Source organism: Mesorhizobium sp. WSM4814, from assembly GCF_055811595.1.
Genome location: NZ_JBVVQT010000006.1, coordinates 1 through 56,887, shown reverse-complemented (window position 1 = coordinate 56,887; position 56,887 = coordinate 1). Strand labels below are relative to the sequence as shown.

The window sequence follows — 56,887 nt, the reverse complement described above, 5'->3', positions numbered from 1 at the left end:
CGTGCAGGATTGGGGCACGAACTACATCATCGCCAAAGAGCTCGGCGACAAGGCCTTTTGCCTGGTCGACCTCGGCCATCATGCGCCCAACGTCAATATCGAGATGATCGTGTCGCGGCTGATCCAGTTCAAGAAACTCGGCGGCTTCCATTTCAACGATTCGAAATATGGCGACGACGATCTCGATGCCGGCTCGATCGATCCCTACCGGCTGTTCCTCGTCTTTAACGAGCTGGTCGATGCCGAGCTTGCCGGTGCCGAAGGTTTTGATCCGGCTCACATGCTCGACCAGAGCCACAATGTCACCGACCCGATCGAAAGCCTGATGTTGTCGGCGGTCGAGGTGCAGCGCGCGTATGCGCAGGCGCTGCTGGTCGATCGCCAGGCGCTGGAAGGCTATCAGGATGCCAACGACGCGCTGATGGCGACGCAGACGCTGAAAGCCGCCTATCGCACCGATCTCGAGCCGATCCTCGCCATGGCGCGGCTGAACACGGGCGGCGCCATCGATCCGGTCGCCACCTATCGCGCCGCCGGCTACCGAGCCAAGGTCGCGGCGGAACGGCCGGCGGTTGCCGGCGGCGGCGGTGGGATTGTTTGATGTCGGCCTGAAACAAAAAACCCGCCTGAGGCAAACAGGCGTGCGTGCCTTCAGCGTTGGAAGTTGGCGAAAACCGAAGGCGAAATCCGATCTCCCCCCTTGCGGGGGAGATGCCCGGCAGGACAGAGGGGGGTGGGAAGGATCGCCAATTTTCGACTTCTGCTTTCCTAACCGTCGGAGGGACAGCACCCCCCTCTGCCCTGCCGGGCATCTCCCCCGCAAGGGGGGAGATCGGCAGCTTCGCCGACGGCGCATGACAGCATACCCGAATCTTTCCCCTCACAGCCATGGACTCAACCGCTCCAAACGGCTTTTCTAGGCGCATCCCACGCCCCGGAGAACGGCCATGCACCGCCGCACCCTAATCGCACTCAGTCTTTCCCTCACCTTGACCTTTGCGCCGCTGGCGGCCGCATTGGCCGCCTCGCCGCAGCCGGCGAAGGGCGAGCATGGCATGGTGGTGACCGCCCAGCATCTGGCGTCTGAAGTCGGCGTCGAGGTGCTGAAGAAGGGCGGCAACGCCGTCGATGCCGCAGTCGCCGTCGGCTACGCACTGGCTGTGGTCTATCCAAACGCCGGCAATATCGGCGGTGGCGGCTTCATGACCATCCGCTTCAAGGACGGCCGCTCGACGTTCCTCGATTTCCGCGAGCGCGCGCCGCTCGCCTCGACGAAAACCATGTATCTCGACAAGGACGGCAAGCCGGTGAAAGGCGCCAGCCTCGACGGCTATCTCGCTGTCGGCGTGCCGGGCTCGGTGGCCGGCTTCGAGACCGCACGGGAAAAATACGGCACGCTGACGCGGCAGGACTTGATGGCGCCGGCCATCCGCTATGCCAGGGACGGTTTTGTGCTGGAGCAGGGCGATGTCGCCTCGCTCGAAGGCGGCGCCGCGCGGCTGGCCAAGGACCCGGCCGCGGCCGCCATCTTCCTGAAGCCTGACGGCAAGCCCTATGCCGTCGGCGAGCGCCTTGTCCAGGCCGATCTCGCCGCCTCGCTCTCGGCCATCTCGGAACGAGGTCGTGATGCCTTCTACAAAGGACCGATCGCCGACGGCATCGTCAAGGCGAGCGCGCAGAAGGGCGGCATTCTGGCCAAGGCGGATTTCGAGACCTACGCGGTCCGCGAACTCGAGCCGGTGACCTGCAACTACCGCGGCTATGAGATCACCTCCTCGCCGCCGCCGAGCTCGGGCGGCGTCATCATTTGCGAGATACTCAACGTGTTGGAATTCTATCCGCTGTCCTATCTCGGCGCTGGTTCTGCCGAAACCGTCAAAGTCATGGTCGAGGCGATGCGCCATGCCTATGTCGACCGCAATTCGGCACTCGGCGATCCCGACTTCGTCGACAATCCGGTCGAAAAGCTGCTCGACAAGAATTATGCGAAGGAAATCCGCGAAAAGATCGATCCGTTCCGGGCCGGCGTGTCGCAGGGTCTGATGCCGAAGGGTTTTGGCGAGAGCCAGGAGACGACGCATTATTCGATCGTCGACAATGACGGCAACGCCGTCGCGGTGACCTATACGCTGAACGGCTCGTTCGGCGCCGCCGTCGTCGCCGACGGCACCGGCATCCTGCTCAACAACGAGATGGACGATTTCACCCAGAAACCGGGCGTGCCCAATCTCTACGGCCTCGTCCAGGGCGAGGCGAATGCGATCGCCCCGAGGAAGACGCCACTGTCGTCGATGAGCCCGACCATCGTCGCCAAGGACGGCAAGCCGTTCATGGTCATCGGCAGCCCCGGCGGATCGCGCATCATCACCATCACGCTGGCAGCGATCGTCAATGTCGTCGATCACGGCATGAACATCCAGGAGGCGATCGACGCGCCGCGCATCCATCACCAATGGCTGCCCGACACGGTCTATGTCGAACCGTTCGGCCTGTCGCCCGATACCGAAAAACTGCTTGCCGGGATGGGCTACCGCCTCGACGTCACCGATGCGACCTGGGGTCAGGCGGCCGGTATCCTGGTCGGCGGCAAGAGCCTGGCCGAGATCGAAAAGGGCGGCGGCGCCCGCTACAATGGCGCCATCGACAGCCGCGCCGCGTCCGGCGAGGCGATCGGATATTAATTTCTTTCGGTCAGATGACCAGCGTTATGGTGGACGCAATCAGCATCACCGCCGCGATGCCGACGAACAAGGCATAGATACGCGGCCGATCGAGCAGCAGCGCATTTCCCGATATCCACGCCGCGGTGGCGCCGCCAAGCGCGTACAGGAAGCCGTTACGGTGCCCCAGGGCAAGGTTTGCGGCCATCAAGCCGCCAATGATGAGGGCGCCGAACACGATGATCACGGCGACCGCGTATTTCTCGAAATCGTTGCTGGCCACACCCGGACCCATCACGTTCAACGTCGTCAGGTCGTCCGGGTCGAAGGGGCTGGCCGACCCATATTCGTCTTGACCGGCAGGCTCGTGCATCATTCATTCTCCTTGAAGCGGCAACAAATCATCAAGCCTTGCCGAGTGCAACCAGATCGCGACACGTTCAATGCCATCGGAACGGTCTTCAACACTTTCTGGCCGCGGCTTGCTACCGTCTTTTTGGATTTAATGCATGTCGCGCAAAAGTGTGCAGCGGTTTTGCGGTAACGACATGCAAAAAAACAACAACCTGAAGCGGCGTCGCCGGTCAAACGCGACGCGCTTCAGGTCGGATCGTGCTGCCGCTCCAGGCGATCTGTCGCACTGGAATCGCCAGTCAGGGCGTTTTGACATGAAAGGCCGCCGCTCTGGAGCAGAACCGCTGTCCTGGCTTCGGCCTGACCGCGCGTGAAGTTGCCGGTGGCGAAGATTGGGCCGGTGGCCAAGATTGGGCCGGCGGCGAAGATTGGGTTGGTGGTGAAGAGTGGCCGGCGCCACTTTGGGGGGGCGTTGGGGTAGATTGCCTGATGGGCGCCGGCCAAGCGGAAATCAGGTCCGCCGCGAGCAAACATAGCAAGGAATGGCGCGGTATGGCAGTGGTGTGATCGCGGAAGATGGTTCGCGCTTTCCCGGTGCGGTGTCCCATTATCGGTCAACCCGTCTGGCGCCTGAATTGCACAGTAAGCAATGCCGGGGCAACGGCCCGGAAGTCGTTCCCGAATATCGAGCCTCGCCGCTTCGCAAATGGAGCGGCGGGCCTTTTTGGCTAGAGCATCGGCCCCGAACGTGGGTACCGGTTGCGGCAGCGTTTCGCAGCCCGCCGAGATTTGTCAGGCGGCGGGAGCCGGCGGCAGTTCGAACAGATGGGCGCCATTCTCCTGGCCCCGCTCGACATAGCCGATTATCCGGAACCATTTTGCGACGTCCGGTCTCTGGAGCCAGCTGCGCGAGTGAATGGGGAGGTTGCCGGCAAGCGCCTGGATATGGCGAATGTGCCGCTTGCAGAAGCGAACGGTCGCGGCGCTGAAGAAATCTTCCTGCGCGGCGAACAGCGTATCGGCAGCGTCGCTATTCTCGTGCCAGGCGATGAGCGCTACGGTTTTTTCGCCCTGCACGAGCGCATGAGCACGGCCTTCCTTCAAGTTCATCATCAGATTGTCGTAGGCGATCTTGCTGTCCTTGCCGGCCGCGACGTACTCGTCCGATATTCGCTTGGACAGATCACGGAAAACACTTTCCAGATCTCCAACCGTTGCTGCGCGTGCTCTCATTTCGCCTCCTGGAGCCCCAGCGGGCAGTTTGCCCTAAGGATAGGGGATCACCAAGCAAATCAAATCCGTCATTCGCCCAATGCGAGCAAACAGTTTCGCCAGTGCCGGCCCTGTCGGGCGCGGGAAAAATGATTGGAGGTCGCCGAGAACCGCTACGCAACCTCCCGCAACACGGCGACCTGAATTCCCCCAACCGATTTCAGCCAAGCGGGCGTCATGCGCAACTTGCTGAAATTGCCTTGGAAAAATGGTGCCCAGAGGCGGAATCCAAACGATGGAAAACTTGCTCTGTTTCCAAATCGTTAGGACTCACGCTATAGCAGGACTAGCCAACAAAAATACCAACGAAATATTTTTGTGGATTGTTTCGGTTCCCGGATATCGCTCTATTCGCTCAATGCCATCGCGTCCCAACCTTATCTCAAAAGCCCATTGCTGTCGTTACTCGAGCAAATCGCAGGCCCGCTGCCTCCGATTTCCCGACCTCTGATCGCTCTACCAATTGAAGATGGCGGAGCAAAGCGGCAATTCAGGATATGCGTCGTCCATAATTTTGATGTTTATAACACACAGATTCGGAACGGTACGGCGGAAAACTCCCCTTTTGTCCTGGTCGGAAGCCTCATCTGAGGTGAAAGCGAGCTTGGGGGTGTGACGGTACGGGCGTGAAGAGCATCGTCAGATTGTGCAGATTGCCCTATCATCGCCCCGCATAGGACATGATGGTTGCGCAACCGCACGCAGCAGCAATGCGCCTCTTGAGCCATGGCCACAACACTTCTGATACCGTATCGGACATACTGGATTGTTCTGTTAAAGTCGCGTCAGAATCCGGTGAATAGCGATCGTAGAAACAGCGATCAATCAGAAATCGTCGATTTTACCTTTCAGGTCGTTCCGCAATACAGTCTTCAGGGCGGATTTTGCATTTGGCAGCAGGATAATTGCCCGAACAAAATCTGGTAGCATCTGTGTTTGCGCGTGCTATGATAGGTTGCGAAAAATGGAGACCCACATGTCGAATCCCAATCCGGAGGAGGTTCCTGCTTCCGTCACCGCCCCCAATCGCGATGTGCGCACCGCACTCCTGCGGGGCCGCCTGGCCAATCCGGCGCTGCAGCGACTGCAGGGCCGCGTCCTGTCCCAGGCCGAGCCCAGCGACGTGATCACCAGCTATGACAGGATGCACCACCGCCACAGCCGGTCATGACAGTCAGCGAGGCGCCTCCCCGGATTACGTCGTTCCTGGTCAAGGTCGCCTCGCGCTGCAACCTCGATTGCGACTATTGCTACGTCTATCACCACGCCGACCAATCCTGGCGCTCCATGCCAAAATTGCTGTCGGCGGATGATCGTTTTACTTTTGTGGAAAGGCTGACGACGTATTTGTCCGAAGAATCAATCAAGCGCTGCACGGTCATTTTCCACGGCGGGGAGCCTTTGCTGGCTGGCGTTGAAACGCTTGTGGCCTTTGCGGATCAGATCCGGGCAGCCACGCCCTCATCGGTTGATATCGGCCTGCAAACCAATGGCCTCTTGTTGAGCGAGGCCGCGCTCACAGCGTTTGAGGCCGCAGACATTAGCATCTCGCTTAGCCTAGACGGGCCAAAATACGCCAATGACAAGCATCGGAACTCGAAAAAGGGCCGCTCCAGCTTCGAGCGTGTCCAGCAAGCGCTCGAGCGGCTCAAAAGACATCCGAAAATTTTCGCAGGCGTGATTGCCGTCATCGATCCGACCACGCCCGCGCAAGACCTGCTGGCGTTTTTTGCGGCGCACGATGTACCCAAACTCGACTTCCTGCTGCCGGACGCACATCATTTGCGGCCGCCGGCGGGTCGAAGCGAGCAAGCCGATTTGTATGAAGCCTGGCTCTGTCAAGCCTTCGATGTCTGGCTCGATTATTACCCCCAACTGCCCATACGCACATTCGAGGCGTTGCTCGACGCGGTCGCGGGGCTGCCGTCTAGCACCGACGCCTTCGGCTTGGGCGATGTCAGTCTTATCGGCATCGAAACTGACGGCAGCTATCACGATTTGGACGTGCTGAAAGTCACAAAGGACGGCGCAACGCGAATCGGCGGCACCGTGACAGACACTGCGATTTCATCAATCGCATCATCCGATCACCTGGCGGCTCATAGACAATTGTTGAGCAAGCCTGGTCTCAGCGTCACGTGCCAGGAATGCGCGATTGTAGATATTTGCGGTGGCGGCTCGCTCCCACACCGCTATGGCGCGAACGGTTTTGATAATCCGACCATTTACTGCGGAGAAATGACCGCTCTCGTTGGGCATATCCGGGGAAGGATCCAAGGTTTGCTGGACAGCAGCGCGCGGCCAGCAGAAGTACTTCCCGACGTCTTCAGCTTTGACCGATACGAATCGGCAGAGCTCGGCAAGGAGGAGATGGCTCATCTCTGTGCGGCCTCACGACAGGCGTTGCAGAGCGAGTTTCTAGAAGCCGCGCGTTTTCTGTCGCTGGACGCATTTCAAAAGCTGGCCGATCTCGGCGCGACGGAGCCGGGAAGGTTGGCGGAACTTTGCCAGCAGCCTGGGGCGGTGGCATGGCAGAGAACCCTGTCCTCCCAGAATCTGGGGCGGGTCGTCCATACCGTCGATGGGCAAGCGCTATCGGCGGACGCGGCCTATCTCTCGGATCTGCTTGATCGGCCCACAGACAAATTATGCGCTTTGGCGGTTGCCAACGAGGACAGCTGGCTGCGCAAGCCATTCGGCGATGCCATCTATTTTGAGACTGAGGCGTCCGCTTCACACGCACGTCCGGTGGTCGAGGCGGCGCTGCGGATCGTAGAGGCATGGCGCCCAGCGCTGGCGGCTGAAATCCGCATGGCCTGCCGTGCCATTCAATTTGTTCGCGATCCGCTCGCCCATCCCGAGAAGATTGTCTCCTTCAGCGACAATACGGTACCGGGGGCGCTTTACGTCTCCGTGTGGCAAGGCGACCGGCTGATCGACCCTTACGACCTGGCCGATTCCTTGGTCCATGAGCATCGCCACCAGAAGCTCTATCTTCTGGAACGCATCTCCCCAACGGTAGAGCCGACCGAAATGCGGGTCTTTTCTCCTTGGCGTGAGGATTTGCGCCCACCCTCCGGGCTTTTGCATGCGGTCTTCGTGTTCGTCGAGTTGCGCCGGTTTTGGGAGTTTGTCCGCAAGGAAGGGCCGTCGCGCCTCCACAATCGGGCGATCAACCAGATCAGGGACACCGATGAACATCTGGCCGAAGCGTTCACCACGCTTTTGAGCTGCCCGCTGACGCAGACCGGTCGCTCCCTGACCGAGGTTCTGAGGAAAGCCTCCGAGCCGGCGCTAGAGGCGGCGTGAACAGCTTGCATCTTCCCGTCGATCGCTTGCCGACCTTGCCGTCGGGACGACACGCCATGCTTCGCGACTATTTCTGTGACAAGGACGCCCGCGCCGTCCTGGAGGATGCCGGATGGAGATTGACGCTAGCCTGGCCCGACGGGATCGATCGACATGTCGATTTGCGGCTCGATGAAGGACTGTCCTGGTGGGGTGGAAACGTCACCCGACCAACCATGGCCACGGCACGCCGCCGGAGCGGTCACGTCTTGAGCGCTCTTTACGACAGCTGGACCCTTCACAGCTGGAGCGAGCAGGTCCAGGCACTGGGCATCAGTCCTCACGAGGAGGTGCTTGTCCTGCACGTCGACGATCACCGTGACCTCGCCAGCCCCCGCTTGTTTGAGGAAAACGGCCAGTGGACCGACCCCATCGGCGGGTCTGCCTGCAGTCTCGACGACCCCCAAAGCGTGCGCGCGGCCATAGAAAGCGGCGCCATCGGGATGGGCAGTTTCCTGACCCCGTTCCTGCACGCTTTCCCGCGCACCGAGGTACGCCAGCTTTGCCAGCCTCCGAAGGTCCAGTCGACCAAGGACTTTGCGATCGAACGCTATGAGCAGTCGGACGAGCTGCTTGAACCTGGCCGCAAGCGGCCGGCGGTAAGGCTCAATGCGTTTTCACCAGGGACGGGATCCGGCCGTTACCGCCTGACCTCCGATCTCGACGATTGGCTAGAGTGCCTGCCTGGGCGGCGAACCGTCCTCCATATCGATATGGATTTCTTCAACAACCGCTACGACGGGGACACCGACTGGGAAAGCAGGAGGGAGCGTCTCGATCCGCCAATCGAGAACATCCTAACGCAGATCGATAGGCTGACGGCGGCGCTCGCCAGATCGGCTGTTGCGGCCAATTTGATCGATATTGTCGTGGCCTATTCACCGGGATTCTTCCCGGCCGAGTTCTGGGAAGCGGCCTCGGATAGACTGATTCCGGGCCTGGAGCGCCTTTATGAGCGCTAAATCCGCACCAAGCCCCGGGCCGCGCCGCAAGCCGAAGCGTCCGACACCCAAGCCCAAGCGCAGCAAGGTCAAACCAAGCAGTGCCTTTGTCGAAGCCGATCAGGTCATGCTCGTTAAGACAAAGGGAACGGCGAAGCGCGGCGGCGGGCCTGGTGGCGAAGCCTGGCGCATCGAGGCAGAAGGCAAGCTGGCCGGCATGGTGTTCATCAACCATATCGACGAAGCGCCACTTGGCCCGCATGCGTCCATACAAATCTATCTCAACACGCCGAGCCAGGGCCGCCGCATCGGCAGGGTCGCTTACAGAAAGGCCTGTGAGGCGAGCCGTTACGATGTCATCTATGCCCATATGCGCAAATCCAACGACGCCTCGCGCCGGGCCGCCGAAGAGGCCGGGTTCAAGGACGATACTAGACCGGCAATGACGCAGCTTCTTCTGGTGTGGCGGCGCTCTCGATGAGATTTCGGCCGCAATGGCTGAAGCCATCGGCGATGGTGGATTTGCGCCAGGTCATGCTTGGCCTGAGGCCTGCCGTGCGGACCGAAATTGGCGACACGGTGGGCGACGCGGAGTTGGGTCAGTGGGCCCGGCTGCGCGGGCTCTATTATTGCCGTGACAGCGACAATTTTGTCGTCTTTTCAAAGCGGCCGGCTTTGGCCCGACGGATCTTGACCATCGACCGGACTGTTGGCGAACACAGCGCCTGGCTCGGGCAATGGCTTGGCTACCCTGCTTGTTGCGTGCGCGCTGCGCGACGGGTTGGTGAGGAAAACCTGGATTCGTGGTCCAAGCGCCTGTCCAACCGGCGTCATGTCGGAGATTTTGCCCTTACCATCGTCTGCGGCTACGCGGCTGGCCGAGCCCTTATCAGCCATATACCGTGCTCGCCTAACTGTTCTGCATCACGGCACTTGGCGAAACAGGTCCTGGCGAAACCGAGCACTATAACATTGCCGACACTGCCCAGATTGCGAGCCCTTCATGCTGACGGCCGTCGTCGTTCCCTGTCTCGATGAAGAAGCGTCGCTAGCCGCGACATGCCTTTCCCTGGGCTTCGGCGCCGGGGCGGCAGTCGCAGACAGCGTCCTGGTGCTGGTCGACAACGGGTCGACCGACGGCACCCGTGGCGTTATGGAGGCTGTCAAGGAAGCCAGCCCAGCACCGGTCCTGCTGGGACAGACCTTGGAACGCGGCTATGTCCCGCCGCGACATCTTGGCGTGCTCATGGCCAAAGCCTTTGCTGCCGAGCGGGGGCTTGTCGATGACGAGCTTCTGATCCTGCAGGCCGATGCCGATACTCTCTATGAGAGGGGCTATCTCGCCGCCATGAGGTTGGCCGCTCTTTCTGCCCCGCTCGATCTGATAGAAGGGGTTGCCCGCCCTTCGGAAACGTTTTTGAACGGCCATGCCGGTTACAACGCGTACTGCGCAATGGCCGATGATGCGGTTTCGAGCCTCTTTGCAGCTGAGCAGGACGAAGTCATTGTCGACGACAAGGTGGCGGGATTTCGCCTGTCGCAGTATTTGAGATGGGGCGGACATCAACGGGAGTTCGATCGCCATGGTGATGAGGTCCACGCGGAGACGTCACGGCTCTTCCTGCGCGCAAAGACCTATGGCGCCGGGCGTACCCGTTGCGCAGGGGCTGTGGCTTACCCGTCGCGGCGCAGGATCGAGGCTGATCCCCTTGCAGCTTTCGTAACGGCCGGCTTTCCGCGGGAGCTCCGGTGGCGCGAACGATGGGCAAAATCCCATCCTGCGTCCCTGTCATTGGCGTGGTTTGATGGCGCACAATTGGGCGAAGAGTTTCTACAAGCCATTTTCATTCGTCAAACTCACGACATCATTCTGTTCGCCTTGATGCCGGCGCAAGTGCAACTGGCCCTTGGCCAGCGCTCGGCGATCTCGCTCGCACGGTCTCCTCTCGCCCCTTTGCTTGAAAAGGTGGACATCAGCGCCGACTTGTTGAAGACGGCGCCAGGACGGCTTTTCGAGGCCTTCTTCACATTGGCCGAGCTCCAACCCAGTCTCTTCGAGGATTGCATAAGCAACGCGCTGCGTGAGCTGTCATAGAAGACTGGCGATGGGACTTTGACCATTCACGATTTGAGGCCAGTTCAGGCGGTCGAGGCCACGCCGGTTAACAGCGCGGTCAAGCTCCTCGTCGCTCGAACACCGGCAACGCGGAGTCTGCGCCGGCCTTCGGTCAATCGTGTCGAAAGAGGCGATCGGGGGTATGGGGCTTAAAGAACCCCGCTTACCGTCGATTCAAAATCCTATCACCGGGTTGGAGCCTGCGGCAGGTGTTTCCAGTCAAAATGGAGGGTAACCATGCGTCGCTAACAGGAATTCTGCGGGCAAAGAGCAAATCATGCCAACTAGCTGTAGCGATTCATCAAAAGAACGCTCATCACAGCCAAATGTTTGAACAGTTTTAGGGCACCGGCGCGTGCAATTTCACATTCCGATTCATAGGATCAAGCTTCTTGTGGGTGGTGCCGCCCGGACGAGCATGGCGACGTTGCGAACAATCCATGCCTCGGCCCGGCGCTTCCCGTGGGAGTCGCTGTGGAATGCCGCGCAAGGTATTTCGGCCCTCATCGTTGGCCTCTTGGCTATATGGGCGTTCTTCTTCAGCTCCCTTCCCGAGATACTGGAGAAGCAGCTCCGAACCGAAGTGGTTTCGATCAACGAGGAACTCATTGAGGTTCGTCGCAACAAAGCCAGGTTGGAGGACGAGCAAATCTCGTTAAAGGCCGCGAACGATGCTCTGGTGAGCCAGCGCATATCGTTGACCGGCCAGGTAACGCAACTCAACGAAGAAGCCTTGAAAGCTGCCAAGGAGGCGGAACGCACCGCCCAGGCCAACCGGACGCTGAGCGAAAAACAGACCGAGCTGACAAACTCCCTGCAGCAGCTGGAAATGCAGCGATCCAAGCTGGCCAAAGAAGTCGAACAATTGCGCTCTGATCGCGAGGCCTACGCCAAAGCGACGGGGACGACTGTAGCCGCCAAAGTCGCCGCGATGGGCTTATATGAATTGGCGGTGCAGCATTACATCGCCGGCGTCTGCTCGCGCTATGGTGAGCATCGGAAGTGGATTGCCGACAACAGGCGGTTCCTGGAGGTGAAGGCCGAATGGGAGAAGCAGCCGTTCGACCAACAATACAGAGACGATAACCCGGTCTTTAAGGAATATTGGAGGCTGCAAAACCTGGCCTTCGCCAAACCGAATATCTGGATCGGAGAGCCGACAAAACCTGTGTTGTTGCCCGGCAACGAAAAGGCCGTGATCGGAGGGTTCCTAGCGACTTACCTGAACACCGAGGATTTTGAGAAACTCAACAAGTACCTGCTTGGTCATCTCTTCGACCGAACCGTGGCGGGGAGGGGAGCAAAAGTGCTCACCGGACGCGAGGTGGTTACCAGGATGAAAGGCTATGAGTTTCTAGATCAATTGCTGCCCGAGGAGCGCACCGCTCTCAACAACACCCTTGATCAGTTCCTTGTATTGAACCCTTTACTGGCGGACCTTCAGATCAACGTCGTGTTCGCGAAAGAGCCCAAGGGTGATGAAATCATCCGTGCCGGCCGCAAGGTATTGCCAAACATTGAGCGCTTCCAGGATGCCCTCAAATCATATCTTGCGCGGCAGGAAATACCGTTGCCGGTGCAGCAGACCGACGTCGGGACGCCTTAGGGTTGCTTCGCAAGTGCCCTAACGCTAATGTTCGCTTTAAAGTACGCGCGGGGGCGCAGTGGGGTTTAGATACAGAAAGTCATTGAGGCTTATTCCTGGCGTTCGCCTGAACGTCACCGGGAAAGGGTTCAGCAGTGCCTCCTTTGGCAAGCCCGGCTCCACATTGAACATGGGCCGTGGCGGCATTCAGAGCACGGTTGGTCTTCCCGGCTCGGGCATGTCCTACTCTTCCAAGCGCAGCGGCAAATCAGCTCTTTTTCTGGGTTTATTGATTGCAGCACTCGTGGCCCTGATCTACCACGCTGCCAGGGGGGAGCCGTGCGGCCCAAGTCTCCTTGCTTGTTATCGGCGTGGTCGGTGTGGGCGCGATCGTGATGGCCCAGAATTCCGATACAAAACCCGGCGCTGCGCCAAACCCGACATTGGCACCCCGAACCGAACGCCAGGTACCAGGGCAGCCCCAAACGCTGCAGCAGGCAAGCCGGGATGTCCAGCCTTCGAATCCGCCGCCATATGTGGAAGCAACCAGGGGGCCGGTTCAGCAGAACGCCCCGGTTGCCGATAGCTGGCCCACCTCCGCTGATGATCAGAAAACGCCAAGCGCGTCATCGGTGGGCGATGTGGGCACCTCGGTAGCTGTCGAGCCGCCGACAGGCGAGCAATTCCCAACCGCAATCGTGACCAGGACCGCAAATGTCCGTTCGGATCCTTCCATGGCCGGAGCCGTGGTGGGTCAGGTGCCGGCGGGCACCGCTCTGACAGTGGTCGAAATCAACGCTCGCTGGGCGCGGGTCAGCAAGGACGATGTCACTTTGGGGTGGATCAGCCGGTCGCTCCTGGCGGCGCAACCTTCCTACCAGTAGCACACCGGGCTCCTGCCGCCAGGCCTGCTATAGGCGCTCCGGCCCCCACACAAACGCCCGTTGCGCATCAGGTCGTATGGGCAGTCGCATCTGCCAACCACGGCGTCTCTAACAGGATCGCCCGAGGCATGCTCCGAAACGGTGCCGTCATCTGGTGCAGCCGCTGGCGCGACCGGTGTGGTCGAAGTCAGCTCGACTGGCTTCGCCTCATTGAGGTAGTCGCCATGGATCCATCCGATCCTCGCGGAGACCGTCACATTGTACCAGTCTCCTTGTTGACCGTTAGTCTGGACAAGGTCGCCTATCGGAAGCGTGGTGATGATACGCGCCCCGGTGTCCGGCGCGACCCTGACACGCACTTTTCTGGTGGTGTACAGCCAGCGAACCAACGTGGCGGGGTTGGGCTTCTGGGCAGCCACTGCGTCGGGCTTTGCATAGGCAATCGAGCTGTTGCTCGGCTGCACCTGAGGCGCCGCGGTGGTGGTTGCCGCGGGGACCGCGGGCGGGGCGGGGGTGGCGATCGGGCATCGATGCTCGACATGGCCCAACCGATAGCACAAAAAACCGCGATGCTCCAGCCGATCCGTTGTTGGCTGACCATTTCACCCTCCCTGCACAATACAAAACAGAGCAATCCGCGAAAGTCGAATCGATGGGCGGCTAAATCTCAAGTCAATTGACAGCAGAAACCGGGTATCTGCTACCTGCCGAATGCCGGGAGACCCGGGGCTTGCGGGAAGCGATATTTCGGCGAAAAGGCGAGTAGATGTCCAACCAATTTGATCAGATACCGTTTGGGGCTGCAGAGTTCGCGGATAATCCAGAACCTCGATGTCCTGCCTTCTTCTGCTGGACACGTCCTATCGCATGAATGGAGCGCCGATCGACGCACTGAACCAGGGCCTTGTCGCCTTCAAGGACGAGCTCGCGGCCGACAGCCTGGCGATGAAACGCGTCGAGGTCGCCATCGTCACCTTCGGGCCGGTCAATGTCGTCGCGCCGTTCCAGACCGCTGACCTGTTTACGCCTAGTAAGCTGGCGCCCAGCGGCGACACCCCAATGGGTGCGGCGATCGAGCAGGGCCTAGAGATGTTGCGGCGTCGCAAGGATGAGTACCGCGCGAACGGCATCTCCTATTACCGGCCCTGGGTATTTCTAATGACGGACGGGGCGCCCACGGACAGCATCGTTGCTGCTGAAAAACGCGATCAAATCTGGCGAGGCTTCGAAGGCATTTTCGTTCTTCGCCGTTGGCGTCGAGGGTGCCAACATGGACATCCTCGCGAAGCTTTCCACTCGCCAGCCTCTAAAGCTGAGTGGCCTCAAGTTTCGTGAGCTGTTCTCATGGCTGTCTGCATCGCTGTCGGGCGTCTCATAGACCAGTATGATCAGTGCCGCTTCGCTCGGGTGTGCGTCTGGCTTGGTCCGATTGGCCAGTTTCGCCCACTGGAGCCTCGGTCGCGTAACTTGCACCACGATAGTGTTCGACGCTGAGAGCACCGGTAGGTCATCTGGCGGGAACAGGCCTTTAAGGTTCTTTCGAAAGAGGCGGTTCAACCGGCCGGGGTGTGGCTTTCACGTTTCCGATGGTTGCTCAATGCCGCGCAGACAGCATCGAAGTTCTTCTCGTTTTCCGGGAAGCTTATCATAGCGCTCCGTTTATGCGGCGTGATCAGTCTCGACGCCACCGTTCGGCGTGTCAAGATGGCGGCTTGACAATCACCATATCCCATTCGCCATTCCCGCGCTCGCTGGAGGCGTGGTGAATGAGGACCTCATATTCGGGGTTGAGTGACAGAAACGCCTTCACCGAGCGATCGAAGGCCAGTATGCTTGGCCAGTTAGTGCGCTCTGGCGACAGAACCAAATGGCCATCGGTCTCGGTGATCTTGCAATCCGGCAGTGAGATCATTTCTTGCTTTCCGCGCTTGTTAGATAGCTCGACCTGGCGTTCGGGTGTCGGATCGCGACAGTTAGCCTTCATCCGTCTGTAATCTCTTCAAATCTTTGCCGGTCAGCGATATTTCAGCTCCTGGCACTTTTAGGTTCACTCCCGAGGCGCGCCCTAATATCGCCGAAGCCAAGTAATCAGCCGGGTGCATGTCAGCTGATTCATCCTTTTCCCCCCTCGCAAACAGATTGCGTGAGATGGTTTCAAGCAAGTGTTCTGGCATTGACTTTTCCTGAGAAAGCCTCCACTCCAGCGCCGCCTCAACAACCCAGCTCGCTCGATCAATGTCCAAATCGAACTGCTTAAGTTGAAATTCCGCGTCTGCGTATCGCTCAAACCATCTGTTCATCCAGCGCAGATACCAGGCAATTAGGCCGAGAAGCGCGACAGTCAGGCCCACAGGCTTCAGACCTGCGATTATAACCTGAGCCGTCGTAGCGCCGGCAGGAAGCGAGCTCAGAGCGTTCGCGTAGTACGCAAGAAAGCCGACCAACACCGCCGATGAGCCGATGACACCCAAATGGATCGGAGTCCGGTTGCTTTTCGTCTCTGGCGTAATTTGGAACTTGTTTGAGCGTGCAACGATCTTCGATTTCAGCTCTTGGTGAAGCTCACGCCGCGCATGTGTGTTGCTGCGGTCGTCTAAATCTTTCTGCCGTGCCGCCAGTTCCTCTTCTGTCCTTTGCAGAGCTCGCTTTGCTTCCTCGATCGTTTTTTCCGCTTTCGTCTGTCGAGTGGCGACCTGTGCATCAAGCTGAGCGTTTCGTTCGTTATATTCCTCCTCAAGTCTGAGGCGAACCGCTGCCGCTTGCTCACCAACGTTGGCCACAGTGCGCTGCAACTGCTCGATCATCTTCTGATGCGATTTCATGAGCAGCGTAAAAGATTGGGAATTATGAAACAGCTTGGCATTCTGGTCAGTATTTGCCAGAAATGAATCGCTGATTATCTGGTTGAGACGCGACACTTTCTCAGGCGGAACGCCGTCCTTCGGGTTGTTTGTGATGCTCAGAACATCGAAAGCAAAATCTGCATTTGACGCGATGTTCCGTTCAACGACGAGGTTGAAGTTGGCAGCGCCGATAGTAGCCGAGTAGATCGTATATCGATCCGATGAAGCTAGCGGATGCGTGCGCCATTTTTCATCGCTAATCGGAAACTGCTCACCCCGCGCCGATCCAATCTCACTAATGCTGCAACTGGTTGCGTCCACCATTTCAGACGCTGATTTCAAAAAGCTAAGAAGATCGGCGTCTCTAAGACGCGGCACCTGAAATTTATAGTCGGCCATTTTTCCCCATCCCATACCCGAGGGGCAAAGGTAGACCATTTAGGATCTGGGGACGCAACCCTGCGCTGAAAGCTTTGCTATGGAGCCTTGCCACCGGCTGGGCGATCGGGCTGGGAGTGGCCGCCGGTTTGCCGATGGCGGCTGAAAAGTAGATCGCCTGCGCATGCCAAAAATTTGATTGCCGCTGACCTTGGCGGATCAGCTCGTCAGATGTGCAATGCAGGATGCATGAGGTTGCCGATTCGGAGATCGAAGCCCTCGCGCCCGATCTCTATGCGGCTTCCTATACTTTGCGTATGGGGCCTAATGCCGTGGGTGCAGTTCGCTATCCCATAGCGTCGTGCGGGTTGAAGGCAAGCTGGTTGACATAACGCCTAACCAGGCATCGCAGCGCTACCTTTATCGAGCACCGGGGGAGTTGGAAGCTTTTCGAGGCGGCCGGCTGGCGGGGAAACATCTATCACCAGATCAGGCGTTTGGAACGCGCTAGCAGTTCGCCCGCCGGTCTCTCTCCTGGCTTGGGCGACTACTGCCATCGGGAATCTTGGCAGGTCGTCTGGCACCTTCGTCGCTCACCACCATCCGAAAGATGCACCGAACGGGTGAACGCCGGCCAAGAGCGCTCCTACGGCCGCCGTCGATGCGAGGATCAGTTCGAAGCCTCGCAAAGTGATGCGCCGCTCGAGCAATACGCTCTGGCCGCGGCGGTACAGCCGGCCGTCATCGTCGATCTGAAAGCCATCCATTTCGTCGATGCTGATTGTTCGTGGAGCCATCAGGTTCGTTCCTTCCTCAACCTCACGCCGGCGCCGCCGCCTTCCTCCGGGATGAACTCAACGCCGGCCGCCCCCGAGGGAATAATTTCTAGCTCAATCGAACTTCGGCGGGGGTGACGGTTTCCATTCTGTCGCTGCTTTCAGATAGCTCACGCCCCGGCTCCGGCCGGTTTGCCGACCAGCAAACAGTTTCGGTTTATGGACACGGGCGGCATCCGGCTAAATGCCGATAGCGTGACCCTTGAAGCCGGCGAAATCAACGAATTCGTCAACATGATCGACGGGGGGCTGTATGGTGCGCCGTCGAACTAAAATTATGCGATCGTGGAAGCCGTCAACGGTCTCAATGTCGCAAAAATTCGATCCGACCCTTACCGCCAGCGCGGTCGGGTATTCGCTCAATAATTTGGGCTTTGGCGCTCTGAACACCGGCCAATACAGTTTCGCCGCGCTGTGGAAATGTGACGACGGCGTGAGCTGGAAGGTGTGCTCGAAAGAACGCTATCGGAACGCGCGAGGATGGGAGCGACATGGACGCCGGCTCAAACGGTTCTGGCTGACTTGCGCGCCAGAACCGTTGTTACCAAGCGCACGCCATACGTTGCTGCCGAGTGGCGAACAACCAAGAACTGCAGCAACAGAACAGCGCAATAGATGAGCGATACCTTAAGGGATTGAACCATGAAAATCGTAGCGGTCCCAAAGCCGACAAGAAACAGGAATGAAAAAGCGGCGTAGTCCCGCGTAAACAGAAATTCTCTGTGAGCATGAAGGATAGCGGCCTCGGACTCCACGTCTTTGTAAAGCCGATACCACTGGCGATTTTCATCACCCGGCGTTTCCGGAAAAGTACTCCCCAAGGAATCTCGCAGGCGGGACATATCGATGCGAGGATCTGTCGGTCCATATTCGCTAAATGCTCGATGTCCTGGCAATGCATAATGCCATCGAAAGAACACTAGGCGCGCCTTCGCGGCAGCGTTCAGAAGACCGTTTGCGATTGACGTAACAACAAGCGCTAGGCCAACCGGAAGGAGGTTTGCGGCTCCCACAAGCAGGCCCTTGAAGCCGGAAACCGCGAAAGCGTCAGACTGAGCCACGGCATAGAACAAGGCAAAATTAGCGGCGATGGTGAGCCAAAGCTGCCAGCGGTTTTGATCCTTCAACGAGCGAGGCGGCCCGCCCGTGGTCACGTGTATTCCTCGACCCGGGTGTAGAAAGGCAGGCCTTCCGCCACGTCGTATCCGGCACGTGGTGGGAAACCTCCCCAATGTACCTTGCTCACCCCTTGCGTTGCTATGATGTGGCCGCCACGGCGCTTAAATGCGTTTAAAACTATCTTGCGGGGATGCCTCGCATCGTCCTTTGGCGCGGAAACAAAGGCACTGAAGCGAGATGCCGAACCTTCCGCCTGAATTTCTCCGAACAGGCGTGTCAGGATCGTAGGTCCCACATTTCGGCGACTGCCGTGGTGGGGAATTTGCACAAAGCTGAAATGCTGAAGTGGCAAACCAACGCTCTCGGCATAGATTGCCGCCCATCGCAAACCATTGACCCCTGTATCTCCGGTAAGAAGCACGCGCGCGTCGTCCTCGAAACTGCCGTAAAGCACGACACTCGATTCGTTGCTTGCACTAGTGACACCGCCATCTTTTAAGCGCTCGCTATCCCAACTCTCCGTCGTCCAACTCTGCATCGCGGCTTTCGCCGCTTCCAAGATCTTGCGGGCAAGCGATTCCTTGCCCAGCCACATCTGGGCACCCTCAATTGCGGCCTGGTCAGGGTCGGGCGTCTTCTCGAATTGTGGCAACAAATAGTTGTACGCAACGCGGCTAGGCGAACACACTCGGAAAGGGCCGATGTCCACTCCCTGGAAAGGAAAGAAGATGTTGCAGCCGGCCTCTACAGCTAGATCGTAGATTTCGCTGATCGTTCCATATTCGGCCTTGATGGCTTGCTTTAGGCCTTCTGCCGTCCACCGTTTGTCCGAAAATAGGTGTCGGGATTCCTCGGCAAGCAACCATGGGATATGCATCCAGAGATTTCGCACCGGAATTTCACTCAAGACCGTCCGCAATCCAGACGCATGGTCCGCATCGGAATGAGTGAGCACCACGTGCTCCAACACGGGAAATGGCCCAAAATGCTTTTTTAGGTGTGCGACGATGTTGTCCCCGGTTTCTGCATGTCCACCGTCGACCAACATCAGCTTATAGGCGATGGCGTCCCCGTAGCGGAGTACGATGGCGTCGCCAGCGTTTGAGCCGGCGCCAACCGGTAGAAACTCGACCTCGCAAGGCATAATTATCCCCCGGCCGCCACTATAATAGATGGCGTTCAAGTAGTGCAACGTGGATTGGCGATTCCATCAATCTCCACTGGCCTCCACCGGTCTACACCGGGTCCTCTACCGGGCCGAGACAATAGAAAAATTCGTGACTTCCAAAGAGCGCACCAAGACGCGGGATGATGAAGCTGGCCGAAGATAAACTGTTGTCATCCAACGCGCCCCTCAAGGTCGTTGAATTTTGTTTCGAGGTCCTCGACCTCGCTCTCGGTGTCGGAGATGAGGCTCTCGACTGCATCGCAGAGGGCTTCAAAAGCCCCTTCCAACTTGCCACCTTCCTTAAGGCTCTGAGCCTCCCTTAGTTTTTTGCCGGCCTTGGAGAACGCAATGTACTCGATTTTAGGCAATGCCATTCTAGACCCTTTGCAGCGAGATGGTTGTGAGAGAGGTTCAGCCCTTCAGGTAGCCGGAGCATCTTCGTCCTCTTTCCAATGGTAGTTACCCGCGATTTCATGCAGAGCCCGCTTCAGGTTTCGCAAAGCGGTTGCTTGCTTCGCGCCCCAGGGGATGTTCTTTTCGGCGTACTTGTTTCGGCCCTTCGCCTCTATCGAATCGAGGCCGATGCCGTCGAGCAGTCCCTTCGCTCGAACTACTTCGAGCAGAAACTTTTCACGGATGTTCGACAAGTTCGTAGATGCTGGATGAAGGGACCGCATCATATCGATGTAGCTCCTCATCACCGGAAAATCGGCCCGTCGAATATCCGACTCAAGGTTTGAAACCCGCTTTTCTAGGCCCGCCAAAAGCCGCTGAAGATCCACGTCTACCATTATTCCCTCCGGCCAACCGAACCCGGATCAAAGCACCGTGCTTGATTCGAGTCGATCCCGCACGCCATCTTAATGGCAGCGTTGAATGGGCACTATGCGCAATTTATATGGGACGGATAGATACCCCAAGAAGGAGGCCAGTCAGTGGTTAACCCTCTTCTGGATCCCGAGGTCGCGGACGAAGCGCCAAGCGAGCCCTACCTTACCCCATACGACTATAAACGCGTCGCCACGTATATGTGGCTGCTGGACGCCGCCTACGACGACGAGGATTGGCGCGTGGTTGCCAGCTCTGACGGCTGTGAAGAGCCAGGCTGAGTCGACTGTCCAAGTACCAAGCAAGTCAAAAGAGCCAGCCAGAGATACTTTATGCTTGCCTCGAATTTGCCGACCAACTCATAGAACCATTAGCTTTCTCGATGTGCCTTTGGGATATTCTCCACAGGGCGGCCAACTCGGGAATGGAGTGACAGGCTGCCTTGATGTCATTGTGAGGCTCTTCCGATCCGTTTGTACGACAGGCCGGACTGTTTTTGAGACATTAATACGTTTTATCGTCTTGCGGTTGGGAGCGTTGTTCTATCCTATTGTTGATTTCGAGAGATGGGCACAAGTCATCGATTTTAGGGGAGGGGGAAATGAAACATCGCCTGGTCTGCATTCTGACCACCGGAGTGTTCCTTGCGGTTCCAGCCTATGTTCACGCAGCCGAAAAGCTGACAATTCCTCAGATCAAGGTTCAACGCACATCTCTCCCCATGCTCGATCGACGGTGATCATCGAGGGAGCCGTGACCCACATTTTCGGCAACAATTTCATTGTCCGAGATGAAGCGGGGGATGGCGCCGACGCAACTTCGGACAGCATCATCGTCCGGCGCAAAGCGACCGGCTTGACCGTGGGTGACCGGGTGCGTGTGGAGGGCGTGGTTCACGAGTTCAATGAGAACGATGCCGCGGACAACAACAGATATCAATGATGCCGTCTTCGAGAGACTTTCTTCAGGCGCGCCTCTACCGCCTGTGGTCATTGGAGCGGCTGGCAGGTTGCCGCCGACCGATATTCTCTTCATTTCGGAACACAGCGCCGACCCGGAAAACTCTGGCGCCGGTTTCTACGAGAGCCTGGAAGGCACGTACGTCCGGATCGATAATCCGGTTGTTGTTGGTCCGACTAACGACTTTGGCGAGTTCTGGGTCGTCGCCGACGGTGGCGCCGGCGCTTCCGGAATGAACTCGCTCGGCGGCATCACCGCTACACCCGGCGACGCCAATCCTGAGAGAACCCAGATTCAAGGTGACGGACGCTCAGAAGCCGCAATTCCAACACGCGTTGGGTGACACTTTTGTCAGTATCGAAGGATACGTGACCTACGATCGAGGGCTTTATGAAATTCGGTTGGCAAACACCACCGGCGCCAATCCAAAAGCGTGGGCGCCCGAACCTATCGGAGAGGCACAGGAAGACAATGTGCTGACGATCGCTGGCTACAATGTCGAGAATTTGGATCCCGTCGTCGAGGCTGTCGACAAGACGCCCGTCAACGATCCGGATGACGATGTCGGCGTTGGAAAATTCAGTTCGATTGCAGAACACGTTGTCAAGCTTCTAGGCTCGCCCGATATCGTCGCTGCAGGAAATGCAGGACAACGACGGTGCCCAATATGGCGAAGTGGTCGCGGCCGACCAGACGCTCAAACTTCTGGTCGACGCAATCGCTGCGGCGGGTGGTCCGGCCTATCTGCCGCTCTCTATCGACCCGCTCGATGACACGTCAGGAGGCCAGCCCGGAGGCAACATCCGAGTCGCCTACCTCTACAACCGCACGCCTTACCCCCGACGCCTCGACACCAAAGCAGATCGATGCACCTGCTTTCGGCCGGAGCCGTCTGCCCTTGGTCGCGTCGTTCAGATTCCGCGGCAGCGAAGTAACCGTCATCAACGTTCATCTCTCGTCGAAATCCGTAGCGGTGGCGCCTATGGGGCCATCCGACCACCGATTGACCCCGCCGAACCGGCGCGTATCGCACAGGCTCGGGCGGTGCGCGACTTCGTTAGAAGTCTGCCTGCAGATAGCAATCGGGCAGTCGTCGTGTTGGGAGATTTCAATGCGTTTTGGTATGAGACCCCATTGCTCCTGCTGACCGGCAGCGAACCGCAATTCAAGAATCTTGCCCTCGACGAGCCGCCTTCGGAACGCATCAGCTACGTCTTTGACGGCAATTCGCAATCGCTCGATCACGCATTAACCCTGCTGGGGCCAGGACACTCGGCCACCATGAAAACGCTGCACGTCAATTCGGTGCAGCCGGACAGCCGAAAGTCAGCGACCACGATCCGAAATTGGTGAGATAATGTTTCAGTGAGAAGTCGAGCGTCTGTGCAGTAGGGGCGAGGCCCTCTGTACGATCTCCCTGAGCTCGGTCTGCACACGAAGAGAAGCGTAATGCTGCGTCGAGACTTATCAAACTCGGAATGCCCGCAATGCTTCCGTTGGCAGGTTGCCGAACTACTGAGGATTTGGAGATAGCGGGCCGCTCCATTGACGCGCATTGTCATGTGTTCATCGCGTCCAACCTGTGCGCTTCAGCACTGAAACCGTTGACAAGCCATTCTCATCATTAACTGCAAAGCGACAGCACCCGGAGTCGGGCAGCGCGCCGAAAGGACCCCGCCGTCGTATGAACTGGATCCCTCATAGTGCGTCGCAACATTTTGATGCTGCACTGCGGAACTTTGCGGCAAGGCGGGAGTTCTCTGTGCTTCTAGCAAGCGAGGGCTCGATGAGGCGCTACAAGATTCTGCCGTCGGAATCAGGGCTGTGGTCTGTGATCGATAGCCTGACAGGGCTTCCCGCCGATAGATACGGTCAGCCGCTCACCGGGCTGACCCGGTACGAGGCCGAAGAGGCTGCCTTTAACCTCAGCGAGAGCACTCCGCCATGGATGGCCTTGGTCAGACGTCGCAGACGTTAATCAGGGCTGCCGATTCCACGGATGGTCGGACGCGATGCGCCTCCCACTCTCACCACACCCAATCGCGTAGCCTCTCACCTCTTCCTTCTGGATGCGTGCGTCATGGCAGGGGGCGCATGTGCTCTCCAGTTCGCCGTAGCATAAGAGCCGGACCGTCGCGGTGCGCCACCAGATGGTTGGCGACCGTGGCCGGAACCGTCCCCCGTTCTCTTGCCGATGAAGTGCGGGGTGCCCGACACCAAAATGAAGCGCGAGCTCCCGAACCTTCTGCCGATCCTGACACGGCGATCGACCTGGAACCTCATCGAGCAGCAGTATGACGAGTTGATCAAATATGCGGCGGCCCTGCAGCACCGCACGGCCGATGCGGAATCGATCCTGCGCCGCTTTGCGCGGGCGAGCGCGCAGCGCCCGAGCTACAAGGCGCTGGCCCAACTCGGCAAGGCAATCAAGACCATTTTTCTCACCGCTATCTCGGCTCGGAAGCCTTCCGGCGCGAAATCCACGAAGTGTCGCTTGGCAGTAATGGTGAGAACGCAGTCGTTCGGTCAGGTTTGGCAGTTTATTGCGAGAATGGCGTAGCTCGGATTCTCCATTTTTTAAGTGCAATCGCATCAGTGTGAAGGTCATGAATCCTTTTAATTCTATAAACCGGAATTCCGCTTGCAGTGGTGCTGAACTCCCTGGCGAGGCGACCGGCACCTTCGTGCTGGAGGAGAATTCGGACCGGTGCGTTGCGCGGTGAGCAAGCACGACGGCCCGACCTTCGACGAGTTCGATCTGGCGAAACTGCCGCTCTTTCGCAACGTGGTCGATCTTCAGCGACAGCCTAGCGACCCCGGCTTCTAAACGCCGTCATGGAGTAGCTCCTGCACTCGTTCGACCGAAATGTCCGATGCAAAGATCAGGTCGTGAGGGAATGCCCGTTCCCCGCAGATGATCGGCAGTCGCTCGATCGCGCGACGCACGGGATCGGCTTCTTCCGTGAACCAGCAGGTCGATATCAGAAAAAGGTTGCGGCGGTTACCGCGAACCCATGGCTGGCGCAGCAAGCGCTCTTTTCAGCAAGCGCCCTGGTCGGGAGCCGGTGAGGATGAAATTCGGCTCGGGTGCAACGATTACATGCTCGAGGTTCCATTCGGTCTTCCCGAGCGTGTGTATGTCCGAAACTGAACATGAATGTCGGAGCCCCACCCGCTGGCCGTTACAGCCAGGCACCGGCTGGCGAGCAAGCGGTGGAACGAAACGGAGCGCAAATCCGGCACGCAAATTGCTTTGATCTCGTAAGTGAGACGTTGGCAGGGCGTCGTGGAGGACCGAGAAATCAACCAGGAGCGTGCTCGATGCCCGCAATGAGACGGCCAGCACAGGACGATGAACCCAGCCACACCTGGGGAACTGGACCGCTATAGCCAGCCGCGGCGCCTCCTCATAGATCGCGCCTCCTTCAGCCAAGCCGTCCACCAGCACTACGAGGGCCACCCTATGCAGCTCTCGAACGTGGCCACAGCGCGCATGTACATTCAAGTGCGCCCCTCAGCCTTGCGTGGTCCGCTCGAAGCGCGCCAGGAACGCATTGTGTGTGGACGAGGAACGTGCGCTTGGCAGTTCAAGGGGCGAGCGCTCTCGCACTCCTCCGATGCGCCGCACCCATTCTTCTGATCAGTCGGTTTGACCCGCCATGTCGCCTTTGCATTTCATCTATCGTCCCTTTGAGACGCTTATCCGCCCGCTGGATATCCCCTACGCACCTTTGCCGGCAACAGGTCCGTTTGCGCTGCTTCTGCATTTCGCACGCATGTTCCGTGGCGCCTTGGCGGCCATCGCCGTCTTCATGATGGCGGTCGAGGGAATCAACCTCGCGGTGATCTGGGGCATGTATATCATTGTGGACGGGGTGAGCACGAACGGTGCGGCGGTTTTCCTTGAGGAAGCTTGGCCTATGCTCACGTTCCTCGGCCTGCTGATGTTCCCCGTGCAACCGCTGCTGATGTTCATCGCCAAGGCATTGGGTTCCCAGGCAGTGTCCGTATGCATGCCCGCGGCTATGCAATGGCATGGCTACAAGGCGGTCGAACGTCAGGACCTTGCATTCTTCCACGATCTCTTCGCCGGCCAGGTGGCGTCGCGCATTTCGCAACTCGCCGCCGCCGTGCAGCAGCAGATCGTCGTAGCGTCTTCCAGCATACCGTATTTTCTCGTGCAGTTTCTCGGTTCGCTTTCGCTGCTTGCCACGCTGTCCTGGCCGCTGGCGCTTCCGGTCTTTTTTTGGATCGTGGCGAACGTCGCAGTCGCGGTTGTGGCAGTGCCATATTTTGCCGTGCGGTCCCGCCACTCTGCCCGTGCGCGCAGCCTCGTCGTCGGCGCCATGACCGACCTCTACAGCAACATCCACGTGGTCAAGCTGTTTGCGGCCGAAGACAGCGAGGCGGACGCAATGCGCACCATCATGGGAGATGCCATCGAGACGCAACAGCTTGAACGGCGCATCCGCTTAACAACCGACACCAGCGTCGTCCTGCTGAACGTCCTTCTTTCGCTGACCAACATCGCCGTCGGGCTCTGGGGACTCGTGGCCGGTTTTGTCACCACCGGCCAATTTGTTGCTTCAATCGCACTCGTTCAGCGGCTCAACGCCAACTCCCTGGCCTTTCTCCAGCTAGGACAGCAGATATTCCAGGCTGTGGGCACGATACGCGACGCGATGCCGGTCATCACCACGCCTTCAACGGTAACCGATGTCTCCGGAGCCAGGCCGCTGGCCGTTATCGCCGGCACGGTCGGATTCAGGGGTATCCGGTTCGAATACCGGCAAGGAAAAGGGGTAATCGAGAATCTATCGCTCAGGGTCCGCGCCGGCGAGAAGGTCGGGCTCGTCGGCATGTCGGGGTCCGGCAAGTCAACGCTTGTCAGCCTGCTTCTGCGGTTCTTCGACGTAAACGATGGCGCAATCTTCGTCGACGGCCAGGATATCCGTTCGGTGACGCAGGCAAGCCTGCGTCAGAATATCGCGGTCGTGACCCAGGATGTCTCGTTGCTCCATCGCTCTGTCGGGGACAATATCCGTTACGGCCGGCCGGATGCCTCGCCGGAGGAGGTCGAACGCGCCGCAATGCTGGCCGATGCTGACGGTTTCGTGGCCGATCTCAAGGACAGCGAAAACCGCACCGGCTACGATGCTTTCGTCGGTGACCGCGGGGTGAAGCTTTCTGGCGGCCAGCGTCAGCGGGTCGCCATCGTTCGGGTGCTGCTTAAGGACGCGCCAATCCTCCTTCTAGACGAGGCGACTTCTGCCCTGGACAGTGAAGCCGAGGCGGCGGTCCAAGAAAAACTCGAGCTTATAATGGAGGGCAAGACGGTGATCGCCATTGCCCACCGCCTGTCGACGATTGCCAGCATGGACAGGATCGTCGTGCTCGACAAAGGGCGCATCGTTGAGGAGGGCTCCCCCTGGGAGCTACTCAAACGCGACGGCCTGTATGCCCGCCTGTGGCGGCGGCAGACCGGCGGCCACATTGCCGACAGTTCCGAGGAGAGATAAGCCGACTGGAAGGTCGTTCGTCACGGCTCTGCGCTGCTCGCAATGCTTGGCTGTTGTCGTAGAGAGCGGGCATGTTCGCGTTAGACAAATCTCGGCTTTCGCCGCCTTCGTCGCAAATGTGTGGGAATGGGCGACGAGATTGCCACAAGAGCTCTTCGGTTCTATCGCGAGAAGCTGACCGCCCGCGGCCGTGCCGATGCTGGTACCGCCGAGTCTTAAGCAGTGGTGATCGCTCGACTTCGTCTCCGACCGTTCCACATCCTCACTGTCGTCGACGATTGGACGCGGGACACAAAGCGCGCTGCTGAGGCGGTGCCCGAACGTGCAAGGACACAGAAGTTTACGATACGAGGGGTGAGCCGAGTCGAAAAACGCATTGGAAACTCCGTCTGGTGCAATCCGGACCGGGTCACAAGGTGGTACAAGAGTTGAGTGACGCAACACCGCTGGTTAATTGCGCCGGTGCTATCGCGGCCTCTGGTCCGCAACGGCGCAGGCAACACCCCGAGGAGCAGGGGCGCATGGCAGATTGCCCCAACCGGCTCGACGTCGCCATGCTCGACGAGCTTCGGGAATTGGGGTCAGCGAACGCATGACCGGCAGGGCTGGGGGGTGGCTCGTTTGCCGACGCCACTGCAATTGGCCCCGCAACGGGGTCGCGAGCCGGAATTCAACCAGGCCGTTCGCCCTAAAACTGATCCAGCTCAAGGCAGCCCACCGCTACCCATGTAGAACGGGCAACGAGCGCGGTGCGCACCAGACAAAGGGCAACGACCAAAGCCGTCCTCGACATCGCATCGGAGTTCAACGTCTTTGCACCAATGCCCAGGAATGGTCGACGCGACAAACAACTCCCCGCGTACAGGCGCTGAGAGCCGCCGACGTTTAACGGAAAGTCACAAACGGGCTATCCCGATCCCCGGGGGGCCAAGGAGCCCGCCCCATGAATCGCTGCACATCATCAGTTGCAATTCTTGCTTTCGCCACCGTCTGCACATTGTCTGCCGTCGCAACGGCGGCGGATCGGACCATCTATGCAGCGCCCGACAAGAGCCTCGTGTTTCTTAGTGGCGTCGGCTACACGTGGCTCAAGGCCAACGAGCTTGTCTACGACAGGGGCAGATCACAATGGGCACGAACAATCCGCCGCTTTCGCCCGAGGACGTCGAACGCTTCGGGCCTGATCCCCTTACCAGCTTCCGCACCAATCTGGCGTCGGTTGAAGAGCGCATCACGCTTGCTTGCGCGCGGGCCGGGCGCGACCGTGCCTCGGTGCGGTTGCTGCCGATCACCAAGACGGTGCCGGCCCATATCCTGCGATATGCCTTCTACGTCGGCATCAGCACCTTCGGCGAGAACAAGATCCAGGAGGCAATGACAAAGAGCGAGGCGCTTCACGATCTCGCCATCGACTGGAGCATCGTCGGACATCTGCAGACCAACAAGGCCAAATATCTGACCCGCTTCGCGCGTGAGTTTCATGCGCTCGACAGCCTGCGGCTCGCCGACCTTCTGAACACGAGGCTGGACCGCGAAGATCGCTTCCTCGACTTCTATGTGCAGGTCAACACGTCTGGCGAGGACAGCAAGTTCGGCCTCCATCCGAACGCACTGCTGCCCTTCGTGGAGACCCTCGATCAGTTTCCCCGTCTCCGGCCATGCGGGTTGATGACACTTGCGCTGTTTTCCTCCGACATGGCCAAGGTGCGGCCTTGCTTCATTCTGCTGCGCCGACTGAGGGACAAAGCCGTGAAGCACAACGCCGCGCTCACCGGGCTCTCCATGGGTATGACCGGAGACTTCGAGGAAGCCATCGAGGAAGGCGCCACTGTCGTGCGCGTCGGTCAGGCCATCTTTGGCAAGCGGCCGACGCCTGACGGCCACTACTGGCCGGGTTTCGCCCCCACCGATCGAGGAATTGAACCATGATTTTTCGCGAACGGCCTGTCTGCTTTTCCGATCACCCCCGCCGATCGTTCCGGCCGAGTCGACGTTGACGCGCTATGGAAACTGGTCAGCCGGCTGATCGCGGCTGAGGTCGATTCCATCGGCCTGCTCGGTAGCACCGGCGTTTATATGTCACTGATGCGTTCGCCAATCATCAATGTTGCAGAGATGGGCGCAGCGGCGAAGCTGCCAATCTCCCTCCTTGCGGGGAGATGGCCGGCAGGCCAAGGCGAACCATTCCAGATACGCTGTTGAAGCATATCTCGCCGCTGAGTTGGGAACCTATCAACCTGACAGGCATCTACACCTGGGACACCGAGCATCAGATGCCCGAAGGCTTTCGAACCCTTAGGCTACCGACCCCAACCCGGCGAGCCGCATGAGTTTCACGATCCGTTCGGGCTTAGCGCAAGATTTTGTACAGCTCTTGTCCTCACCCCAGATTGTGAGCTAAGGACACCTTTCGTCCTGACAATCATGGTATCCTGCAAAGAAGATGCGGAGTGGCAAGCGGCCAGTCACTCGGACACTGGCTGCCTGTGGGAATGTCCACGAGGCGACACTTGGGTGAATCATATATAGGCACGTCGAGTAAGATGACGAGACGATATTTCGGAACGGACGGGATCCGGGGAGGGGCCAACAAATTTCCGATGACCGCCGAGGTTGCGATGAAGGTCGGCATGGCTGCCGGCCTATCGTTCCAGCGCGGCCACCATCGCCATCGCGTCGTGCTCGGCAAGGATACGCGGCTGTCGGGCTATATGATCGAGAACGCGCTGGTCGCGGGCTTCTGTGCCGCCGGCATGGATGTGTTCCTGCTGGGGCCGATTCCGACGCCGGCGGTCGCCATGCTGGCGCGGTCGCTGCGCGCCGATATCGGCGTGATGATCTCGGCCTCGCACAATCCCTATTACGATAACGGCATCAAGCTGTTCGGCCCCGACGGCTACAAGCTGTCGGACGAGATCGAGATGCGCATCGAGGCGCTGCTCGACCAGGATGTCGACATTTCGCTGGCCGACGCGGATGGGCTCGGGCGCGCCAAGCGCGTGGACGGCGTGCACGACCGCTATATCGAATTCGCCAAGCGCACTCTGCCGCGGTCCATGTCGCTGGCGGGCCTGCGCATCGTCGTCGATTGCGCCAACGGCGCCGCCTACAAGGTGGCGCCGGCAGCGCTTTGGGAACTCGGCGCCGAGGTCATCACCATCAACAACGAGCCGAACGGCTTCAACATCAACGAGGAATGCGGTTCGACGCACCCGGTGGGCCTTTCCAAGAAGGTCCATGAAGTGCGCGCCGACATCGGCATAGCGCTCGATGGCGACGCCGACCGCATGGTCATCGTCGACGAGAACGGCGCTGTCGTCGACGGCGACCAGATCATGGCGCTGATCGCCGAATCCTGGCATCAGAGCGGCCGCCTGGCAGGCGGCGGCGTCGTCGCCACCGTCATGTCCAATCTCGGCCTCGAACGCTTCCTCGGTGAAGCCGGCCTGCAACTTCACCGAACCCAGGTCGGCGACCGTTACGTGGTCGAGCACATGCGCGCGCATGGGCTGAATGTCGGCGGCGAGCAGTCCGGCCATGTCGTGCTGTCTGATTTCTCCACCACCGGCGACGGGCTGGTCTCGGCGCTGCAGGTGCTGGCCTGCATCAAGCGCCAGAACAAGCCGGTCAGCGAGATCTGCAAAAAGTTCGAGCCGGTGCCGCAGCTCTTGAAGAATGTGCGCTTTTCCGGCGGCGAGCCCCTGGAGACGGGGCCCGTCAAGGCCGCGATCGAGGATGCCCGCAACCGGCTCGGCAAGTCCGGCCGCCTGGTGATCCGGCCTTCCGGCACCGAGCCCCTGATTCGGGTTATGGCCGAGGGCGACGACCAGAAGCTGGTCGAGACGGTGGTGAACGACATCGTCGGCGTCATGGCCGAGATCAAGACCGCTGCCTAGACGTTATGGCCGTGGTGTGATTGGCGGCCCGCCCTTAGTCTTTGCGGCTGTATAGCAAACGGGGGTTACTCGGGAGGGTTCTGTCGCAAATCGTGCTTTTGGTTACAACGGGACGCTTTCGCGCCGATGATTTCAAGCTCTCGGCTTCTGAGCTCGCCCGCACGGGACCCGCTTGCGGGTTGGCTCCAGGCAGACTCGCACGGAGGCCTGCGCGTCTGCCACGCCGCATCGCTTGAAACGACGCTCTTGACCGAGCGGCGTCAAACGGGCGACCTTGTGATTACAGCTAGAGCAGAAGCCGTCGCCGGACTTCGAGGACGCCGATAACTGGCTGGTCGATCTGGTCTCCGGTCTCCGATCGGTACGCTCGGAGATGACCAGAAACGATCCCTGTGAGTGTGAGCGACGCCATTTACAGCGCCATATGGTGCCAAAGTGTACCGAATAGGCTTGGGTAGCCACGGTAAAAGCCGCCAATAAGTCCAAACGAGGCAACCACGATGCCGCCGAGTGCCGGGCCCACAGTTCGGGCGGAGAGCATGGTCACGGCACCGGGGACACGTGCCGGTCGACGATATCTCAAAACCGAAGTTTGCCAGGCTGATCGTTGAGAGCGCCGCCGCATGCGATCAAGAAGCTGAAGCGGAGGATCATCCACGGACTGACAAAGCCCAGCGCCACAAACGCGTTTAGCATCGCAGAGGCTATCACTATGGATGGAACTAGGGTTCCACGACCACTTCGCGGTTGTCATTGGTCCTCGATCTTGACCGTCTTTAGGGCGATCTCCTGGTCGATAAGACCGGCCACATCTTCCGGATGATGGAACACCCCGATCATTGCGACACCAGATGCCTTAAGCTGCGTCAGGCGTTCGACCAAAGCGTTTCGGGCGTCGCGGTCGAGCGAAGCCGTCGGCTCATCGAGAAGCAGAAGCCGCTGCGGCAGAATCAGAGCCCGCGCCAGATTGACCTTCTGCTGCTCGCCGCCGGAGAAGGTCGATGGATAGGCCGCCCAGAGCTGTTTCTTCACCCCGAACGCGCCGAGCCAGCGGCGGGCCTCGACGAGAGCCTCGGCATGGTAAGTGCCGGCGAGCCGCAGGGGTTCTGCAACAACCTCCTCAGCAGCAACGCGAGGCCTGGCATTGAGAAACTGGGTGACGAACCCGATCTCGCGGCGGCGAAGGACGGCAATATCGACGTCGGCGGCCGAGGCGAGGTCGATCACGCCCTCCCGCGTGTGATAGTAAGCATGACCCCCTCGTGGCAGGTAGGAGCGGTAGAGGGTCCGCAGCAGCGTTGACTTGCCGGCGCCGTTCTCACCCCTGAGCAGAATGAACTCGCCCTCACGAAGTTCAAAATCAATGTTGTCGAAGGCAAACAGCGTGCGCTTGAGGTGGTGCATTTCAAACTGCTTGGTAAGGCCCTCGACGCGCAACACAGGCGCCGGCGTCTCGGGTATAGAAACCTCGATATTCATGTCTGACACTCTCAAAGCTTGGCGTGGACGAGCTGCTGGGTGTAGGCATGCTGGGGGTCCTGGAAGATCTGATCCGCCAACCCCTGTTCCACGACCTTGCCGCGACGCATAACCATGACGCGATCGGCCATGGTCCGGATCACACCGAGATCGTGGGAGACGAGAACCATGGTGATGGCGCGGTCCCGCTGCAACCGCTTCAGCGTATCGAGCACAAGTGCCTGAACACTAACGTCCAGACCGGTGGTCGGTTCGTCGAGAAGCAGCACCGCCGGTTCGAGCGCGATTGCCTTCGCGAGTTGCACACGCTGTTGCATGCCGCCAGAGAGTTCGCGTGGCGTCGCATCCATCCGCTCGACCGGAAACTCGGATGCGTCAAGCGACTGCCGCGCCCGTTCACGCAGTTCCGCGAAGTTGCGCTTGCCGGCAATTAGCAGCCGCTCGGCAACGTTGCCACTGCTGGTGTGACCCATCAGGAGGCCAAGATGAGGGTTCTGGTAGACGATACCGATATGCTGTGCTCTCAGCGAGCGCCGCTCGAAGCGGTCGAGCGTGAAGAGATTTCGGTCCTCGCGGCCTGGCACGGCCAAATGATAACTACCGGCTTCCGGAGTATTTTCGAGATTCATCATTCTGAGCAAAGTCGACTTGCCGGAACCGGATTCGCCGACGATACCCAGAACCTCGCCAGGGTAGACGCTGACATTGACATCGCTGAGAGCTTTGACGTCACCGAAATTCTTCGAAATGCCGCGCATGGTAAGCATCGGCTCGGCGAGCATCAGACGCGGAGGCTGGCGGGTGATCTGCGTCGCCGCAGCGAGATAGAGAGCGCTCATCAGTTCATCTTCCCGTTCTTGTACCAGGTATCGCCGATCTCGACCGGCTCACCTTGAGCTTTGCGCATGTGCTTCACGCCGAAATGGCTGTCCGAGAGCTCGAACTTCGCGGAGCCGTCATCTTGCGGCAATTCGTTCATGAAGAAGCCGGTGACATTGGTGCGGTAGCAGGTCTTGTCCTGATGATCCTCGACCCGATAGGGGATATCGTCGAACACTAGCGGTTCCACGCGTGTATGGGGCGGTACGGCGTAAATTCGCTTCTCGCGTCCGGCCGAGAGAATGGTCAGGTGGTCGGCTTCATTGAGCTTCAGCACGTCCCAGCGCGGGATCGGTGAGGGGGAGATGACGTGCCGGCCGTTCACGAGGCTGGGGTACTCCGTATACTGCATGATCCGCCCTGACTTGACGAGTTGTTCGTACAAAATGAGCCAAAGGTGCCCGTAGTCGGCGTCACCATGCATTTCTCGTGCGACCGACATATCTGACTGGACGGTCCGCAACGGTTCGGGATCGGGTACCTGCAACACCAGAACCTGGTCGTCACGCAGTTTCTCTTCAGGAATGCGGTGACGAGACTGAATGATGCTTGCCTTTTGGGTATCCTGTGTCTCCATCACGTCGCCGACGCGGCCAAAGAACTTGCGGATGCTGCAGGCGTTGACGGAATCGTCAGCCCCCTGGTCGATGACCTTGACGACCGCGGTTGGCTTCAGGAGGGTGAGCGTTACCTGCAATCCGCCGGTGCCCCAGCCGCGCGCCATCGGCACTTCGCGGCTGGCGTAGGGTACTTGATAGCCGGGTACCGCAATCGCTTTCAAAATGCGCCGGCGAAGTTCCCGTTTGGCCGACTCGTCGAGGAATCCATAGTTGAATGCCGCCCAGGGCCTGGTCAGTTCCTGCAATTTCATAGCGCATCATCCTGCAGTGCTTGTGTCAGCTCTTTCTTGGCGACCGTCGAGACTGATGCCTCGCGGTCAGCCTTGACCCTTCGAAAGGCATCGAGAGCAGACTGGAAGGTTACGTAGTGGGGGAGTTTGAAATGAATACAAAAGCCGGAGCTTTCGACCGGCTCGGTATGATAGAGGATGAACTCCTCCGTTGCGGCGGAAGCTGGATTTGGCTGGCTGGAAGCAATGTCGAGGGTCGCGGCGGCGATCACTTTTACCTCGTTCCAGCCGAACGTGGCCGAAAAGCCGAGCTCCAGATTCTTCGATTTGGAGATGATCTCGGCCTGGCTCACACGAACGCGGCCGGCGCTGAAGATCGTGCCGCGTGGATGGCGGAGACGGACAGGTGCTTCGGCAAGCCGCAATTCGTTCACGGTGGGGTGGACGTCGCCGTAACCGCGCATCGTGGCATAGCCGAGCGCCAGCGTGCCGCCGGTGTCGGCTCTCGCCAGACTTTGCAGCTTGTGTGCGCGCGGAACTGGGAAGAGCAGTGGCTCGCGCGTCAGGTCCGGGATGTCTTCCGGGGCGACTTCTTCCGCCGGAAGATCGGGGACTATTCCTTGAGCTTTCTGCCAGTCGATCAGCGATGGCTGCGTGGCCGGCGCCGGATGCAGAGCAGGCGGCACGGGTTGGGGCGTGAAATCCTCGCCCATCAAGACACCGACCTGCAGCAGGCGATGGGAATAGTCGAGCGTGGGGCCAAGGATCTGGCCGCCCGGAATATCCTTGAAAGCCGCCGAGATGCGACGGACCGTGAACAGGTCCGGCTGTGTTATAGGCCGGGCGAAGGCGATGCGCGGCTGCGTCGTGCGATAGGCGCGTAGCAGCAGCACGGCTTCGTAAAGATCGCCACCGGCCTGGGCGAGCGCCAATGCCGCCAGATCAGGTTCGTAAAGCGAAGCTTCTCCCATTAAGCGGTCGACGAGATAGGGCAGGTTCTTGCGCACGGCGTCGACCCGGTCGCGGCTGATCGTTCCGAGATCGCATCGAAACAGCCGCTCGGCATGTTCGATGGCCTGCTCGCCACCGCGGGTTGCTACATAGGCCATCAGAGCATCTCGACTGTTGTGGAACGGGGGATGCCGATCACACGGTCGTCATCGACAAGGTAGACATCGAAGCCAAGCGGGTAGCGGATAGCCCGCTGGCGCAACTCCCAGAAGGATGGCTCCACGTCATCGACCGCAATCGTCATGCTGGTCTTGATGCCGGGCCCGGTCATACGCAATCTCGAGCCACTGCCGAGGCGAGCGGGAGCAAACAAGGTGGCGGCCTCGTCGGGATAAGCCAACGTGCCGACCCGCATGCCTGACAATGCGGTGACTGTTTCAGCCGTGTCGATCCTCGAGAAGATGTATTCGGCTGCGCGCTGCGATAGGGCGCGTGCACCGGTGCGACTTACGGCCTGCTGGGTATCCGGATCGTCCAGCACACAATAGGAGCATTCGCGATCAAGCAGGCTTCCGGCGACCGCCGCCAGCCCGCTGGCAGGGAGCGTGCGAATGACCCCGGGGCGGCTGAGCGCCCACATCAGTTCCTCGAAGGCGGCGTTCGTGCGGCTGTCGTCCGCGGTCGGAGCAAGGGTGAGAGGCATCAGAAAGTCTCCATCTGTACGCGGGTGGCCTCGACTTGTCTCAGCCGCTGCCGATCGCTCTCTTCCTGGTGCCGGCGCTCGGCATCGAGGAGCTCGAGTATGACGCTGGCCTGGTGTCGGGCGGCAATGGCTGCGTCGATGACGGCCATCGCCATGGCGTGTTCGAGGTCGCGCCCAACGACAGCCCCATATCCTTCGAGGTCGTGGGCAGGCACTTCGATCTGCGCCTCGGCAACGAGGACTTCCCCCAGGTGGAATGCGGTGCCTTTCACCGTGTCCTGATAGGGAAGCATTGCAAGTCCCGTCCGGTTGCTGATGACCGTAACGTCACCGAAGCCATCCAGAACCCGCTCCGCCAGAGCCTTGATCGCAGCTGGCCGAGCGGATGCGAGGATGCCAAGCGCTTGGCCGTGGTCGTATTGTCCGATGACCGCGTCACCGGTTCTCACTTCATCCATTATAGTCTCTTTTCTTCCACCATTGAGGTTATCGAACGCAGAGTAGCCTCTCTCCAGATATTCGAATGTCTTTTAGTATCATCCGAATATTATGTCTAGCACCATTCCGGTCGCAGCCTGGGATTCGCTCCTTTCGAATTCCGCGACCGCAGCCTCGCTGCCGCAACCGGCGTTAATCGACGCATGCGCCGTTAGAGCTCCGACTGATTCATCGGCGCTCGAAGCCATCGAAGTCGCGCACGATCCGTGAGGCGAAGCCGCGCAGGAATGCCATGGGACCGGCAGGAACGAGGGCGAAGAAGCCGCCGATCATGCCGATCCGCAGACGGCCAATCGGGCAGGGCAGGGCGCCGTCTGCGAAATCGCGCATCGCCTGTTCCAGGACCTCGACCGATTGACCGCCGGCCAGCCGAAACGGCGCTTTTAGGGTGGCGTGAAATCCGTAGTGGCGCTGGCTCGGTCACGAGATCGTTGGCGATGGAACGTCGGCCTCATTCTCTGCCTTCAGAAAAGCGTCCCGCCCAAGCCTTAAAATTCGTGACGAAGGGTCAGCGGGCAGGGTTCAGCTGAACAAGCCGTCTTGCGCGCTCGAGCGAAGCCGGCTGTTCATCGGCGAACCGGTCACTTTCGATCTCCATGATCAGCATCGTGTCCGGCAGGAATTGGAGTTCCGAGAAGATCGGCTCCCACGGGATGTCGCCCCAGCCAATCGGAAGATGCAGATCGCCGAAGCCATAGCTGGTGGCTTCGACCGGACGGTGGAACTTGCGCATGGTGTTGGGCAAGCCGTAGCTGTCGTGAACGTGAAGATGACCGGTCACCGGCGCCAATGCGCGCAGCTCTTCTCGGAAGTTCAGTCGTCGTACGGTCGATGCGATATAGGCGTGGGACAGATCGAGAACGGCAACGACGTGGTCCGAGCCGATTGCGCGCACGGTTGCTGCCACGTCACTCGGGCTCTGCACATACTCACCGTCGGCCGACGCGAAGATGTTCTCAAGGCCAATGCGAACGCCGTAGCCGGCTGCGACGATCGCCATTTCGGCCAGCGCCTCCCGCTCCATGGCGTCATAGTCCGCGCAGTCTTTGCCTGGAGCCGGATAAGCATGACCGCCGTGTTGGACCAGCAATCCGGCACCGAGGCGGTCGCACAATTCGAGATTGGCCTGCATGACATGCTTGTGAAGATCGAGATGTTCGGGGTCCATGAAATTCGAAATCAACGGTCCATGCAGGGAGAGCCTCTTGAACCCATAGCTACGGACGATCGTCGTGATGCGGGCTGCCCGATCCTTCATGATCCGGCCCCGCGACACGACTTCCTCGGCGTAGATCGGGAGTTCGCAGGCGTCCGCGCCGGTCTCGGCAACCTTTCGAAGCGAGGCATTGAACAGTTCCAGGTCGCCTAAGCTTGGGCGGTTATAGAACCCGATTGCACTGATATTGCTGGTCATTGTTGGCCTTTCTAACTCGACCTAGAAGAAAATCCTCTCGTTCCGAGAGGCGATTTTCGTACGGGGCGATAAGCGTTTCTGGCGTGGGTCAGTCCGCCTCGACGAGGTCCCGCGCCCAGTCCCCCAAGACCGAAATGGAGATCGTCGTGATCAAGATCAGGAAGCCGGGCGTCAGCGCGACCCACGGAGCATTGAACAGCTGGTCGCGGCCGATCCCGATCAGAAGCCCCAGCGAGACGTCAGGAGGCCGAATTCCGACCCCCAGAAAACTGAGGGTCGTCTCCGCCAGGATCGTCTGCGGGAAGTTGATCGACATGTTGACCAGAAGCACTGCCATCGCATTTGGCAAAACTGATCTGGTTATGATCCGGAAGGTTGAGGCGCCCATGATCTGCTGAGCCTGAACATAGGGCTGGCTTTTGGCCGAAAGCGCGATCGCCCGGGCGAGGCGAGCGTAGCGATCCCAGCCATGAAAGATCATGATGGCGACGAACACCGTGAAGTCTGCACTCGGAAGCACGGTGATCAGGGCGAGGATGAGGATCAGGGTCGGTATCGTCGCCTGAAAATCAACGAGCGTGCCAACGATGGCATCGAGAATGCCGCCTATCCAGGCAGCCACAAGACCAAGCGCTGTTCCGACGATTGCTCCTCCGATCGTGCCGACTACCGCGATGGTCAAGGAGACCTGGATGCCGCGCAGGATGAGCGAGAGCATGTCCCGCCCCAACGCATCGGTACCGAGCGGATACTGCCATGTTCCGCCCATGAAGACCGGCGCCCTGAAGCGGTCCAGCAGATTAACCTCTGAGAGGTCACTCGGCGATAGCCACGGAGCTGCCATGACAAGCACTGCCAAAAAGGAAAGAACGCAGAAGCAGCCGACGATGGCGGGGGAAAGGTTTTGTCGTAAAATCATTTCTTAACTCTCGCAGACTGTGCGAAGGCGGCGTGCGGACCGGTGGCGCAGATCGGCTATTCTCGGATCGATGAAGCCGTAGGACAGGTCCGCCAGGAGGTTAGCGAGGATCATCGTCACGCCGGTGATGATCATGATCGCCTGTACGACGGCGAAGTCACGGGCGCTCACACTTTCTATCAACAAAGATCCTGTGCCTTGCCAGCCGAACACATTCTCGACCACGGCGGCGTAAGTGACCAATTGCCCGAACTCCAAGGCCGTGATGGTGATCAGCGGCGTCAGCGCATTTGGCAGCGTGTGAACGCGATGGATGATCCCCTCGGATAGACCGCTGGCTCTTGCGGTCTCGACCATCGGGCGCGACAATACCTCGACCATTGCCGAGCGCGTGAAACGCGCATAGGTCCCTATCCCCACGGTCGACAGCGTCGCGACCGGCATAATGTAGGAGGTCCAGTCTACATAGCCGCTGGGCGAAAGCCAGCCGAGCTTCATCGAGAACAGATACATCGCCAGCACGCCCAACAGGAACGAGGGAACCGAAAGGCCGACGACCGACAGCGTGATGGCCAACCTGTCGATGAAGCGCCCCCGATGCATCGCCGAGAGAATCCCAAGCGGCACGCCCAAAGCGATCGACAGCAGGATAGTCGGGAGCACCAGGGACAGTGTCACGGGAATTCGATCCAGAACCAGCGCAAGAGCCGACTCTCCGGTTCGATAGGAGAGACCGAAATTCATGTGCAGCAGTTCGTTGAGATAAATCAGGAACTGCTGCCACAAGGGAAGATTAAGACCCCATTTCTCGCGGAAGACATCAATGGCGGCCTGGCTGGTGTCTGGACCCAGCAATATTTGCGCGGGATCGCCACTCGCAGCGAGTGCGAAGAACGCAAAAGTCAAAAGCAGAAGGATCGTTATGCAAGCGCGCCCCAGGCGCAAGAGATACCAGTTCATACCGCGGCCTCCTCCTCGGGTAGGTGGCTCAGCGGAGCATCGGGGAGCCTTGGGAGGGCCGCAATCAGGTCCCGGGTGTAGCTCTCAGTCGGGTTGCGAAACAATTCGAACGTCTGGCCTTCCTCGATCAGCTTGCCATGCCGCATGACCACGACCCGGTCGCAGATATGCTGGATGACGGAAAGGTCATGGCTGATGAAGAGGATCGCGAGCGCGTATCTCGCGCGCAGGTCGAGCAGCAGGTCCAGAATCCTGGACTGGATCGACACGTCGAGTGCAGAAACGCTTTCGTCGCAGATCAGGACGCGCGGTCGAACCGTCAGTGCGCGTGCGATCGTCGCCCTCTGCCGCTGGCCGCCGGAGAGGTTGCCGGGTTTGCGCTTAAACAGCGTCTCGTCGAGGTGGGTTTCGAGGAGCCGGGAGCGGGCCACACCTTCCCGTTCGCTTTTGTCCCCCAGTCGATGAATATCGAGCGGCTGGCGCACCTGATGAATGATCCTGCCGAGAGGGTCGAGCGCGCCCCGGGGATCCTGGAAAATATACTGTATTTGCCGCCGCCAAGACGGATCCGGCCTGCTCCAGTCGAGCGTGCGTCCATTCAGCGAGATACGGCCGCCCGCGGGTGTCACCAGGCCGACGGCAGCTTTCGCCAATGTGCTCTTGCCCGAACCGCTTTCGCCGACCAGTCCGACGATCTCGCCTTCGCCGACATCAACGCTGACGTTCCGGAGGGCGTCGAAGCGGCGTCCGTCAGCCGTTTTGTAGCTCACCGAGATATTGTCGAGACGCAATGCCGGATGACTGGCGGTAGGCACGCCAATCGCGCGCAAGGCGGCCGGCGGCGGGACTTGCGGCATGGTCGCTGAGGCGTGCGGCCGCAGCCGCGGCATGGATGCAATCAGTTGCTTGGTGTAATCGGCGCGGGGAGCCGCGAGAACGGCGGCCGCAGAGCCGGTCTCCACGATTACTCCGTTTCTCATGACAATGATCTGGTTGCACAGCTGATAGGCCACCGCCAGGTCGTGCGTGACGAATATGATCGACATGCCGCGTTCTGCGGCAATCGCCTTCAGGTGCTCGAGGACGCCGGCCTGGACGGTGACATCAAGCGCCGTGGTCGGTTCATCGGCGATGAGCAACCGGGGTTCACGTGCGAGAGCGCAGGCGATCGCCACCCGCTGGCATTGTCCACCAGACATTTGATGCGGGTAGGAATCGAGAATCTTTCCGGGGTCGACAAAACCGGCCGTCGTCAGCAGTGGGCCCGGATCACCAAGGGTCCGTAGCGCAAGGTGCCGCCTGACCGTCATCAGAGGATCGAGTGCACTCATCGGATCCTGGAATATCATGGCAATGCCATGTCCCCTGAGGCCAGCCAGCAATCGCCGGTCCGAAAGGGGGTACGGCCGCCCTTCGAAATTCATCTGTCCTTTGATTTTGGCGCTCGGCGGCAGCAGGCCTGCAATGGCCCGGCACATGACGCTCTTGCCGGATCCGCTTTCTCCGACGATGCCGAGAATTTCTCCTGCCATCAGATCAAAGCTGATGTCGCGCAATGCAGAGCCGCTCTGCCCGGCGGCGAAGGCCACGCTCAGCCCCTGAACCGAGACCAGGGGATGAGCGCGACTTTGACTATGGGGATGCAAGTCCATGTTATCTGAAGCTCACGCCTGTTGTCGTGAGATCCAGATATTCCGTCGGAAGGGCGTTATAGGTCAGGCGATCCTTGCGCACCCCGATGAAATGGGCGGCTGTATAGAAGTTCGCGGTATTCGGATCCTCCTCAAACTTGTCGAGCATCTGGGCAAAGACCATCCGCCGATGCGGCGTATCGATCGACGTCGACAATTCCTCGCCGAGTGCTGCGATTTCAGGAGAGACGGTGAAGAACTTCTGTTTTGCGAACGATCCGCCCGGCCCAAGCCGGCGCCAGAACTGGCCCATAGGATCCGGATAATAGGCGCCGGAAGACGCGTCGATGATCGCTCTGTCGGGCGTGTCGGCGAGCACCTGCGTCCAGTTTTCCTTGAACTCCAGCTTGACGTTCAGGCCGACAGCTTTCCACATCGACTGCACGATCTGGGCCGTTTCGCCCTGCTTGGTGTAGTAGTTGTGCTGGGTGCGCCAGATGATCTCCTTGCCGCCATAGCCTGCTCCCTTGAGAAGCTCTCTTGCCTTCTGCGGATCATAGGCATCCATCGGACGGTCCTGCAGATACATGTCGCCGAACGTTTTCACCTGCCAGCCATGCGGCACGTCCGTGCGGCCATCGTAAAGACCTTTCACCAGCGCTCGGCGATCGACGGCAAGGTTCATTGCGTGCCTGATGCGCGGATCGGAGATCGGACTGTCGATGCTGTCAAAGATCACACCACGAATGGTTTCGATCGGACCGCCGGCGACGGCACCGTTCGGGTTGCCCTCGATCTGCGGAAATTCGTCGGTGCCGATATCCGTGATCATGTCGAACTGGCCGGAGAGAAGTCCCGCAACCCGCGTGGAAAGTTCAGGAACCGTGACGAACGTCACCTTGTCGGCAGCCGCCTTCGCGTTACCCCAATAGGCATCGAACTTCTTTATAACGGTCGCGCCGCCGACCTCGTGGCTGACGAGCGCGTAGGGGCCCGAGCCCGCATCGAGCTTCGTGAAATCATTATAGGTCGGAGCCTGCTTCATAGCCGTTTCGGAAATGATCTGGGCCGGGAAGGTGGCGAAGCGATCGAGCGCGATTGGATCAACGGCCTTCATGTGGACGCGGACCGTCATGTCGTCAACCGCCTCGATCCTGTCGATGCCGCCGAGAAACTCCTCCGATTCGGTCGGCACGCTTTTGTCGCGCCCCAATCGCACATCCGCGAACGTCGCGATGACATCGTTGGCGTCGAAGGTGTCGCCGTTGTGGAAGATGACCCCCGGCCTCAGCTTAAACTCGAGCGTCTTGGGATCGAGGACCTTCCACTCGGTCGCCAGTCCCGGCACCATCTTTCCGCCATTGCGGTAGTCGAATCTGACAAGCGTGTCATAAAGCGAAAGCACCACCCGCAGATTGGGGTTGGAGTTTTCAGTCGCCGGATCTAGATTGTCCGGGTTCTTCGGAACGGCGATCGTCAAGTCACGCGCATAGACTGGCGCGTTACCGGACAAGATGGCGACGCCGGCGCTTAGTACCGCAATCAGTACCAAGCTTTTGGGTTTCAATCTGCTCTGGTTCATTCGGCTCTCCGGGATCCTTGTGGCGGTGCAGCGCCGACGGTGCTTGAGGTCGCGCTTCCCGCGGGCCGCTTGTCTGTGAGGCAGGCGAAACATGCCTCACTTTCACGACATTCGGATGACAATAATAAATTCGAATATCAGCGGAGGATCAGGGCACCAGTTTCAGCGCGCGCCCGAGGTTTGGCTTTGTAAACCAGCGCGCTCGCGGATCAAATAGCACGTTGCTACGTCAGCAGCGGACATTGCCAATGAAGACGTCGCTGCTTATACTTATTCGAATATCTTGGTCGATCGTCGACCGCACGGGACAAGCAACGGAATGAAGCGACAATGCCGAAGAAACTGATGCACGGCCAGTGGCAAGACGTCGAAGAGGAACTCGCCGCCGACATCACTGCAGGGCGGTTCGCCAAAGGGGCGCCGCTTCCCAAGGAAGCGGAACTGATGGGACGCTTTGGCGTCGGGCGACATAGCGTGCGACGTGCGATCGCTCAGCTTCAGAATCGCGGGCTTGTCCAAGTCGAGCATGGGAAAGGGACGTTTGTTCGCGACGGGCGCCTGAACTACCGGCTCTCCGAGCGAACCCGTTTTTCCCAAAACCTCCTCGATCAGGGGCGTGAGCCGTTTGGCAAAGCGATCAAGGAGCGTGTGATCGAGGCTCCTCGGCGAGTCGCCGAGGCGCTAAGGCTTCCGCTCGACGAGCAGGTCTACCATATCGTTCGCCTCGAATACGCCGATGAGGAGCCGGTCAATTTTTCGAACGCATTTTTTCCAGTTCGCCGCTTTCCGGGCTTCGATAAGGCGAGACGCGAAGGACAAACTGTCAGCAGCATTCTAGCCGATTACGGCGTTACCGACTACATTCGTCTGCGTACTGACTTTATTGTGCGCCTGCCGACTAAAGAAGAAGCGCGTCAGTTGATGCAGGCCGAAACGCAGCCGATCCTGCTTCAGAAAAAGGTCGACGTGGATATGAAGGGCACGCCAGTTTCATTTTCGGAGTCCGTGTGGGCAGGAGAGCGTGTCCAGTTCTCGATCGACAACACCAGTCAGTTGCTCAACGCCTTGGCTCAGAATTCGTAAGGGCGTGAGTCGATGGTCAACTTCAATGAAAGAACGCAAGGGCACACCCGCTTCGTCCTGTTGCGCCCAGCCGGATGAACCAGACCTGGAGATCGTCCCGGTCCTGCGCGCGATGTTCGAAACCCTGCTTGAACTGCCTGCTCCCGGCCAGGCCGACCTCGCACGCTCGAGACGCTCGACCGGCAAGGCTATAATGTCGTGCCACTGACAACGGCCGAAATTGAAACGACATGGGCCTCTCCTGCATGTCGCTGCGGCGATGCCGCAACATAGGCGTGAAGTCATCCGACGCATGGCCTCGCGAATGCGGTGCGACAGGAGCCAGGCCGTCTTGTAGGTGCATTCCAGAACGCGGTGCAGCTGGTGCGAGGAAATGCCCTTCTTTGACGGGCACATAAGGTGGATGGCCTGCAACCACTTGTGCAGGGGCAGAAGGCTTTCCTCAAAGATCGTGCCCATGCGAACCGTGAACTGGGCACGGCAGGCCGAGCACTTATAGAGGCCGTGACGCGCCGTGTGGGTTCTTCTTCGAAGGCTTGGAGCGACACTACTGCCGGCTTTGTCGAATGAGCGACACGGGTTGTTCGGCTTGGCTCCTCCTCCCACCACCATTCAAGTCATTGAATAATATCGAGAACACTTTTTCTGAGACTTTTCCTGCGCAGTTGGCACGAGGTGTGAAGCTTCCTTCTAGAAAGGCGGCAGGAACTGCGGACCGATTTCATGTTCGTGGTTAATGTCGCGATCGAGAGGACGAAGGGAGGAAAGCAGCATGGCAGATCTGCGGCGAGTGCGTATACCGTCCGAAAATGGGCGTCACGTGCGGAATCCGGGTCGCAATGCAAGCGAACGCATAACTCCGCTTCGTGACCTCATTTGCATCCGTGACAGACCGTCATTCCTTATGGAAGCTCATGACGCGCTCTCCGCGGCGATCGCGCAGCGGTCAGGTTTCAAGGCGCTTTGGGCGTCCGGCCTCTCGATCTCCTCCAGCCTCGGGTACCGTGATGCGAACGAGGCCTCTTGGACCGAGGTGGTCGACGTGGTGGAACGGATGGCGGACGCAGCGGAAATTCCAATCCTCGTCGACGGAGAGAGCGGATTCGGCAATTTCAACAATGCGCGTCTGGTCGCTCGCAAGTTGCGGCAGCACGGCGCGAGTGGCGTTTGCCTCGAAGACAAGGCGTTCCCGAAGATGAACTCCTTCGTAGGCGATCGCCATCCACTGGCGGACATCGGCGAGTTCTGCGGTCGCCTGAAGGCCGTCAAGGACCAAGTTCCGGATCCGGAGTTCGTTCTCGTCGCTCGAACCGAGGCGCTGATCGCCGGACACAGTCAGCAGGAGGCGCTTGCACGAGCGCACGCCTATGCGGACGCTGGCGCCGATGCGATCCTGATCCACTCCCGCAAGTCCGACGCGGAGGAGATTTTCGCTTTCGCGCGAGCCTGGCAGAACCGACTGCCCGTCGTGATCGTACCGACAAAATACTACCGCACGCCCGTCGCCGATTATCGGGCGCTCGGTATTTCCACGGTCATCTGGGCCAACCACAACATGCGCGCCGCGATCTTGGCGATGCGTCAGGTGTGCGACCGCATCATCCAAGAAGAGAGCATTGCCGGTATCGAAGGTGAAGTCGCGACGCTCGACGAGCTGTTCGAACTGATGAACTACGGCGAGCTCTCAGCGGCAAAAGAGAAGTACCTTCCGCGGGCAGAGGACAAGGTGATGGCCGGTCGGCGTCCCGCCGCAATCTCAGTTAAAAGCCGTTGAATAAATGCAGAAAGGTTTCTCTGGGCTCTTCCTGCGCAGTTGGCGCCACTCTTGTTTTTCTCTGTTTGCGCGGCGGCATCTACGGATACAGTATCGCTGTCTATTTGGCGCCTGCAATGTGGAACGATGGCGCGCGCCGGGTTTGGATCGCCTGGCCGGTGGTGTTCGCACAGGCCAATCGGCATCGAAGACAAGCCCTCAGCAGCGGTCGTCGAGCTGCAGGCCGTCGGTTCGCGAATCGCTGAGCGGCGTGGAGCTGTTGAATGCGCTTCTCCCGCTAAAGCTTCCACAATAGAGGAGGATGACGTGTCTAAGGAATCGGCTCTGGTAACATATTACGACAAGATCGCGACGGTCGGCTCCATCTGTTCGTCCAATCCGGGACTGGGAACGCAGGAGCCAGGCTTCAAACCGGGGTACGAGCTTCCACCTCTAGATGAGAAGCTCGTTTCATTCTTCGAACCGGCGACCATCGCGCTTCACCGGCTCGGTGACTATCGGGGCCGGCAGGTGAATGTCCTTAACTTAGTAGGAAACCCACGCACGCGTACGACAAAGACGTTTGCTTCACTCGTAATGGTCGCGCGGGCGATCCAGCATATTCGGGCGACCGGCGAGTCGATTCTGATTGCGACGCCGACCTCCGGTAACAAGGGCGTCGCCCTGCGTGACGCCGTCTTGCGCGCGCTCGAATGTGGGCTTGTGGTGCCCGATCAACTTCGTATCGCGATTGTTGTGCCCAAGGACAGCATCTCCAAGCTCTGGTCGAGCACACTCTCGGAGGACGCGGAGCTCCGCAGGCTGAACCCGGTTTTTATCTGCGACGCAGAAGACGGATCGATCGTCAAAGCAATGACTAGGGAGTTCGTTCGGCAGAGCTCGCAGGATCTGAAGGACCGGTACAATCTGAACGTATGGCATACATACGATCTCAACAATTATCGGATGGCTGATGCCGTTCGCGCCTTCTTCGAGCTAGATCAATTGGGTCCTGCCCACCACGATACACCGCGTATTCAGGCCCAAGCAGTCTCAAGTGCGTTTGGCTTGCTCGGCCACCAGTTCGGTCTCGAGTTCCTTTCAAAGAACGGAGTGGACGTGGGTGACAACCGGCGGTGGCTGCTTATTCAGCATCTCGGAACGCCCGACCTTGTCCTGGACCTCCACTACGGCTCGTTTTCCAGGGAGAATCTCCCGGCATATGCCTTGCAGGAGGAGACAGGCCTCTACGTGCAGAACGAGCAGCCGTTCTTCCCAGTCCGGACATATGACGTCGAGGAGGTGATCGACTCCACGTTCTATAGCCGAAAGCCTGCAACTAGCGAGCTGGTGCGAGAAATCATGTCCGGCCAAGGAGGCGAGGGTATCGTCGTATCGCTGTACGAATGCCTCCAGCAATACCCAAAGCTGCGACATCTCCTGAGAAACACAGATTTGAGCTTGCCGCATGATCCGCGAGATTTGCGCGAATGGTCGATGACGATGGTGTTGACAGGGGCGTTAAGCGCGATCGATCGGGATCTGGTGCCCTCGGCGAGCGAGCTTTTGATCCATGTGACTGGGTCCTATGCGAAGCAGGACTTCTCCAGTCTCCCCGCTGACCACTTGCGGCCAGTCGCCTCTCCCGACGATATCAGGGTAGCAGTTGTCGAGGCGTCTATGGCTCCTTTCATTCCCAAGGTGCGGCAGGCGATGTAGTCGCTCGAGCGAGGCAAGCGATGAGATTGCTCTACTGCAAAACGGATGAGTCGCCGAGATTAAGTTGGTACTCTTGGGCGCCGATCGTAAGAACCATTGCACGCCAGTTTGGCATTGAGATCGACGAGGTCGATGTGTCTTTGGCTGCTCTAGTCCTCTCGATTGCCGGCCCGTCGGTAGCGGGGAGCGCGTGTCACCCTCAAACCTGCCTGGCGGCAGCGATAGCGGAACCAAACGCCATCATAATCAAGCCACCTTGCATTGGTGCCAATGCCAATCAGGCGCGCGCGGCTGTCGCGGAGTTGCTGCGCGCCGGAGCAATTGCGGACCCCGACGTTCGAAACGCCCTCGATATTGGCGAGGTCATTCCAAGCTTGCCGGTGCTTGGAAGCGTGATAAATCGCCAATTGCGTCAAGGCGCCATGATTCGCGAGTTGCGGAATCACAAACCAGCTCGTTACGCGCCATCCGGGATGGGCGGTGCCTCACCTTTCATCGATCCGAACACAGTCGTGGTCTCGATGGACGAGGGCGGTTTTGCTGAAACGGAGCAATCGGTTTCGATCTCGGATAAGCAATTCGTTAAAATTGAGTTGTTCGGACAGGATGGGAAAGATCGTGTACTTGCTGCGCGTATAGAGCTCCTGGCTGGAGACATATGCTCGTTCTCCTTTATCCGGAAGGAATGCCTTCGATCGTTTCTGCGCGAGGAGTTTGACGACGCTGAGAGGCGCGGACTGGCTGTCTCGCTACAACTCAAACGGACGGTGCTTAAGGCGGACGAGTACATTTCGGTCGAGGCCAGCGAGATCAATGATGGACGAGCCTTGGACCCATCTTCGCTCAATCTTGACGACACCAGTCCCGCCACCCGATCGGCGTCGCGAGTCGAGGTCACCCGAGGGACGAACGTTGGCGCCCGTTCGAGCGCATCCCAATCGGGTCCTCCAAACAAGGTGGAGTCATTTGCCCCCTCAGTGCAGCCGAGCACCGCGAGGGTGATGGCGGATGCAATACTGCGCGGCGGCCGTGTTCCTCTTGTGGATGGCTCGGAGGGACCTGCAAAGTTCGTGATACCGGATAGCACATACGGCCATCTTTATCAGGCGGTACTCGACGACTTCAGAATCCTCGGAGCCCTCCGGCCGGATCAAATAGGCGCCGTAACGATCGTCGGGTTAACGAAGGACGACGCCGAAGAATATGGAGCAAACTCAACGACTTTTCGGGTCTCGGCTGATGGCTGCGTCCGGGTGCTACCTGACCACGGGGCCGAGATTTACATCGAACGCGCGTACACTGGTGACATCTGGCGAATGATGAAAGTTTCTGCGTCGGCACTTGAGGTTTGGTGCGAGGCTGCGTTGCAAAAGGCCGACGAAACAGGAACTCAGGCGATCTTCTTGCTGGATCTCGACAGACCCTTTCATCAGCTGATCAGACGTGCGGTGACAGACCATCTCGTCAGTCGAGGAAGGGCAGCGCGGGAAGCGAAATTCATGAACATCGCCGATGGAACGAGATTCGCCTTCCAAGAACTCAGGGGCGGAAACGGCATCGTGCTCGCGGTCGGAAACCTTTTGCGCGACTTTCTTTCAGAACTGATTCTTGCGCTCGCCGGGGAACGGAAGCGGCTTGTTCGGTCATACTCCGTGCTTCCCGGCGGCGGGCATGTCTTCGAGGTCGGCACCGGCGGCACTGCGCCCAGTACATTTCACCGTTTCATTGCGTCAGGCATACTGCGGTGGGACCCGGTCTACGAGTGGGTAGCTTTCGCGGAAGCCTTTCGCTGCTGCGCCCGCTACCAGCACGACGACCAGATAAGCATGCTCGCAGAGGGGCTAGAGGCTGCCATCGAACAAGTGCGGCACAGCACACCTGCCGCGTGCGTCGACACCCGGGAGGTGCATTTCTGGCTTGCCAAGCATTGGACAGGCTGGTTCTCGCGGCTCCAAGTCGGGTTAGCCGGAGTTGATGCAATTCACTCCGCCCTTTCGGAAGAAGAAGCCGAAATATTGGCCGAATTGCGCCGCGCGTCCGAAGGCCCAGTAGATCTTGGAGGATACTACTATCCAAACGGACAGCTTGTAGAAGCGTGCATGCGGCCGAGCCGGCACCTCAACAAAATTCTAGAGGAATGCGTACCTCAGAGCAAGCTTACTTAATGTACGATGATGTCTACTGTGATTTCACCGCGAATCGCCGCTCATTCATTCATTGGCGGAATTCTGACAAGCACGTGCCTGTTGGCAGATATCCTGCCACTTGGCACGACAAAGCCGCACGAGCAGGTTTACCCGGTGGACGCCTGCCAACTGGGCGATGACATCGTCGCTTGCAGACACTTCACGACGCCGATTCTCGTCGACAGTCGAAACCACATCTTGTTGGATGGCCACAATCGACGTTGGGATCTTTCCAAGCGGATACGAGTCCGGTTCATCCCAGCAATCCTCTTAGATTATGACGAGGACTCGCTAATTTCCGTGACCAGTTGGCGGGACGGCATCGTTGTGGACCGGTCCGTCGTCCGCGACGCAGCGCTCAGTGGTCGCCTTCTCGAGTGCAAGATGTCGAGGCACCGCTTTAAGATTGGACTAATTCGCACAGCATTGACCGGCCTGAACAAAGGTCTCCTCTATTACACTGATGAACGACGGCGGGAGATCTGAAGAGATGTCGCTCGGTGTTTTCAGCCTCGTATTAAGCGCTGCAATATTTCATGCGACGTGGAACGCCTTGGTGAAGATCAATGGGGATAAGCTGGCCGTCGTCGCGGTGATTAAGACGACTCAGATCATATTCGCACTTGCGGCCGTTGCTTCTGTAGGTGTCCTTCCGCCCGCCGCTTGGCCATATCTGCTCGCATCAACGGCGATCCACACGGGCTACTACTGGTTCTTGATTCGATCATACCGGTTCGGTGAACTCAGCTACGTTTATCCGATTGCCCGGGGAACATCACCTCTTCTCGTGGCGCTCGGTTCGATGACGCTTATTGGTGAAACGATATCAATTCCTGCGGCGATCTCGGTCGGAGTTATCGCACTGGGAATAATGAGTTTATCGCTGACCGTGAAAGCCAAAGCAATAGTCGAAAGACACGCGCTTAAATCTGCCGTCGGGACTGGGATTTGTACCGCCGGTTACACGCTCATGGACGGGATAGGGGCTCGGAGTTCGGATACTGCGTGGACCTACATCGTTTGGCTGATGCTTGTTGGCGGCCTTCCGACACTTTTGCTCGCGATCGGTGCACGTGGACGCGCGCTTGGAACGCAAATGATAACAGCTTGGAAAACGGGCGCCGTCGCCGGCGCTGTCGCTACGTCGGCGTATGTGATCGTGATCTGGGCTTCGACGGTAGCGCCCATAGCGCTCGTCTCAGCGATACGCGAGACCAGCATGGTGTTCGCTGCATTGTTCGGCGCTCTGGTGCTCGGCGAAAGTTTCAACCGGACCCGCCGGGTGGCTCTTGCAGTGACGCTAGTTGGCGTCGTGCTTCTTCGGGTCTGGGCTTAAGCGCGACCTGCAAACGGTAATTCGGATGGAACCGCGAGTGGTTACGGTTTCTCTGTTTTTGGAGGTTTCAATATGGCGGTATTATTCGATGCATTATCAGCGGTCGGCATTGATTACATTTCTGGCGTGCCGGATTCCGCCCTCAAACCATTCATCGTTGAGCTGAACGACCACCCCAACATCGTGCACCAGATTGCCGCGTGTGAAGGCAGCGCGGTGGCGATGGCCGCAGGTAGGTCGATGGCGTCAAAGCAGCCGTCCGGAGTTTATATGCAGAATTCCGGGCTTCCGAATGCGCTCAACCCGCTCGTGTCGATGTTCTCGCCAATCGTCTACGATATTCCGCTCACCTTGATCGTGGGATGGCGGGGTGAGCCTGGAACAAAAGACGAGCCACAACACATGGTCATGGGCAGAATTACCGAATCCATGCTCGACCTGTTGGGGATAGATCCGCTGATTGTGGACGCCAGAACGGCACAAGATCGAGTTCGCCGACACATCCTGGAGAGCCATCAAAAAAGGCGGCACGCCGCGCTGCTTGTACGGCGCAGTGCGTTTGTCGCTCCGCGCGAGACTGCAGCCGAGACCGCCCCTTGTATCTCGAACTTCGAGGAAAGCGTTGATCGCGTGGTAGCGGTTACTGCGATACTGGAATCGATCCGCGAAGGAAGCGTCGTCTTCAGCAGCACGGGCTACACCGCTCGCGAGGTCATGCTGTTCGAAAGCGAGCGTGGCGGAGAGCGGAGATTTACCCATATTCCATGCGTCGGCGGCATGGGTTTCGCCTCAAGCTTTGCAGCAGGCGCGTCGGGAGCGGACGGGAGCCGCGACGTGTATTGCATTGATGGCGACGGAGCATTTCTGATGCACGGTATCAGCAATGCGGTCATCCCTGGTCAGGGCGGACGCTTCAAACACATCGTGCTGAACAATGGTTGCCATAATTCGGTCGGTGGCTTTCCCACTTGCTCGGCTTCTGCCGATCTGGCGAAGATCGCGGAGGGAATGGGATACGCATGGTGTAAAAGGGTCACGAACGAACGATACCTCAAATCCGCGTTGGAGGAAGTCGCTAGTCATACCGTCCCCGCGTTTTTCGAGATCCGGTGCGGTCTCCAGAGCTTCGGAAAACTGCCAAGACCCGATCGCCCACTGTCGGATTACAAGAACGACTTCCTTGCAACCGTGGGGGTTCGGGATCACCGGGACACGGTTCCTTAATTGCACCAGGGATCGTCTGTCGAAGGCGATTTGCCTTTGAATGCCGACTGCAAGCGATCACCCTCACGAGTTAGCGAGACTCTGCGAGACAAGAGTGAGCTCGAAGACGTTGTCGCCTGCTCCAGGTATCGCGAGGATAGCTGCCCTCGTTCGGAGTATCTTCCAAATTCATCATTTTTGAGCAGCGTGGATTTGCCGGACCCGGACTCCCCGACAATGCCGAGAACCTCACCTGGATAGACGTAGACATCGACACCAATCAAGGCCCTGGTCGGCCCGAAGCTATGGGATACGCCGGGCATCGCCACGACCGGCTCGGTGCGTCTAAGGCGAGGCTTGTCGAGCTCTCGTTTAATCGGGGGCTATCGATCAGGTTCATCGCCTCTCCCTTCGCGGTACCAAGTTGCTCCGATGCGAACGGTCTTCGCCGGCGCGCGGGACGGCCTTTGTCCGAGGCCGTTATCGGAAACTTCAAACGCGAGCTGCCGTCGGCCTGAGGGATCTCATTCATGAAGAACCCTTTCAGGTCCGAACGGAAGCAGTGTGGCGGGCGTGATCCTCGACGCTGTACGGGACATCGGAAAAGACGAGCGGTTCCACCCTTTGAAGGGTGGAACGGCGTAAAGCCGCGTCTCTCCCTCGGCGGACAAAAGGGTCAGGTGTCGCGCCATATGGAGCTTCGGCACATCCCAGCGCGGTATCCGCGAAAGGGATAGTCACATGCCGTCTGTTTACCAGTGCAGGATATTCCGTGGCCTGGGTGGGGTTTACAGAGAGCGCCGCAACGACCTTCTCACCGTTGCAGTTAGCCAAGGCCTAAGGTGGTAGCAGGTTTCAGTCCGTCCGCCATAGGCTCCGGGCGTTCCAGCGACTTCACTGAGTTGTGTGCGTCAAGTTCTGCAAAAAATGGCGTGGCATTCAGCGGTGACGTTGGCGTGTCCGCCGCGCAGCCCCCGTGTTTAGCGGAGCGGCGGACATGGCGGCCGCGTCTCAGGCGGCCAGTGCCCTCAGGTTCTCCTTCTTGTGCTCGCGCAGATGATCCATGTTGAGGTAGCGGGTCGCCTCGAGCCAGTTCTCGTGGATCTCCACCGCCAATGCCCGAACCAGCCGGAAACAGCTCTGCGGGTTGGGGAAGATGCGAACGACCAGGGTGCGCCGCTTGATCTCCTGGTTCAGCCGCTCCAGCATGTTCGTCGACTTCATGTGCTTGTGATGCGGCAGCGGCAGCCGATAGAAGCTCAGCGTCTCCTCGATGTTGTTCTCCACCCAATCCACCAGCTTCGGGTATTTGGCCTGCCATTTGGCGATCCACTGCGCCAGGTCGCGCTTGACCTCGGCGAGGTCGCGCCGGTCATAGAACCATCTGAGCTCCATCAGGCAGTCGTCATCGACCTTGCGCGGCACATAATCGAGCGCGTTTCTGAGGAAGTGCACGTAACAGCGCTGCCAGACTGCCTCGGGCAGGACTTCCCGGATCGCTGCCCTGAGCCCCGGATGGTCGTCGGAGACGACAAACTCGACGCCGGCGAGCCCGCGCTGCTTGAGCCCTGCTACGAACGCGCGCCAGCTCGAATGGCTTTCCCGGTTGGCCAGTTCGACACCGAGCACCTGGCGCCGACCCTCCCAGTCGACCCCGATCGCCACCAAAACCGCCTGGCTGGCGATCACGCCGGCTTCGCGCGCCCGCTCGTAGCGCGCATCCAGGATGAGGTACGGGTAAGGTTCGGCAAGCCGCTGCTCAAAGAACGCCTTCAGGGCTTCATCCAGCCGCGCCGTCGCCTGGCTTACCGTCGAGGCCGAGAAGGAATGGCCGCACAGCTCCTCGGTGATCGCCTTGACCTTGCGGGTCGATACCCCTTGCACGTACATCTGGACCAGCGCCGATACCAGTGCCTTCTCCGAGCGCTGATAACGCTCAAACAACTCCGTCGAGAACCGGCCGGCCCGATCCTGCGGAACCCGAAGCTCCAGCACGCCAACCCGCGTCACAAGCTTGCGTTCGTAATAGCCGGACCGGTAACCAACCCGCTCCGTCGTCCGCTCGCCTTTCTCGGCCCCGATCGCCTCCGTCATCTCGGCTTCCAAAGTCTCCTGCACCACAGTCTGCAAAACTCTGCGGAAGCCGTCCTCATCCGACAACAGCAACGCTTTCAACTCGCCTCTGCTCAGTCTAACGTCTCGCTTGGTCATGGCACTTACCCTTCCACGGGAATCGGTGATCGCAACGTCACCAGCGTGCCATGGCCGCCCCTCGCCTCAGAGCAAGGGCTGTTCTCTCTCCAGAGCTTTTTGCAGAACCTTCAGGACACTATCCTTCACTGCCAGTTCGTCAACTCGATCGCGCGATCCTTGTTGCCGCCCTCATGAAAGTACCGGGCGACCGGCTTCTTAAGCTTGTTCGCGAGCTATGGGTTGGTTTGTGGCGATGCGCTTGGGATCGACGGATTTTGCTTGATCGCTCGTGCGCCAGCTGCCGTTAAGCACTTTCGGCAAAACCTCATCGAGGTGCATCGGATAACCGATAAAGGCAATGTGGCCGTCTCGGTCGACCACGAACGAGGTCGGAATCACGACAGAAAGGCTGGGCTCCATCCAAAGCTTGTTCATTGCCCCTGTGTGGTCGAAGGCGATCCGATAGCTCAGATTCGAGCACTTTTCGGTCAACCACGCGTCCAACTTGGTTCGGGCCTCAACGGCCGTTGGCGCGTGTTCATGCGCCGCGACTGCGACGACCTCAACTCCGCTGTCCTTATATCTCTCCTGCAGCAGCATCAGATGGTGCATCGCGTTCACACATGGCTCGCACCACGTTGCCCAAAATTCGACGATGTACACTTTGCCGGGCTGAAAGCTCGTCAGGGCCTCGCCACGCAGCCAGGTTTCCACTTGAATCGAAGGAGCCGGGGACTCCATCTGCAATACCATGCTGATCTCCAAAGCTATTGCCAAAGGATGCGGGACTTCATGGAATAGGTCATCGCTCGTTTTGCGCGTCTGCGTGCAGTCACCTCACTCAGTGTTGCCGCGGCTCAATCAGCAAAGGCCGTGCCAGCGCGGTCAGCGCCCAGTAAGCGCGTGAATATCCGGAAAAACCTCCGCAGTCCCAAGATGGCCGGTTGTAATGCACCTGACGTGTTTTCTGCCGCTTGTCGGGTTTTGGACACGGATCACGCGCTTTGCGCCGCCAAAAAAAGCGTGGCCATCCCCACGGTCCCGAAGTGCCGGGGCCATGAGAGCGCGTGCCACACGCTGCATGACATCGTCCCCATGCATCGTTGCCCTCGGTGTTGACGTCGCCACACGCCAGATTATCATCACCGAGACGTCGCAAGCTCGACCCAAGAACTTGAGCGGCATCATTTCACTGGAAGTTATACACCGGACGAGCACAGGCCGATTGTCGGCCTTCCTCCATTCCGATCACCGTCTCTTGGTCGCCTGGCTTCACGCCGACGCGGTAGGCAGCAGGCCAGCTTGGCAAGCGCCGGCGCGAAGAGATCCTGCCGCGTTACGTGCCACCCCCATCGCCTTCAGTGTCCGTCGGCTCAGCCTACCGGCCATTTCGCGACATCGTGAGAACTCAAGATTCCCATACCGTCTTCGGCTGGGCAATCATGAATTCAGCGGGTCTTTGCAGATGCGCTCGTTGATCCGCATGGATTCATTCAATCGACGCCTCGGTGACATCCGGCTGATCTTCCTGGACAGCCTTCACGACGATCATTCTGGGTGTTAACCGGCGTGCAAAATTGGCTCTGATGAGCCTGGCAATGCTTCGTGCCGACGGCGTGCGGGGAAGTACGCTTTGATCGGCCTTTTCGGCCAGACGTCGCCGCCGCGCCCATTCAGGGATGACACCGATCTGGCCCCGAAAGCCTTTCCCGGGCATTTCACGCCAAAGCACGCGAGCTCGGGAGCGGTGGACCGGACGTCAGGGGGCTGGTAGGCCTTGGAGAATCATGCCACGCTGAAAAAATGGGGCCTTGTTAGCCACTAGATGCTTTAACCTCTTGGTCGTCTGGTTCCTAGCCTGTGCAACAGGCCCACACATGGTTTGGCGGACCCAGCGTCTTTCGATCTAACGGTTATGACCATGAAACATTGGTCTTTTCGCGCTCTTTGTTACACAGTTTGTTACCCCGCTACAACCACGATTCACAATCGCGCCCAGCTCTCGGTCCTGAGTAGTGTAGACACTCCCGCCTGAGTATTTTTGGGGGGGGCCGGGTCAGAAGGTGACTCAGCGTGAGGTCAGGCGAGGGGTTGTTCGGATGCGAAGCATCCGCCCAGGACCGCGTCTGATCAAAAGAGTCGTAGGAACGGATGGCTGCTTTGCGCCTGATCTCGGCCATTCCTGGTTATGGAAGATTGGACAGAAAGCAGACATTCCGCATGGCCACGGCCGGTGCAAACTTTGCCGGCGCCGCGCAATATCTAAGCCTTTTCAAAGTTCTCCATTCCAGAGAAGACTTATTGGAATGGGCCGCCGCCGCTTGCCGAATGGTCGAGTGCCCAACGCCGTTCATAACTCGGTGCAGTCGCACCGATGCGCCTGAACATCGCACTTTCATCTTTTGGTTGCGTGTTTCGCAAACTCTGGACAGGGATTCCGCTAAATTGCGGACGGCTGTTTCGCTAAGTCCACGCACAGCTTGCCGGCGTCTGTCCTCGGTAAAGCTGGCTTCGATTTGTCTGAACAGTTTGGCGAGGACCGCGAAATGAAGGCAGCATAGGGAATGGAAGCGCCACGGGCGACGACCCGATAGAAGCGGTTCACCCGTTCGACCAGCGAAGTGACGTTCGTTAATCGCACTACTCAAGGTCCGAGCTGAAGCCATCCATCGAGGAGCGGTTTTTTCTTGAGCATGGCCTCAAGAGACGTGTCGAGGTTATCGTGCAGGCCTTTAGCATGATCCCGCCGATGGTCTCAGGCACCGCTCGTATAGCGACCATGCCCTTCCGGCTGGTTGAGCATTTCAAGAAAACCTTCCCGCTGCGGATCATCGAACTTCC

52 protein-coding genes and 6 pseudogenes (1 of these 58 cut by a window edge) are annotated in these 56,887 nt (G+C 59.1%); 30 read left to right on the top strand and 28 right to left on the bottom strand.

The annotated features are described in order from the left end of the window. On the top strand, window positions 1–601 hold the end of the coding sequence (gene rhaI / locus AC0L2V_RS12270; RefSeq protein ID WP_473510114.1) for an L-rhamnose catabolism isomerase. 692 nt of this gene lie to the left of the window's left edge; the window shows 601 of its 1,293 coding nt (coding positions 693–1,293); its start codon lies beyond the left edge, outside the window; it ends in the stop codon at window positions 599–601. Window positions 602–947: 346 nt separating this feature from the next. Continuing rightward, on the top strand, window positions 948–2,681 hold the full coding sequence (ggt, locus tag AC0L2V_RS12265; RefSeq protein ID WP_473510112.1) for a gamma-glutamyltransferase: 1,734 nt from the start codon (window positions 948–950) through the stop codon (window positions 2,679–2,681). A gap of 10 nt (window positions 2,682–2,691) precedes the next feature. Here the strand turns inward: ggt and AC0L2V_RS12260 are convergent, their stop codons facing one another. Together AC0L2V_RS12260 and AC0L2V_RS12255 are read right to left on the bottom strand one after the other, a co-directional pair. Beyond that, entirely contained in the window at window positions 2,692–3,036 is a 345-nt protein-coding gene (locus tag AC0L2V_RS12260; RefSeq protein ID WP_036263803.1) for a hypothetical protein, read from the bottom strand. Between the two features lie 770 nt (window positions 3,037–3,806). Next, window positions 3,807–4,247, bottom strand: coding sequence for a hypothetical protein (locus tag AC0L2V_RS12255; RefSeq protein ID WP_128177700.1), 441 nt, complete (start codon window positions 4,245–4,247; stop codon window positions 3,807–3,809). A gap of 1,015 nt (window positions 4,248–5,262) precedes the next feature. On the opposite strand from AC0L2V_RS12255, the gene yhhA reads away from it, so the two are divergent. The 8 genes and pseudogenes from yhhA to AC0L2V_RS12215 all read left to right on the top strand — a co-directional run bounded on the left by yhhA (window position 5,263) and on the right by AC0L2V_RS12215 (window position 13,160). Next, complete coding sequence (yhhA, locus tag AC0L2V_RS12250; protein WP_473520204.1) at window positions 5,263–5,457, top strand: YhhA family cyclophane-containing RiPP; 195 nt, start codon at window positions 5,263–5,265, stop codon at window positions 5,455–5,457. Beyond that, window positions 5,454–7,595, top strand: a complete 2,142-nt coding sequence (gene yhhB / locus AC0L2V_RS12245; RefSeq protein WP_473520203.1) for a cyclophane-forming radical SAM/SPASM peptide maturase YhhB — start codon at window positions 5,454–5,456, stop codon at window positions 7,593–7,595. Before yhhA ends, yhhB begins: the two co-directional genes overlap by 4 nt. A 215-nt stretch (window positions 7,596–7,810) precedes the next feature. Continuing rightward, on the top strand, window positions 7,811–8,596 hold the full coding sequence (locus AC0L2V_RS12240; RefSeq protein ID WP_473520202.1) for a hypothetical protein: 786 nt from the start codon (window positions 7,811–7,813) through the stop codon (window positions 8,594–8,596). Further along, window positions 8,586–9,056, top strand: a complete 471-nt coding sequence (locus tag AC0L2V_RS12235) for a GNAT family N-acetyltransferase (RefSeq protein ID WP_473520201.1) — start codon at window positions 8,586–8,588, stop codon at window positions 9,054–9,056. Before AC0L2V_RS12240 ends, AC0L2V_RS12235 begins: the two co-directional genes overlap by 11 nt. A 522-nt stretch (window positions 9,057–9,578) precedes the next feature. Next, window positions 9,579–10,670: a hypothetical protein gene (locus AC0L2V_RS12230; protein ID WP_473520200.1), complete on the top strand. Its 1,092-nt coding sequence runs from the start codon at window positions 9,579–9,581 to the stop codon at window positions 10,668–10,670. A gap of 376 nt (window positions 10,671–11,046) precedes the next feature. After that, on the top strand, window positions 11,047–12,297 hold the full coding sequence (locus AC0L2V_RS12225) for a zinc ribbon domain-containing protein (protein WP_473520199.1): 1,251 nt from the start codon (window positions 11,047–11,049) through the stop codon (window positions 12,295–12,297). 58 nt (window positions 12,298–12,355) lie between these two features. Continuing rightward, a pseudogene (locus AC0L2V_RS12220) lies at window positions 12,356–12,514 on the top strand (DUF4236 domain-containing protein); the annotation flags it as partial. A 118-nt stretch (window positions 12,515–12,632) separates the two neighbouring features. Continuing rightward, a complete protein-coding gene (locus AC0L2V_RS12215; protein WP_473520198.1) occupies window positions 12,633–13,160 on the top strand; it encodes an SH3 domain-containing protein in 528 nt (175 codons plus the stop codon). On the opposite strand, the gene AC0L2V_RS12210 is transcribed toward AC0L2V_RS12215, so the two are convergent. Continuing rightward, window positions 13,151–13,519, bottom strand: coding sequence for an SH3 domain-containing protein (locus AC0L2V_RS12210; RefSeq protein ID WP_473520197.1), 369 nt, complete (start codon window positions 13,517–13,519; stop codon window positions 13,151–13,153). The genes AC0L2V_RS12215 and AC0L2V_RS12210 overlap by 10 nt on opposite strands. Before the next feature lie 472 nt (window positions 13,520–13,991). Between AC0L2V_RS12210 and AC0L2V_RS12205 the strand changes: the two genes are divergently transcribed. After that, window positions 13,992–14,495, top strand: coding sequence for a vWA domain-containing protein (locus AC0L2V_RS12205; RefSeq protein ID WP_473520196.1), 504 nt, complete (start codon window positions 13,992–13,994; stop codon window positions 14,493–14,495). A gap of 364 nt (window positions 14,496–14,859) precedes the next feature. On the opposite strand, the gene AC0L2V_RS12200 is transcribed toward AC0L2V_RS12205, so the two are convergent. The 7 genes from AC0L2V_RS12200 to AC0L2V_RS12170 form a co-directional block, all read right to left on the bottom strand. Further along, window positions 14,860–15,072 (bottom strand): hypothetical protein, encoded by a 213-nt coding sequence (locus AC0L2V_RS12200; RefSeq protein WP_473520195.1) that lies wholly within the window; start codon window positions 15,070–15,072, stop codon window positions 14,860–14,862. Between the two features lie 61 nt (window positions 15,073–15,133). Further along, complete coding sequence (locus AC0L2V_RS12195) at window positions 15,134–16,402, bottom strand: hypothetical protein (RefSeq protein ID WP_473520194.1); 1,269 nt, start codon at window positions 16,400–16,402, stop codon at window positions 15,134–15,136. Window positions 16,403–16,974: 572 nt separating this feature from the next. Beyond that, complete coding sequence (locus AC0L2V_RS12190; RefSeq protein ID WP_473520193.1) at window positions 16,975–17,178, bottom strand: hypothetical protein; 204 nt, start codon at window positions 17,176–17,178, stop codon at window positions 16,975–16,977. 542 nt (window positions 17,179–17,720) lie between these two features. Further along, window positions 17,721–18,371, bottom strand: coding sequence for a hypothetical protein (locus AC0L2V_RS12185; RefSeq protein WP_473520192.1), 651 nt, complete (start codon window positions 18,369–18,371; stop codon window positions 17,721–17,723). Next, a complete protein-coding gene (locus AC0L2V_RS12180; RefSeq protein WP_473520191.1) occupies window positions 18,368–19,519 on the bottom strand; it encodes a ComEC/Rec2 family competence protein in 1,152 nt (383 codons plus the stop codon). The genes AC0L2V_RS12185 and AC0L2V_RS12180 overlap by 4 nt, the downstream gene beginning before the upstream one ends. A 155-nt stretch (window positions 19,520–19,674) precedes the next feature. Continuing rightward, window positions 19,675–19,878: a hypothetical protein gene (locus AC0L2V_RS12175; RefSeq protein WP_473520190.1), complete on the bottom strand. Its 204-nt coding sequence runs from the start codon at window positions 19,876–19,878 to the stop codon at window positions 19,675–19,677. Window positions 19,879–19,923: 45 nt separating this feature from the next. Further along, window positions 19,924–20,295, bottom strand: a complete 372-nt coding sequence (locus AC0L2V_RS12170; RefSeq protein ID WP_473520189.1) for a hypothetical protein — start codon at window positions 20,293–20,295, stop codon at window positions 19,924–19,926. A gap of 638 nt (window positions 20,296–20,933) precedes the next feature. Here AC0L2V_RS12170 and AC0L2V_RS12165 point away from each other — a divergent pair. The 10 genes and pseudogenes from AC0L2V_RS12165 to glmM all read left to right on the top strand — a co-directional run bounded on the left by AC0L2V_RS12165 (window position 20,934) and on the right by glmM (window position 30,707). Further along, window positions 20,934–21,071, top strand: a complete 138-nt coding sequence (locus AC0L2V_RS12165; RefSeq protein WP_473520188.1) for a hypothetical protein — start codon at window positions 20,934–20,936, stop codon at window positions 21,069–21,071. 14 nt (window positions 21,072–21,085) lie between these two features. Continuing rightward, window positions 21,086–21,274, top strand: coding sequence for a single stranded DNA-binding domain-containing protein (locus tag AC0L2V_RS12160; RefSeq protein WP_473520187.1), 189 nt, complete (start codon window positions 21,086–21,088; stop codon window positions 21,272–21,274). Further along, entirely contained in the window at window positions 21,246–21,635 is a 390-nt protein-coding gene (locus AC0L2V_RS12155) for a hypothetical protein (protein WP_473520186.1), read from the top strand. Before AC0L2V_RS12160 ends, AC0L2V_RS12155 begins: the two co-directional genes overlap by 29 nt. Window positions 21,636–21,934: 299 nt before the next feature. Then, window positions 21,935–22,645 carry an endonuclease/exonuclease/phosphatase family protein gene (locus AC0L2V_RS12150; protein WP_473520185.1) on the top strand — a complete coding sequence of 237 codons (711 nt, stop codon included), beginning with the start codon at window positions 21,935–21,937 and terminating at the stop codon, window positions 22,643–22,645. 883 nt (window positions 22,646–23,528) lie between these two features. Beyond that, window positions 23,529–23,776: pseudogene (locus AC0L2V_RS12145) on the top strand (Tn3 family transposase); the annotation flags it as partial. Window positions 23,777–23,928: 152 nt separating this feature from the next. Continuing rightward, a pseudogene (locus AC0L2V_RS12140) lies at window positions 23,929–24,065 on the top strand (phenazine biosynthesis protein PhzF); the annotation flags it as partial. An 886-nt stretch (window positions 24,066–24,951) separates the two neighbouring features. Continuing rightward, complete coding sequence (locus AC0L2V_RS12135; protein ID WP_473520184.1) at window positions 24,952–26,811, top strand: ABC transporter ATP-binding protein; 1,860 nt, start codon at window positions 24,952–24,954, stop codon at window positions 26,809–26,811. Window positions 26,812–27,939: 1,128 nt separating this feature from the next. Further along, a complete protein-coding gene (locus tag AC0L2V_RS12130) occupies window positions 27,940–28,740 on the top strand; it encodes a YggS family pyridoxal phosphate-dependent enzyme (protein ID WP_473520183.1) in 801 nt (266 codons plus the stop codon). 15 nt (window positions 28,741–28,755) lie between these two features. Then, window positions 28,756–29,013: a hypothetical protein gene (locus tag AC0L2V_RS12125; RefSeq protein ID WP_473520257.1), complete on the top strand. Its 258-nt coding sequence runs from the start codon at window positions 28,756–28,758 to the stop codon at window positions 29,011–29,013. 341 nt (window positions 29,014–29,354) lie between these two features. Further along, a complete protein-coding gene (gene glmM / locus AC0L2V_RS12120; RefSeq protein WP_473520182.1) occupies window positions 29,355–30,707 on the top strand; it encodes a phosphoglucosamine mutase in 1,353 nt (450 codons plus the stop codon). Window positions 30,708–31,457: 750 nt separating this feature from the next. On the opposite strand, the gene AC0L2V_RS12115 is transcribed toward glmM, so the two are convergent. The 12 genes from AC0L2V_RS12115 to AC0L2V_RS12060 all read right to left on the bottom strand — a co-directional run bounded on the left by AC0L2V_RS12115 (window position 31,458) and on the right by AC0L2V_RS12060 (window position 42,573). Beyond that, complete coding sequence (locus AC0L2V_RS12115; protein WP_473520181.1) at window positions 31,458–32,147, bottom strand: phosphonate C-P lyase system protein PhnL; 690 nt, start codon at window positions 32,145–32,147, stop codon at window positions 31,458–31,460. A 50-nt stretch (window positions 32,148–32,197) separates the two neighbouring features. Next, window positions 32,198–33,025 carry an ATP-binding cassette domain-containing protein gene (locus AC0L2V_RS12110; protein ID WP_473520180.1) on the bottom strand — a complete coding sequence of 276 codons (828 nt, stop codon included), beginning with the start codon at window positions 33,023–33,025 and terminating at the stop codon, window positions 32,198–32,200. After that, entirely contained in the window at window positions 33,025–33,936 is a 912-nt protein-coding gene (locus AC0L2V_RS12105; RefSeq protein ID WP_473520179.1) for an alpha-D-ribose 1-methylphosphonate 5-phosphate C-P-lyase PhnJ, read from the bottom strand. The genes AC0L2V_RS12110 and AC0L2V_RS12105 overlap by 1 nt, the downstream gene beginning before the upstream one ends. Next, a complete protein-coding gene (locus tag AC0L2V_RS12100) occupies window positions 33,933–35,024 on the bottom strand; it encodes a carbon-phosphorus lyase complex subunit PhnI (protein WP_473520178.1) in 1,092 nt (363 codons plus the stop codon). The genes AC0L2V_RS12105 and AC0L2V_RS12100 overlap by 4 nt, the downstream gene beginning before the upstream one ends. Then, window positions 35,024–35,569 carry a phosphonate C-P lyase system protein PhnH gene (gene phnH, locus AC0L2V_RS12095; RefSeq protein ID WP_473520177.1) on the bottom strand — a complete coding sequence of 182 codons (546 nt, stop codon included), beginning with the start codon at window positions 35,567–35,569 and terminating at the stop codon, window positions 35,024–35,026. The genes AC0L2V_RS12100 and phnH overlap by 1 nt, the downstream gene beginning before the upstream one ends. Beyond that, complete coding sequence (gene phnG / locus AC0L2V_RS12090; RefSeq protein WP_473520176.1) at window positions 35,569–36,027, bottom strand: phosphonate C-P lyase system protein PhnG; 459 nt, start codon at window positions 36,025–36,027, stop codon at window positions 35,569–35,571. Before phnG ends, phnH begins: the two co-directional genes overlap by 1 nt. A gap of 208 nt (window positions 36,028–36,235) precedes the next feature. Beyond that, window positions 36,236–36,397 (bottom strand): DUF1045 domain-containing protein, encoded by a 162-nt coding sequence (locus tag AC0L2V_RS12085; RefSeq protein WP_473520175.1) that lies wholly within the window; start codon window positions 36,395–36,397, stop codon window positions 36,236–36,238. A 178-nt stretch (window positions 36,398–36,575) separates the two neighbouring features. Next, entirely contained in the window at window positions 36,576–37,481 is a 906-nt protein-coding gene (locus AC0L2V_RS12080; RefSeq protein WP_473520174.1) for a sugar phosphate isomerase/epimerase family protein, read from the bottom strand. Between the two features lie 88 nt (window positions 37,482–37,569). Further along, window positions 37,570–38,325, bottom strand: coding sequence for an ABC transporter permease (locus AC0L2V_RS12075; protein WP_473504699.1), 756 nt, complete (start codon window positions 38,323–38,325; stop codon window positions 37,570–37,572). A gap of 78 nt (window positions 38,326–38,403) precedes the next feature. Next, a complete protein-coding gene (locus AC0L2V_RS12070; protein WP_473520173.1) occupies window positions 38,404–39,360 on the bottom strand; it encodes an ABC transporter permease in 957 nt (318 codons plus the stop codon). Next, window positions 39,357–40,949, bottom strand: coding sequence for an ATP-binding cassette domain-containing protein (locus AC0L2V_RS12065; RefSeq protein WP_473520172.1), 1,593 nt, complete (start codon window positions 40,947–40,949; stop codon window positions 39,357–39,359). Before AC0L2V_RS12065 ends, AC0L2V_RS12070 begins: the two co-directional genes overlap by 4 nt. Window positions 40,950–41,013: 64 nt before the next feature. Then, window positions 41,014–42,573 carry an ABC transporter substrate-binding protein gene (locus AC0L2V_RS12060; RefSeq protein ID WP_473520171.1) on the bottom strand — a complete coding sequence of 520 codons (1,560 nt, stop codon included), beginning with the start codon at window positions 42,571–42,573 and terminating at the stop codon, window positions 41,014–41,016. A gap of 330 nt (window positions 42,574–42,903) precedes the next feature. Between AC0L2V_RS12060 and phnF the strand changes: the two genes are divergently transcribed. Both phnF and AC0L2V_RS12050 read left to right on the top strand, forming a co-directional pair. Beyond that, complete coding sequence (gene phnF / locus AC0L2V_RS12055; protein ID WP_473520170.1) at window positions 42,904–43,656, top strand: phosphonate metabolism transcriptional regulator PhnF; 753 nt, start codon at window positions 42,904–42,906, stop codon at window positions 43,654–43,656. Window positions 43,657–43,681: 25 nt separating this feature from the next. Further along, window positions 43,682–43,864 carry a hypothetical protein gene (locus AC0L2V_RS12050; protein WP_473520264.1) on the top strand — a complete coding sequence of 61 codons (183 nt, stop codon included), beginning with the start codon at window positions 43,682–43,684 and terminating at the stop codon, window positions 43,862–43,864. A gap of 80 nt (window positions 43,865–43,944) precedes the next feature. On the opposite strand, the pseudogene AC0L2V_RS12045 reads toward AC0L2V_RS12050, so the two are convergent. Continuing rightward, window positions 43,945–44,166, bottom strand: a pseudogene (locus AC0L2V_RS12045) (IS1595 family transposase); the annotation flags it as partial. Window positions 44,167–44,428: 262 nt separating this feature from the next. On the opposite strand from AC0L2V_RS12045, the gene aepX reads away from it, so the two are divergent. From aepX to aepY, 6 genes are all read left to right on the top strand, one after another. Next, a complete protein-coding gene (gene aepX, locus AC0L2V_RS12040; protein WP_473520169.1) occupies window positions 44,429–45,430 on the top strand; it encodes a phosphoenolpyruvate mutase in 1,002 nt (333 codons plus the stop codon). Window positions 45,431–45,736: 306 nt separating this feature from the next. Beyond that, window positions 45,737–47,128: a DUF6002 family protein gene (locus AC0L2V_RS12035; RefSeq protein ID WP_473520168.1), complete on the top strand. Its 1,392-nt coding sequence runs from the start codon at window positions 45,737–45,739 to the stop codon at window positions 47,126–47,128. A 20-nt stretch (window positions 47,129–47,148) separates the two neighbouring features. Continuing rightward, window positions 47,149–49,293 (top strand): NADP-dependent isocitrate dehydrogenase, encoded by a 2,145-nt coding sequence (locus tag AC0L2V_RS12030; protein WP_473520167.1) that lies wholly within the window; start codon window positions 47,149–47,151, stop codon window positions 49,291–49,293. An 81-nt stretch (window positions 49,294–49,374) separates the two neighbouring features. After that, complete coding sequence (locus AC0L2V_RS12025; protein ID WP_473520166.1) at window positions 49,375–49,800, top strand: ParB N-terminal domain-containing protein; 426 nt, start codon at window positions 49,375–49,377, stop codon at window positions 49,798–49,800. Between the two features lie 4 nt (window positions 49,801–49,804). After that, window positions 49,805–50,650, top strand: a complete 846-nt coding sequence (locus tag AC0L2V_RS12020; protein WP_473520165.1) for an EamA family transporter — start codon at window positions 49,805–49,807, stop codon at window positions 50,648–50,650. Between the two features lie 72 nt (window positions 50,651–50,722). Next, window positions 50,723–51,874: a phosphonopyruvate decarboxylase gene (aepY, locus tag AC0L2V_RS12015; protein ID WP_473520164.1), complete on the top strand. Its 1,152-nt coding sequence runs from the start codon at window positions 50,723–50,725 to the stop codon at window positions 51,872–51,874. Here aepY and AC0L2V_RS12010 read toward each other — a convergent pair. The 5 genes and pseudogenes from AC0L2V_RS12010 to AC0L2V_RS11990 all read right to left on the bottom strand — a co-directional run bounded on the left by AC0L2V_RS12010 (window position 51,871) and on the right by AC0L2V_RS11990 (window position 55,778). After that, on the bottom strand, window positions 51,871–52,176 hold the full coding sequence (locus AC0L2V_RS12010; RefSeq protein WP_473520256.1) for an ATP-binding cassette domain-containing protein: 306 nt from the start codon (window positions 52,174–52,176) through the stop codon (window positions 51,871–51,873). The two genes, aepY and AC0L2V_RS12010, sit on opposite strands and share 4 nt — an antisense overlap. A gap of 201 nt (window positions 52,177–52,377) precedes the next feature. Continuing rightward, complete coding sequence (locus AC0L2V_RS12005; protein WP_473520163.1) at window positions 52,378–52,545, bottom strand: hypothetical protein; 168 nt, start codon at window positions 52,543–52,545, stop codon at window positions 52,378–52,380. A gap of 319 nt (window positions 52,546–52,864) precedes the next feature. Continuing rightward, the gene (locus AC0L2V_RS12000) at window positions 52,865–54,064 is read right to left on the bottom strand and encodes an IS256 family transposase (protein WP_473520162.1); all 1,200 of its coding nucleotides are present in this window, start codon (window positions 54,062–54,064) and stop codon (window positions 52,865–52,867) included. Between the two features lie 201 nt (window positions 54,065–54,265). Beyond that, window positions 54,266–54,799 (bottom strand): annotated as a pseudogene (locus AC0L2V_RS11995) (TlpA disulfide reductase family protein); the annotation flags it as partial. 736 nt (window positions 54,800–55,535) lie between these two features. Further along, the gene (locus tag AC0L2V_RS11990; RefSeq protein WP_473520161.1) at window positions 55,536–55,778 is read right to left on the bottom strand and encodes a hypothetical protein; all 243 of its coding nucleotides are present in this window, start codon (window positions 55,776–55,778) and stop codon (window positions 55,536–55,538) included. Window positions 55,779–56,702: 924 nt separating this feature from the next. Between AC0L2V_RS11990 and AC0L2V_RS11985 the strand changes: the two are divergent. Next, window positions 56,703–56,887, top strand: a pseudogene (locus AC0L2V_RS11985) (LysR family transcriptional regulator); the annotation flags it as partial.

Bases quoted from the DNA above. Each gene is read 5' to 3' on its own strand.
- aepY (WP_473520164.1), top strand. From the start codon at position 50,723: ATGGCGGTATTATTCGATGCATTATCAGCGGTCGGCATTGATTACATT.
- AC0L2V_RS12155 (WP_473520186.1), top strand. From the start codon at position 21,246: ATGCCGCGGACAACAACAGATATCAATGATGCCGTCTTCGAGAGACTT.
- AC0L2V_RS12135 (WP_473520184.1), top strand. From the start codon at position 24,952: ATGTCGCCTTTGCATTTCATCTATCGTCCCTTTGAGACGCTTATCCGC.
- AC0L2V_RS12175 (WP_473520190.1), bottom strand. From the start codon at position 19,878: ATGGCATTGCCTAAAATCGAGTACATTGCGTTCTCCAAGGCCGGCAAA.
- yhhA (WP_473520204.1), top strand. From the start codon at position 5,263: ATGTCGAATCCCAATCCGGAGGAGGTTCCTGCTTCCGTCACCGCCCCC.
- AC0L2V_RS12205 (WP_473520196.1), top strand. From the start codon at position 13,992: ATGTCCTGCCTTCTTCTGCTGGACACGTCCTATCGCATGAATGGAGCG.
- AC0L2V_RS12240 (WP_473520202.1), top strand. From the start codon at position 7,811: ATGGCCACGGCACGCCGCCGGAGCGGTCACGTCTTGAGCGCTCTTTAC.
- AC0L2V_RS12030 (WP_473520167.1), top strand. From the start codon at position 47,149: ATGAGATTGCTCTACTGCAAAACGGATGAGTCGCCGAGATTAAGTTGG.
- aepX (WP_473520169.1), top strand. From the start codon at position 44,429: ATGGCAGATCTGCGGCGAGTGCGTATACCGTCCGAAAATGGGCGTCAC.
- AC0L2V_RS12235 (WP_473520201.1), top strand. From the start codon at position 8,586: ATGAGCGCTAAATCCGCACCAAGCCCCGGGCCGCGCCGCAAGCCGAAG.
- AC0L2V_RS12005 (WP_473520163.1), bottom strand. From the start codon at position 52,545: ATGGCGCGACACCTGACCCTTTTGTCCGCCGAGGGAGAGACGCGGCTT.
- AC0L2V_RS12150 (WP_473520185.1), top strand. From the start codon at position 21,935: ATGCAGGACAACGACGGTGCCCAATATGGCGAAGTGGTCGCGGCCGAC.
- AC0L2V_RS12050 (WP_473520264.1), top strand. From the start codon at position 43,682: ATGAAAGAACGCAAGGGCACACCCGCTTCGTCCTGTTGCGCCCAGCCG.
- AC0L2V_RS12105 (WP_473520179.1), bottom strand. From the start codon at position 33,936: ATGAAATTGCAGGAACTGACCAGGCCCTGGGCGGCATTCAACTATGGA.
- AC0L2V_RS12085 (WP_473520175.1), bottom strand. From the start codon at position 36,397: ATGCGCGATTTCGCAGACGGCGCCCTGCCCTGCCCGATTGGCCGTCTG.
- AC0L2V_RS12195 (WP_473520194.1), bottom strand. From the start codon at position 16,402: ATGGCCGACTATAAATTTCAGGTGCCGCGTCTTAGAGACGCCGATCTT.
- AC0L2V_RS12130 (WP_473520183.1), top strand. From the start codon at position 27,940: ATGGGCACGAACAATCCGCCGCTTTCGCCCGAGGACGTCGAACGCTTC.
- AC0L2V_RS12190 (WP_473520193.1), bottom strand. From the start codon at position 17,178: ATGGCTCCACGAACAATCAGCATCGACGAAATGGATGGCTTTCAGATC.
- phnH (WP_473520177.1), bottom strand. From the start codon at position 35,569: ATGCCTCTCACCCTTGCTCCGACCGCGGACGACAGCCGCACGAACGCC.
- AC0L2V_RS12170 (WP_473520189.1), bottom strand. From the start codon at position 20,295: ATGGTAGACGTGGATCTTCAGCGGCTTTTGGCGGGCCTAGAAAAGCGG.
- phnG (WP_473520176.1), bottom strand. From the start codon at position 36,027: ATGGATGAAGTGAGAACCGGTGACGCGGTCATCGGACAATACGACCAC.
- AC0L2V_RS12230 (WP_473520200.1), top strand. From the start codon at position 9,579: ATGCTGACGGCCGTCGTCGTTCCCTGTCTCGATGAAGAAGCGTCGCTA.
- AC0L2V_RS12165 (WP_473520188.1), top strand. From the start codon at position 20,934: ATGAAACATCGCCTGGTCTGCATTCTGACCACCGGAGTGTTCCTTGCG.
- AC0L2V_RS12070 (WP_473520173.1), bottom strand. From the start codon at position 39,360: ATGAACTGGTATCTCTTGCGCCTGGGGCGCGCTTGCATAACGATCCTT.
- AC0L2V_RS12100 (WP_473520178.1), bottom strand. From the start codon at position 35,024: ATGGCCTATGTAGCAACCCGCGGTGGCGAGCAGGCCATCGAACATGCC.
- phnF (WP_473520170.1), top strand. From the start codon at position 42,904: ATGCCGAAGAAACTGATGCACGGCCAGTGGCAAGACGTCGAAGAGGAA.
- glmM (WP_473520182.1), top strand. From the start codon at position 29,355: ATGACGAGACGATATTTCGGAACGGACGGGATCCGGGGAGGGGCCAAC.
- AC0L2V_RS12010 (WP_473520256.1), bottom strand. From the start codon at position 52,176: ATGCCCGGCGTATCCCATAGCTTCGGGCCGACCAGGGCCTTGATTGGT.
- yhhB (WP_473520203.1), top strand. From the start codon at position 5,454: ATGACAGTCAGCGAGGCGCCTCCCCGGATTACGTCGTTCCTGGTCAAG.
- ggt (WP_473510112.1), top strand. From the start codon at position 948: ATGCACCGCCGCACCCTAATCGCACTCAGTCTTTCCCTCACCTTGACC.
- AC0L2V_RS12075 (WP_473504699.1), bottom strand. From the start codon at position 38,325: ATGGCAGCTCCGTGGCTATCGCCGAGTGACCTCTCAGAGGTTAATCTG.
- AC0L2V_RS12255 (WP_128177700.1), bottom strand. From the start codon at position 4,247: ATGAGAGCACGCGCAGCAACGGTTGGAGATCTGGAAAGTGTTTTCCGT.
- AC0L2V_RS12060 (WP_473520171.1), bottom strand. From the start codon at position 42,573: ATGAACCAGAGCAGATTGAAACCCAAAAGCTTGGTACTGATTGCGGTA.
- AC0L2V_RS12020 (WP_473520165.1), top strand. From the start codon at position 49,805: ATGTCGCTCGGTGTTTTCAGCCTCGTATTAAGCGCTGCAATATTTCAT.
- AC0L2V_RS12000 (WP_473520162.1), bottom strand. From the start codon at position 54,064: ATGACCAAGCGAGACGTTAGACTGAGCAGAGGCGAGTTGAAAGCGTTG.
- AC0L2V_RS12260 (WP_036263803.1), bottom strand. From the start codon at position 3,036: ATGATGCACGAGCCTGCCGGTCAAGACGAATATGGGTCGGCCAGCCCC.
- AC0L2V_RS12080 (WP_473520174.1), bottom strand. From the start codon at position 37,481: ATGACCAGCAATATCAGTGCAATCGGGTTCTATAACCGCCCAAGCTTA.
- AC0L2V_RS12200 (WP_473520195.1), bottom strand. From the start codon at position 15,072: ATGATCTCACTGCCGGATTGCAAGATCACCGAGACCGATGGCCATTTG.
- AC0L2V_RS12110 (WP_473520180.1), bottom strand. From the start codon at position 33,025: ATGAGCGCTCTCTATCTCGCTGCGGCGACGCAGATCACCCGCCAGCCT.